Raw genomic sequence first — 57671 nt, forward strand, 5'->3', positions numbered from 1 at the left:
AAGCAGGCAAGGAGCGTAGTGGACGTATTACTCTCGAGGTACACCGAGAAGGTGGCGAGATCGTTATTCAGCTATCGGATGATGGTCGCGGCATCGATGTAGAGGCAGTCCGCAATAAAGCAATCTCTCAAGGTCTTATCGATGCAGACGATGACAGTCTCTCTGATCTAGATATCATGCAATACATCTTTAATGCAGGCTTAAGTACTAGTAAGCAAGTGACACAGATCTCTGGTCGCGGTGTTGGCATGGATGTTGTAATCAGTGAAATTCGCCAACTGGGCGGTTCGGTTTCAGTGGTATCGGAGCTTGGTAAAGGTTCTAGCTTTACAATGCGCTTACCATTGACGGTGGCAGTATCTGATGCATTGGTGGTACGTGCAGCAGATCGTTACTATGCCATACCATTGGTACAGATCGAGCGTGTGGTACGTGTCAACCCAGAAAAGCTCTATGATTACTATCAATCAAATGATGCGACGCTAAACTTTGAAGATACTGATTACCGAGTACGTTATTTAAATGAGATTTTATCAGGCAATAAGCTAAATGAGCTGGTGGTGAATACCAATACCAGCCTACCGCTGATCATCATCAAAAACCGTACAGGGCAGAATATTGCTCTACAGGTCGATCAGATTGCAGGGTCACGTATTGAAGTGGTTGTGAAGCCTTTGGGACAGCAGTTATCGAATATACCAGGTATCTCGGCCGCTACAATTATGGGCGATGGCTCAGTGATGCTTATCTTAGATTTGATTGCTTTAATGCGTAATGCACAATTGGGCAAAAACACCTTAAAGTCCGCGAATGCTAAACGAGGACGCATAGAGTCCAAATCGACTGTTCTAGTAGTCGATGACTCTGTTACCGTACGCAAAGTGACCTCACGCTTCTTAGAGCGTCAAGGCTTCAATGTGGCAGTCGCAAAAGATGGTATTGATGCGCTTGAGATACTACAAGACACGACGCCAGATATGATCTTGCTAGATATTGAAATGCCGCGTATGGATGGTTTTGAGGTTGCAACCCAAGTCAGACACAATGGTCGATTGCAGCATATTCCAATTATAATGATCACATCACGTACGGGTGAGAAGCATCGTGAGCGTGCATTAGAGATTGGTGTGAATGACTATATGGGTAAGCCATTCCAAGAAAAAGAGCTGCTTGAAAAAATACAGAAATTGCTAGGTAAAGAGGCAAGCCTGACTAATGAAGGATAATGCACGTGTTTTAGCACTGCGAGAGAAAAACAAAAGTGATATCAAAGTGCTGGTGGTGGCAGAAGATCATCGCCAGCGTGTGGCTTTTTCGGATACCGTGCGTAGTTGCGGTTTCACGCTTATAGGATGTGTGTCACGAGTGCAGTGGCAAGAAAAAAGTGAGCTGTCTAATATACCTGTTGATATTTGGCTGATAGATAGTGACTACGATGACAGTGTCGCAACAGCAACGTTAGTATCTAAACCAGCAGCTGTGCTGGTGGGCTTTAGTCAAGCCCCTTATCTCAATGAGGCACAGCAATATGCCAAATGGCAACGAAAACTAAAACGTAAGTTTGCACAACTACTGGCATTACCGGCGCTATTAGATACGCCAGTCCGTAAAAGTGACGTCACCGAAATGGACTGGGAGTATGTCGTGTTTCTAGGAGCCTCTATGGGTGGACCTAGCGCGGTAAAAGAGTTTTTGGATAATGTACCAGCCACCCTACCAGTTTGTATCTTATTGGCGCATCACTTTAATCAGACGATGATTGGTACATTACCCCGCATACTCAATCGCCATAATGATTGGGGCTGTGAGGTAGTTGCTTCCTCACAACGTTTGAGAGCAGGGCAGTGCCTTATAGCCCCTATTGATAAGCAGATTGTCTGCGACTCGACAGGTCGGGTGATACTACTAGAGCAGGGGTGGAGCGGTGAATATAAACCTGCCATTGGTCAGCTTATCAAAAATGCTAGCGATGCTTACGGTAACGAGCTGATAAATATTGTCTTTTCAGGTATGGGTAACGATGGTTCTCAGTATCTCGACCTAATTCAAGATAATAATAGCCAACTATGGGCACAAGATCCTGCTCTAAGTGCGTGTCCAAGCCAACCCCAAGCCATTATCGACTCAGGATACTGTAGCTTTATTGGCAGCCCCAAAGAGTTGGCACAAAAACTGTCTGATTATATTGGTGAAAGGCAGCAAGCCATTCACGCTAACTGATTGTGAGCGACGTATGAAACAAATTTTAAAACATTCGTTTGAAGCGGTAAGTCTACTGACCACGAACAATGGTATGCTTGAAGTCACTATCGTGCCAGCATCTAACCAGCCTGACTGGATTATTCCAAGCGCTCTAATTTTGAGCGTAGAGGATCATCAAGAACGCACCACTATATATGACTGGCAACAGCAAGCGCTGCCTGTGTTTCATTTGTTGTCGAAAGATGAGGTGCCAGAGCGAATTATTGTGTTAGAAGGCAATACAGCTGAACATCGTTTTGCTCTACAAACAGCAGGTGAGCTGCAGCAGTTACAAGCTCGTATCTCTGATGTTAAAGATGTTGATATTCCTAAGCAGATGTTGAATAGCAGTACTGACGTCTTGGAGGGGCAGTCTAATGAAGACATCGTGCTCTCTTATTTATATCAAACGGTCATGATTGGTGATAAGACGTACCTAGTACCAGATTTAGATAAAATCGCGCATAACTTGGCTAATTTAGACAGTTAAATGCTCGTTTAGCGTTAAGGTGTTTATCATTTTATCGCTACAGCTTGACATATCGGTTGTTTTTTATCTTGTGAGGGGTAGCCATCCTATTTATAATATTGAGTAGTAATAACTTATAATAAAGATAAAGACAATAGAGCCGCTCATGAATAATTCTAACGTATCAAAATGGTCTCTTAGTAGTCGCATATTTCATTGGATCAGTGCGCTTTTGCTGTTGGTCACGTGGATTATGATGTTGCTATACGAGAATCTCGATGGCAGCTTATACATCGGACTTCACAAATCGTTCGGGATAAGTTTATTATTTTGGATGATTGCACGAGTCATCAATCGCCTGTTTGTTAAAGCACCACCATCAGTACCAATGCCAAAGTGGCAGTCACTGGTCTCTAAGTTTTCCCACTTTGCCCTCTATGCCATTTTGATCGCTATGCCGCTTGCTGGTCTACTCATGTCTGTATACGGTGGACGCCCTGTCGACATCTTTGGGCTATTTCAGATACCTGTTTTTGTGACTCCTGATAGAAGTTTGGCACGTTTTTATAATGATATACATACTGATATCATCTGGCCTATGATTATTGGTTTTACGGCACTTCATATTGGTGCAGCCCTATATCATCAATTTATCAAAAAAGACAATCTAATAGCGCGTATGAAATAAGCCATTATCGTTACTCATTTTTCTAATATGCACATAGATATGAAAAAATATATTGATAAACTTATACAAAGAAGCTCATATAAAGCAATCTATATAAAGAAAATACAGCCAAAAAAAGCCCTAAGTATATGACTTAGGGCTTTTCTATATCAGACATAAATTGAGACGTTAATGGTCTGAATACATAAACTTACTTTTTGTGTTCAGGTAAATTAATATTCATCTCTAATACATCTAGGCTGTCTTCTGAACGATGGTTAATGTTCACATCATCAATCTGTACACCGTTGACGTACTTATTAACCACTTCTAGTATTTCACGTTTCATTTTTTCGATACGATCAACTGTCAGTCGGTTATTCAGACGGTTTTCGCTAGCTACGATAACCTTGAGGCGCTCAGTTGCCAAATTAGCACTACCAGCGTTACTGCTGTCGTCAGTACCAAATAGGCTACTCCAAAATCCTTTTTTCTTAGTCATCATTAACCCCCAAACCAGCGCTGCAGTAAACTTTTCTTTTTCACATCGATATGACGTAACGGACGCTCTTCACCCAAAAAGCGAGCGACGATATCATCATAACACTGACCAGCCACAGAGTCGCTATAATGAATGACAGGCTCGCCATGGTTAGACGCTTCGAGCACTGAATGGCTCTCAGGCACAACGCCGAGCAGTGGTACTTTTAAGATATCATTTGAGATGGTATCGATGTCCATCATCTCGTTTGCAGCGGCGCGCTCCGCATTGTAACGAGTGATCACCAGGTGCTCACGTACAGAGCCTTGGTTCTCTTCGACTTTTTTGGTCTGGCTCTGCAAGATACCAATGATGCGATCTGAGTCACGTACTGAAGAGATTTCAGGGTTAGTGACGATAATGGCTTCATCAGCGTGATACATAGCCAGCTGCGCACCGCGCTCGATACCAGCAGGTGAGTCGCAGATGATATAGTCAAACTGTTTAGACAGCTCAGCCATAACCTCTGATACGCCTTCGTCTGTTAGCGCGTCTTTATCACGCGTTTGGCTAGCAGGAAGGATATACAAGTTCTCAAGCTGCTTGTCTTTGACAAGTGCTTGTGACAAACGTGCGCTACCAGTAATGACATCGACAAAATCATAAACAATTCGGTTTTCACAACCCATGATCAAGTCTAGATTACGTAGACCTACATCAAAATCGATCACTACCGTCTTATAGCCACGCAATGCTAAACCAGCGGCAAAAGAGGCACTTGTCGTGGTTTTTCCCACACCGCCTTTACCTGAAGTGATTACAACTATCTTCGCCACAATGGCACACTCCTATGAATCAATGGGATATCTGTTATATAAATAGCACAATTGCATGGTATTTATCTACTATATATGTACTATCTGCGAAGCTAGCCTAGCATAAATAAACAAATATTTATAGCAAGTCTATACTAAAGCAGGAAAACAACTGATATATGAGCTATAGAGAGTTTCTACTTAAAAAAACACACTGCTAATAATGATCATTTCTATTCGCTTCATAAATCTATAATGGCACTAAAAATAATAGCAAAAATAGCAGCTGATAATAGACCAACTATAATAATTGATTCTATGTACCTCGCGCGTCTTATACTATAGCTTAATCAAGCACACCTACCTTACTCAGTTTACTTTTCTAAACCATCACTTAATCGTGTATTGTTTTTAACAGTATTAAATTCTAAGCCTCATCCATCACAGTAAATACCAAGCCTTCACCTTCTATAAACTTTACTTGTACAGGCTTGTCAATCACGTGCTCAGGTAGGTTGTCCCGCAAGCAATAAGTGCCTGCTACAGAAACCAGCGAAGGATTAAAAACCTGACAAAAAATACGCGCGTCTTTGTCACCTGTTGCGCCTGCCACCAAGCGACCTTGAGCGCGGCCATATACGTGCAAGCTGTTATCAGTAATCGCTTCAGCACCGCTATTGACACTGTTTGTCAAAATCAAGTCACCACCGACATGGTTTAAGCTCTGCCCTGAGCGTAGCATCTGGTCATAGATCAAACTGGTAATATGCTGAGCGCTAGTAAGGGTATCAGCTGGCATCTCAGATATAGTCGTTTTGGTCTCTCGTTCATTGGTCGCTGTAACGTCTTTTACATTATCGTCGCTAGCTGAGTCTTTGTTGCTGTCTTCTGCTGGCTTATTGGGCGTCGCAAGTGCTTTCTTACTAGGTATGATACGCTCAATGCGTTTGCCATCTGCTGGAAATATAGCCAAGCGCTGTTCGCGAGCTTGGTCATCGAGTACACCTGTGACCACACCGATAGGTTGTAGTCCCCATGACCATAGCAACTCTACCAATGCAGATAAATCTTGCTCAACGTCGCTATCAATAAGGATGGGGATATTACTCGACTTGTTGCTTAGCGTGTCAGCCAGCTGGGCTTCAATAGCACTTAGGTCATCTGTACTGAACTGTAAACGCGAAAAAGTCAACATTTTGCCGTATAAGGCTAAGGCAGGGGCTGTGTTTGTTGTTTGGTTTTTATTATCTGAAACTGTCATATATAAACCCTTAAGAATAATTCTATCGCTGTATCCACAGCGTCATTTTTATAATTGCGTCATGCGAGTCGATAGATATACTACAGATTTAGCATATCTTGATGCTTCCATTGCTGTACTTTTACTTGCGCTTCAAATTCAGTCAAACTGTCATCAATGATACTCGAAATCAGAGTATCGAGCGCAGTATTATTGGTATCTATTTGCGCAATACCGCTAGCAATAGCAACCATCAATGAGTCGAGGCGCTCAGGGTCAAGCAGACGCTGATTTAATGCGTAAACGACATTGGTGCCGACGTTGTGCCCGATACTCTGCAATTGTGATTCAATTAAGCTGCCAGCGATAGGGATCATACGCAAATAGCGTCGTAGCTCAGGGGTATTGGCCAACCCTTCTTCAATAGCATTGCCCATCTCATCGGCTAATATACTACCACCACCTGATGAAGCGGTGAGCTCTTGTAATTTTGGGGCAAGCTCCGAGCGTAGCATGGACAGCACGGCGGCTTCGATTTCAGCACGGTTGCGCGTGATAGCCGATTCGATAAATGATTTATGTGCTTTGGGATCGGTCAGTTGCTGTCTAAAGTTTTGGATGGTCGTTAAGATGACACGATCAGATAGCTCCTCTAGCAGTAAATCGATATAGAACTTAATACGATTGATCCAGAGCTGTGGTAGCACTTGATAGCCAAGCTGATAGAGTCGGCGTCCGATAATGACTGCTCGGAACAACCGTAATGCACGTAATTGCGGAAAACAACCTAATACTTCATACCAGTGGACAAAAGGAAAAAAGAACCAGCGGTAGTAGACTTTGTTTTTGATGGCGATAGCCCAGCGTAATAACAGCTCGGCAATCAAAAATATAGTAAAAAACCCACCAGCAGTACGCAATGGCTCATGCAAAGTGGTTTGATACCAGTTTAGTCCGTCATTCACAGACAGCCACTGTGCAGCGTTATTACTAAAATCGCTCATCAACACCGCATCAATACTGATCAGTAATAGATCAATACTGATTACGATGAGCATCACGATGTCGTAGGTAAGCTTCAAGCGGCTTGGCTTTGGACGATTTGGCCTTGGCGGCTCACTAGGTGTTAGGTGAGGCGAAACCGGTGCTGCAAGAGGCGGGCTAGTAGGAGAGGCGGGCACAGTCATACCTTATAAGTGATAAATGACACAAAGAGTGAGCAGATTTTCGATAATGACTAAAAACAATTATCGAAAATTTATCAGTTCACGAATAGTCACATTATCAATGAATAAGACCAAAAAACAACCCATCTATGAGTAAAATTTACGTATCCTAGTTAAAGATGTTTTATACAATTATAGGAAATAAATATGCCTCATCAATAAAAAACGTACTTCATCACATTGGAATGGTCTGCAACCGCTGTGGATAGCGTATTACTAGATGGCTGATTTTAATTATCTATATCACTCTAAGTTACAGTATTTTTATAGAGGTAATACCCTTATAGGAAATGACACCCCCATAGAAAATGCCTATCACGTTGCCAAGTGATGGTTTATTTAGCGTTTTGAGGCTCAGGATTGGTTTCAAAATCAGCCAACATGTCGGTGATACGCTGATCTTTTTGGCGCCAGATTTTTTCAACCCAATCGAACATCTGCGCTTTTATATCATCATCATTTTCGTAACCACCTTTTTTGATACCATCGAACAAAGTATCCGGTATATCGATATATCTTAGATCTACCCCCAAACGCTTGATGTTACCTTTCCATAGATCACCATAGCTTGGTACACCGTCTGGATAGACAATAGTCACATCCAATATGCCGTCAATGTCTTCTCCTAACGCACTGATTGCCAATGATAAGCCACCTGCACGTGGTTTTAGCAAATGAGTATATGGAGAGTGCTGCTTTGCGTGCTTGGCTTTGGTAAAGCGTGTTCCTTCCAAGTAGTTGAGCAAAGTAAAAGGCTTGTCCTTTAATAGCGCACAGGCACGTTTGGCCTCTTCAATATCTTTACCTTTTAGTGCAGGGTTTTTGGCGATGGCTTCTTTGGAGTGCCGACGCATCATAGGGAAGTCTAAAAAGTAGAAAGCCTGTCCAACGATAGGAATATAAATCAGCTCAAACTTGGTAAAGAAACGCGTGAGTGGCAGGCGCTTTTCGCCTATATACTGCACGATGCTGGTGTCGACCCATGATTGATGATTGCTAACCAAGAGGTATTTGCCCTCAGTATGGATATCATCAGGTAGGCTAATGCGCCAGTCCTTACGAGGTAACATGTCATCAATCAAAGCGCTATTGCTGCTGATCCAGTAGGTAGCAATCTTGATAACGGCTTTGTCCGCGATGGGAGCACCAGTAATGACCTTGCCAACACCCATTAACCATAAGGGAATACTACCACCAAAGCTATTAGCAGCAATGACGCCCGTAGCCGTGGCTAATGACACAGCCTTACCCAGCTTAGGAGTACGTTTGTGCATTTTTCGAATGGTAGATGTCAGGCGCATGCTTGATCCTCTTGTTCAATCTAATTAATAAATGAGTCTTACATTGTGGGTGTCAATGTATTTGGGGTCTACCGAATCTATCTTCATGATTGACGACTGATAGCAGTCAACTAAATAGTAGTCAGACAAAAGCTAACGTTATGTAAACGGTCATTCGATGTCTACAATTTGATGTCTACAACTCGATAACTATTGTTAGATGCATACAGACAGTCGACACCTGATGTATGAGCCGTTTAGCCATGATAAATTCGCTTAGATAATTTTAGCAGAAACAATTGGTAGTGTACGACTGTAAACGTGACTAGCGATAGCAAGTGATTACTATGAGACAGCCAAAGCTCCTACAGCTGGTTGCAAGACAACCTGCACTTCTCATACATAGGTGTGACAAAATATTACACACAGTTAGATTGGAATTGCCATAATAATGACGAAAGTAAATAAGTACTTATGAAAGATTAATGGACAATCTTTATAAAAAGCACGATTTATAACATTTTTGAATTTAAGAGGAAATATTATGCGTAATACATTAATGATTGCAGCAGTAGCATCAGGTCTAGCATTGAGCGGTTGTACTACTGATCCAAACACTGGACAGCAACGTTTGAACAAAGCCGCTTTAGGTGGTTTGGTCGGTGCAGCAGGCGGCGCAACTATCTCAAAAGCAACTGGTGGCGACAAAACTGGTCGTGATGCAGCAATTGGCGCAGCATTAGGTGCAGGCGTTGGTTACTACATGGAGCGTCAAGCTCGTCAGCTTGAACAGCAAATGGCTGGTACAGGCGTAACGGTTGAGCAAAATCCAACAACTGGTAACATTGATCTTGTAATGCCAGGTAGCATCACTTTCTCGTTTGATGATGCAACACTTAGCTCTTCATTCAAGCCAACACTAGACAAGCTTGCTTCAACGATGAACCAGTACAATCAAAACACGATCACCATCGCTGGTCATACTGATAGCAAAGGTACTGCCTCTTATAACATGGGTCTATCACGTGACCGTGCTTACTCAGTTGCTAACTACTTGACCGCTCGCGGTGTTGCGTCTAACCGTATCAATGTTGTTGCTTATGGCGAGTCACGCCCAGTTGCAGATAACAATACTGATTATGGTCGTCAGCAAAACCGCCGTGTTGAACTAACGGTTAATGCACCGCAAAGCGTAAACTAATCAGTAATTTGATTTAGTTATCGCATACACATTCTCAAATGTGTTTTCAAAAAGAGCCAGCAATATGCTGGCTCTTTTTTTGTGTTGTATTTGGTAGGAAAAAGTTAAAGATGGGAATGCAGGTTGGTCATTACAGCACAGCGATGTAAGGCGAAACTTTTATGACATCATAAATATCAACCACAGATTAATTATTATTAATATAAAATTAATCATTGATAATGATTATCAATAACACTATAATTTATCAATATTTTTATCGCTATAAGGTCGTGTGCATCATTGTGTGGGATAAACGATAAAAGTGTACGACCATACCAGCTTGCTATATATGGCTTGCTTATCGATGTAAGAATGCTACCTAACCAAACAAACTTTTTGCTATATTTTTGAGGATATGTATGACGATTACCACAGTAACAAACCGTAAGATTCTACCAACTACGTTAGCTGTTGCCCTTGCAGGATTGTTAATGGTGTCGGGCTGTACCAAAAAAACCGATGAAGATACGGCTACTGCTGAAGCGCAGACAGAGGTTGTTAGTGCAGAAGCGGGCGATAGTACTGAGATGTCAGCTGCCGAAAAAGCACATATTGACAGACTGGCTATCAGCTATGCCAATATGGCTCACGCCGCTTACAAAGACTCGTTGGATACCGCCAAAGTACTACAGACAGCGGTAGATACATACGTTGCGACGCCAACACAAGCTAACCTTGATGCGGCAAAAGCTGCCTACAAAGCAGCGCGCCAGCCGTATTCACAAACCGAGATTTTCCGTTTTGATGAAGGGTTTGTGACAGCAAATGACAAGCGCGCGATCAACAGCATAGATAGCTGGGAAGGTCAGATCAATGCTTGGCCATTAGATGAGGCGCTAATTGACTATGTCAGTGATGATTATGAGGGCGAGTACAACAGCCAAGAAAACATCATCAACAGTGACAGCGTGACAGTCGGTAGTATTAATCAAGACACCAGTACGATCACGCCTGAGCTACTTGCAGAAATGAACGAGATCGGTGGTAGCGAAGCCAACGTAACGACTGGTTATCATGCGATTGAGTTTATGCTATGGGGTCAGGATACCAATGGGGTAAAAGAAGGCGCGGGCAATCGCCCAGTGACAGATTACGTCACGGAAGCTGGTCAATGTACTAGTGGTGATGCGGTCAATGAAGATGCTAACATTTGTGAGCGCCGCGGTGAATTCTTAAAAGCTGCGACCCAGTTATTGGTTGATGACCTGACAGCGATGGAAGCCCAGTGGCAACCTGAAACAGATAATACTTTACGTAGTGATTTGCTAGCGCGCAAATACGATAATGGTCTACGTCAGATTATGTACCAAATGGGCAGCTTAGCGTTAGGCGAGTTGGCTTCTGAGCGTATGCAGGTCGCTTTTGTCACAGGATCTACTGAAGATGAGCACGAATGCTTTAGTGATTTGACGCATTTGAGCTATGCCAATAATGCACGCGGTATCCAAAATGTCTTTAATGGTAGCTATCAGACTGTCACTGGAAAGACTGTCGGCGGCTACGGCATCAAAGAGTATCTCATTGATAATGGGCATGTAGAAGAAGCCGAAAAACTGGCCGCTGAATTCAGTAAAGTTGAAGGTGCGTTCAACGTTATCGCTAACAAAGGCGAGAAAGAAGGGATTAAGATTGACCAAATGATTGCCACTGTTGGTCAAGCCAGTCAAGAAGGTATCTCTGCTGAAGAGCAAAATATTCGTCGCGGTTGGGTTGAGGCTGGTATCAACAGCTTGCAAGAATTGACTGCTGGTATCGAAAATGCGGCAAAAGCAGTCGGTATCGATAACTTAGATGCGGATGCAGGATCGCAGTTTTAATTTCAGTTTTAGCGATTAAGGTCTTTTATTCTATTGATGGTATCCATATCATAGTGGTAAGTGAGTAAACCTACTGCTATAAAAATGCAGATTGGATTTTATACGTACGTTGTCGATCACAGTCGGCAACGTATTTTTGTAAGAACTAAGTTTGTAATCACTAAGTTTGTAATCACTAAGTTTGTAATCACTAAGTTTGTAATCACTAAGTTTGTAATCACTAAGCCTGTAAATATCAAGTTTGTAAGTACTAAAATAGACCAGATACATCGGTCTTCTGAATCCGTATATGGATACCTATCATATTATAGGTATCGATTACAGTGGTTCTACTCTAAAACCAAGGCACACAATTTTTATGAAAGCCATTGATATCCCATCTTTTCGTTTGTCTTCTATATTCATGCGCAGTTTGCCGCTCATCATAATGAGTACGGTCGCACTAAGTGCGTGTCAACCAACCGATAGTACGCCAAGTAATACTTCGGAGAGTCAAAGGGCGACCGCTACTAGTGATAGCTCCCAACCAATAACCTCTGAGCGTGCTCAAAATATTGAGGCACTTGCTGGCATGCCCATGCAACAGCTTGTCAGCTTTGATCCACAAGAGATTAAACAGGGCGGTGACACCGGGATCAGCATCACGAGTGCTGAGAGCTATTCAAAGCCGTCATCAAACTTGGCGGCTTCACGCAAAGGCATGTTTTTTATTGGTAATGCGTTCTTTCGTCAGCCTTGGGTTGTAGCTCCTGCTAGTACAGATAGCCGTGATGGACTGGGTGCGCTGTTTAACGTTGCGGCTTGTCAGTCTTGCCACATCAAAGATGGACGTGGTCATGCACCGATGGATGCCGATGATGATGCGGACAGCTTGCTGGTACGTCTGTCTATGCCAGCGACGACCGATGAGCAGCGTAAGCAGTTGCAGGACTCGCTCATTGAAAAAGTCGTTCACCCGATGTATGGTGGGCAACTGCAAGATCGAGGTATTCAGGGCGTCCCTGCTGAAGCGAGAATAGCAGTACAGTGGACTGATAAACCAGTCACTTTTGCTGACGGACATATTGAGACGCTGCGCGCACCCACATTTAACTTGACCACCCCTGGATACGGTGCTCTTGATGAGGCGATGATGGTATCGCCGCGAGTGGCACCGCCGATGATTGGACTTGGATTGCTAGAACAAATCCCTGACGATGATATTAAAAAACAAGCCAAGAACAATAGTGATATCAGTGGTAAGTTCAATTGGGTTATGGATCCACAAACCGGTAAGCGTGCGCTTGGACGTTTTGGGTGGAAAGCAGGTCAAACGAGGCTGCTGACCCAGAACCAAAGTGCGTTTAATGAAGACATGGGTTTGACGTCAAATATCCGTCCACATGAGTCTTGCATGCCCACGCAGACTGCCTGCCTAAATGCGACTACTGGCGCTGATGAGCAAGGGAATGGCAAGCCTCCTGTCGAAGTGAACGATGACGTGGCAAAATTCGTAGAGTTTTATACCCGTAATTTGGCGGTGCCACATCGCCGTGACGCGGATAGTGAGTTGGTGCTGGCTGGCAAAAAGCATTTCTATGACATGGGGTGTCAAAGCTGTCATACCCCAAGATATCAGTTGCCAAAAACCGACGATGATCGTCTTGAGCAACACGGTCAAGTGATTTACCCTTACACAGATTTGCTGCTACATGATATGGGTGATGAGCTTGCTGATCGTACAGTTTCCGGTAAGCTACCATCAAAAGATGCTCAAGTTGAATTTTTAGCCAACTCTTATGAGTGGCGCACACCGCCCTTATGGGGTGTCGGGCTTGCTCAAACGGTTGATCCGCAAGCGACGTTCTTGCATGATGGTCGCGCGCGCACGCTGATGGAAGCCGTACTATGGCATGGCGGAGAAGCCAAAAAGCAGCAACAAAAGGTATTGAAACTAGACAAGCAAGGTCGTACAGAGCTCAATGCATTCTTAAGGTCACTATAGCGTGATTTTACTGCGTACTATCGTGCGCCACCTGTTTTGAGCAGTCATGCAACAACGATATAAATTACTACCTATAAAATTACCGAGAACCCTATGAAAATGAACCACGCTTTGGCAATGGCACTATCTGCATTAAGTGCTGGACTGCTAATCAGCTGTGTCAAACCTGCCGACGAAAATAAAACTGCAGAAGTGGACAGCCAAGAAGTAGTGCAAGAGAATAGCGCTGCTAATGGCTCAGCAGAAAGCAGTAATGAAGCTGCTGAGCAGATCGTTGCTGTAAACATCAGTCCTGAGACCCAAAAGACATATTTGACACATGTGGCAGAGGATATCGTGATTCCAGCGTATGCCGATGCAGCACAACAAAGCGATCTGCTCAATGAATTGGCGCAGAAATATTGTCAACAATCACCAGTAAGCGGTGATGAGTTGCAAGCATTGCGCGAGCAGTGGCTGGTACTAGCACAAGCATGGTCAAGTGCTGAAATGGTCAACTTTGGTCCCGCTACTGCCAGTATGAGTAACTTATATATCAATTACTATCCCGACGAGCGCGGTCTGGTGCATAGCGGTGTCGCCGACCTAATCGCTGCTAATCCAAAACTAACGCCAGAGCAGCTCGCCGGTGAGAGTGCGATTGTGCAGGGTGTACCAGGATTAGAAGAAGCGCTGTTTGCCAATGAGAGCTTGGATGCTGGTCAATGTGCTTATGTAATCAGTGCCAGTAGTGCTCTGAGCACACGTCTAAAAGCCATCGAGGACAACTGGCAGCAGAACGCGACTAACTTATTGGCAATAGATAAGACAGGGGAGAGCGACCAAGGTTTAAACCAATGGTTTAACTCTTTACTGTCATTGATTGAAACGATGAAGTCCAATGCGATCGATCAGCCACTGGGTCTGACGGGCAAAGCAAAAGGTCACCTGCCAGCTGCTACCGCGGGTCAAAGCCGCGCTATTATCAATGCAAAACTAGATGCGATTAATAAAGCCATGACTGACCCCGTATTGACAGCGATTCTTGGTAGTAATGATGAAAATACAGTTGCTGATAACCTATCGACTGCGCTTGCCGAAGCGACGACACTACTAGCACAGATGCCAGAAGATATATCAGCCGCAGATAAAGATGACCAGCAGGCGCTCTATGATCATCTGACCACCATCACTCGCCTAATCAAACGCGAGTTAATCCCAGCACTCGGTATCCGTGTGGGATTCAATAGCACTGATGGCGATTAGACAATGTCTACTATTAATAGGAACACAATAGCGTTAATGCCCAAAGCGCGCGATCAAGCATATAAGTCAGGAGCAAGATCAGCAAGCCATGAGCTACTGACGACGTCCGTGCTGTCTATAATTGGCACGACAGCACTTGTTGGGCTACACCATCGTTACCGCAAGCAGCAGAACCCCAATGCTAGCCTGCAAGATTATATGACAGGTCTCCGCACGCAGTTACGGGTATCGCAATCGGCTGATGAGACAACACCAATGCTCACGCGCTTGCGCTATGCTTGTCAGCAAGGGGCGGCGACATGGCGGCAGGCTTATCATCATACTATAGATAATGCTGATCAGTATGATGCCTCCAGTTTTACTGATATGCATACGACGACGTTGCTAGCACGACCAGTTAGCTGGGTTAGCGGTGTTGCATCCATGCCAAAAAACCACACATCACTGAACCAAAACGAGCATGATTTTGGTGTGGTGGGTATCGATGCTGATAGGCAAATGGTGTGGCAGACCACTATGCCTGAACGTGTTCATGACATCGTCGTTCAACCTGTATCCGTCAATGTACCTGAAGAGCAAGCTCAGCATAGCAGTGACCACCAAGGTCGGCACGTTATTGTAATGGGTCGTCGCCCTAGCGAAAAATTCTGGGTGCTGAGTACAGCAAATGGACAGGTCCAGCATGCAATCAAAGCTGATATAAATCGCCATTTTTATGGTCATGCCTGTTATAGCCTAGATGGCAGTTTGCTCTATGTGACTGAAAATGACACTGTCAGCCTAGCGGGTAAAATCGGTATCTACGATGCCAATAATGCTTATAACAAAGTAGTAGAGTTTGACTCGCATGGTATCGGCCCGCACGAGCTGATTATGCATCCAGATGGTGATACATTAGTGATCGCAAATGGTGGTATCAAGACCGAGCAAGCCTCACGTGAAGAGTTAAATCTAGATAGCATGCGACCCTCGCTAACTTATCTAAACCGTCATGACGGGTCATTAATTGAGCAAGTGACTCCTGAACATAACCAGATGAGCGTGCGTCATTTAGCGATGCACAAGGATGGCTCAGTGATGATCGGTATTCAGTTCCAAGGTGAAAAGCACATCAATGTACCATTGGTATTGACCCACAAGCGCGGTGATAGCCATTTCACACCATTGACTATGCCAAACAATCAATGGCAACGTTTTCATCAATATATTGCGAGCGTAGCCGTCGATAGCGATCGCAATTTGCTTTGTGTGACCACACCAATTGGTGGCTGTGCAGCGATTTATGATTTACATACTCGAGAGTTGATTGATGATGTAAACCTACCAGACTGTGCAGGGGCATCAATGCTAGCTGACTCCAATATACCAACTCACAGAGCCAGTGATCCTATGGATTCAGGATTTATCGTCAGTGACGGTCAAGGACAATTAACGGCATTGAGAGTCACGCCTGTGCCAGAAACAAAGTCAGAGACGAAAGTTACTGAGCACCGTGAGCGTATTATAAAGGACAGTAAATTGCACATGATGTCCTTTGACAACCATTTGCAAGCGTTGTAGATTTTGTAAATGTTATAAGCGCATCAGTAGTCAGGAGCAATGATTCACACGGTTATGTCCATACCTTTCACATTCATAACTTTTGCGTCCGTGACTTCAGCGATGCAGCTTATAGCTGCTATGACCATATAAAAAGGAGACAGTGCATCAGCTCAGATATCAGTTTAGATACTGTGAGACAGCAGCTCGCACAGGCAGGTATCGAGCTGTGCATCAGTAAAAAACGTGTCAAAAATATCAACTTTCGCTTAAAGCCTTATTTATTGATGGTTTCTGTACCACTGCGTATCACTGCCTCGCAAACACTGTATGCTGTAGCCAGACGAGTGTCTTGGGCGATTGCTCATCACCCGCAAGTACTGGCGCAATACCATCGTAAACCCAGCGCTCCGGTAGATTCCTCAGATGCTGATCAGCCCATCTATCTATGGGGCAAAGTACAAGCATTGACGTTGAGCCATGATGAAACAATGGCTTACTATCGACAGCAGCTCTCCAATATCATGCCTTCGCTATTTGAGAAGTGGCAGCCTATCGTCGGCGCTTATGCCAATGAGGTACGATTAAAGAAAATGCACACGCGCTGGGGTAGCTGTAATACTCGCGCCCGCCGCATCTGGCTCTCGGTCTATCTTCCTGCTTATCCTATCGAATGCACCGAGTATGTTATCGTTCATGAGCTCTGTCATTTACATCATGCCAATCATAGTCGCGCGTTTTGGCAAACCGTTGAGGCGGCAATGCCGGATTATCAGCAGTGGCACAATCTGCTGGCAGGCAAGACGGGTCAGTTGGATTGAGTTCAACAGCCTGCGATTTTAGCTATCTAAATCAGTGCCTTCATAGCAGTTTTTGCCTACGCATCTTTCTTTTGTATCAAAGATAGATAACTCGGACTGAGTTTTACTGGCATGATTGACATAAGGACACGCCTTCATAAGCCTGATATGATAAGACATAACGGTACAAAACGTGTCGTTTAAATAGAACTATACAGGGATGTCACATGGAAAATGTCAATCAGGCAGAATTTTGGCAGCAGCGCTATGAAAAAAATAGCATCGGCTGGGATATGGGACAGGTATCGCCACCACTCAAAGCTTATATTGACCAGCTACCTGACAACGCCAAAAATCAAGCAGTGTTGGTAGCAGGTGCAGGTAATGCCTATGAAGTAGGCTATCTATATGAGCAAGGATTTACCAATGTCACGTTGGTTGATTTTGTGCCAGCACCGATTGAAGCGTTTGCAGCGCGTTATCCTGATTTTCCCTCTGAGCATTTGATCTGCGCAGACTTTTTTAGTTTGTCAGAGCAGCAGTATCAATTTGATTGGATATTGGAGCAGACGTTTTTTTGTGCGATCAATCCCGCGCGCCGTGATGAGTACGTGCAGCAGATGGCGAGACTACTAAAGCCTCAAGGCAAACTGGTGGGTTTGTTATTTAATACAGACTTTGGACGAGAAGAGCCACCATTTGGTGGTACTAAGGAAGAGTACCAGCAGCGTTTTCAAATCCATTTTGGTATCGAGACCATGGCGCCTAGCTACAATTCATATCCTGCACGGCAGGGTAGCGAGCTGTTTATAAAGCTGCGAGCAAAATAATCTCACGTTCGATATTGTCCCGAGCTTGTGCTTCTAGTCGCTCGTAATAGTAGTCAGTCAAATACAGTCTTGGATGCGCTAGTAATCCTTGTAATATCGCAGTGCGACCATGACGATAATCCACGTCTGTCACATGAACATACTCTTGACGTACTGCTTGTGTATATTGCTGATATGTAGACCAAGGCGCACCTAAAACACTCAAATCCATGTCTAATAGATAGGCGGCATCGTTACGGTTATCTTCGTCTATCAGTGCATCTATCTGATGATCAGCAGTCATTATAATAAGTGCGTAGATATCTTGGCATCGCGTCGAATTCAGGTATGGGCTCAACGCCTCTACCGCATATTCAGCACTTTTTTGCTCATTGTCTGAACGTGTTGGGTCATACACGATGTCATGATAATACAGTGCCAGCGCTATCGTATTTGGCTTAGATAGAGAGGGTTTGATGTTTTTAAGCTGCATCATTAATTGCTCGATATGATCAAACGTATGATAAGCGCGCTGTGGCTCAGTATAGCGTACTGCGATATCTTGCCACAGCAACTCTATCTGCTGTGGCAAGATATCGTTACTCATAGACGATAAGTGCTGTGCAAAGCATTTGCCAAGATTATCATGTCTATATAAAAAGTCAGTCATCTATCACTTTTCACTGTTGCTATGCTAAATATGGTGCAACTAGTCTTCGTCGTTAGCCACGGCATCTTTAAATGCTTTGTTAAAGACGTCCCCAAGTAAGCTCACATCATCGACACGCGCATAGTTCAAACGGGTAACAAAAGCAATACGGCGGTGTGGTCCGTCTTCAGCCAATGGTACTGCAACCGCGTTTTGATTTTGCAGGTGCAGCTGATCCAATGCCATTTCAGGCACTAGCGTCGTGCCCATATTGGCAAGCGCCATTTGAATTAGCGTGTTTAAACTGGCATCCGAAAAGCTCGATTTCATTTGCGAGCGGTCGAAATGACAGACCGATAGTGTCTGATCGGTCAAACAGTGCCCTTCACCAAGTAGCATAAGGTTGGCAGTGGCCAGCTCATCAGCGTTAATGGTTTCGAGTTTGGCATGTACGTCATCTTTTGGGAATACAGCAAAGAAGTCTTCACTCCAGAACTCAAAACTGTGCAGACCATCGACCGCATAAGGTAGTGCAATAATAGCGGTATCAATATGACCATAACGGACTTGTTCAAGCAGGCGCTCAGTCTGTTGCTCAACGATCGTCATACGAAACTCTGGATATTGAGCACGTAGCGCAGGCAATACCTTTGGTAGCAAATAAGGCGCAATCGTTGGGATGATACCGACCGTCATAGGATAGGCAAGTGGCGTCTGGTGACTTTGCGCACGCGTGGTCAAGTCACTCACTTCAGAAAACACGCGTTGTGCGCGCGTAAGGATATCTTGCCCGATAGGCGTGATCAGCACTTGTTTGTTGTTACGCTCAAAAATCTGAGTATCCAGCTGTTTTTCTAATTCTGCAATACCTAAGCTCAGCGCAGACTGTGAAATATTGCAGTCTTCAGCAGCACGTTTGAAGTGGCGATGTTTGGCTACAGCCAAAGCAAACTCAAGTTGTCGTAAAGTAATCATAAAACCTCTCTTTTAGTGGGTTTTTCATGCAGTTTATTATGTGTCGTCAACCTTTATGGGGTGGCAAATTACCAATTTTGAACCAATGATAAGCTCTAGAGATAATAGTTTAACAAGTTTAATAAAACAAAACATCACATTAAAAACTTTTAACTAGATTAACCATAGAATTCGCGTATAGTTTGTCGGGTAGCCCAGAAAGATAAAGGGTTAGTCGAAAAACCATACAAATAACTTTTAATTTAATTAATTATAGAGGAGCCAACCATGGCGTCTATCATCAATCAAGAAATCCCAGAATTTTCAGCAGATGCATATGTAAACGGTGAGTTCAAAACTGTTACTTCAGAAGACGTAAAAGGCAACTGGGCAATTTTCTTATTCTACCCAGCTGATTTCACGTTTGTTTGCCCAACTGAACTTGAAGACATGGCAGGTCATTACGAAGAGCTAAAAGGTCTTGGTGTTGAAGTATATTCAGTATCAACTGACACGCATTTCACGCACAAAGCATGGCATGATTCTTCAGATGCTATCGGCAAAGTACAATACCCAATGATCGGCGATCCTACTGGTAAGATCACTCGCGGCTTTAACGTTATGATTGAAGAAGCTGGTCTTGCTGAACGTGGTACGTTCTTAGTAGATCCTGATGGTTTGATTCAAGTTGCTGAAATCCATGCAGGTGGTATCGGCCGTAGTGCAAAAGATATGCTACGCAAAGTAAAAGCAGCACAGTACGTTCGTGAAAACGACGGTGAAGTATGCCCAGCAGCTTGGGAACAAGGTGGCGATACATTGAAGCCAAGTCTTGACCTAGTTGGTAAAATCTAAGTAGTTATTTCATCACTTAGATAACAGTAGCACTGAATCTTACGCTGTTAGTTTGAATCAGTGCTATATATAAAGACCCCATTAGCGTATGTTGATGGGGTCTTTTTTTATATGAGTTAAAGCTTAATTTATTGATGACATTTCCACTAGTCTACAGAATCTGTATAGATTGACAGTAAACATACTACTAAATAGGAGAGTCTTCTTTATTCTTATCGATAATCTTATAAATCTCATCTTTAAGATGTAGTTTATGGCGCTTCATTTTTTCTATTTCTTCTTCGCGGCTAGCATGCTTTACTAGGTCTTTTTCGAGGTAGTTGATTTTTTGATCAAGCTGAGTATGCTCCTCAAAAATACTCGCAAAATGACTGTCTTTGAGTTTGAGCTCGGCGATGATCTCTCTGTTGTCGTGGAGCGTGTCTGTTTTTCTCATGTGTTCATCCTTGTCATTAAACGCAACCTTGCTACACATAGTCGCGAATTGTTTTAAAAAACGGCTTAACTTAAGAACTATTCTCGATTGTAGCGAAAAAAACATACAGACACCATGACTATTATCTACCAGTGTATTTATATTTAATACAATAAAACTATTTATGATTGGTTTTATAAAACTTGATATTTGAGTTTCTCAGCTTGCTGAATTTGCTCAAACGCATGATAATAGGGACATTCAAGGGCAATAACTCGATAGATACAACATTTTATATAAAACTATTAATTTTAGAATCTTATATTTAGACGTGCAGCATGACCGTTGCCGTTACATATTCAGTCATAATGAGGAACAAACATGATAGACCAAAATTTATTAGATGCCGTTAAGAGCTATAGTGAAAATATGACACGTCCGATTACCTTTGTATTGGGTAATGGTGAGCACAGTAAGCGCGCAGAACTGATCGATTTTTTGACTAAAATTGCTGGTACCACTGACAAAATCAACTTCAGTGCAGAATCAACTGATGACAGCTTGCCAAGCGCAATCAGCTTCAAGGTAGTTAGTCATGTAGATGGTGCGTCAGAAGATACTGGTATTGTATTTAGCGGTATTCCAGGCGGTCATGAGTTTACCTCACTGATCCTTGCAATATTGCAAGCGGGTGGTCATACGCTAAAACTGGACGAAGGTATTCAAAAGCTGGTTAAGCGCTTCAACAAGCCATTACAGTTCCAGACCTATGTGTCGTTGTCATGCCATAGCTGTCCAGAAGTCGTTCAGGCATTGAACCAGTTTGCGCTATTGAATGACGGTATCAGCAATGAGATGATCGATGGTGCACTGTTTCAAGAACAAGTAGACGCAAACAAGATCCAAGGCGTACCAGCAGTATTCTTGAACGGTAAGCCATTTGCTAATGGTCTAATAGATACTGCAAAACTAATCGGTAAGTTACAAGAGCAGTTCCCTGACTTGTTGTCAGAAGTAGAAGATGCTGAGCAACTAGAGCAGCAAGACGTCACTATCATCGGTGCGGGTCCTGCAGGTGTAGCGGCTGCCATTTATACTGCTCGTAAAGGTCTAAAAGTGACGATGGTTGCTGATCGTATCGGTGGTCAGGTCAAAGACACGCAAGATATCGAAAACCTAATCTCTGTACCCTTGACCAATGGTACCGACCTGTCTGGTAATTTCGTCAAACACTTGGCCGAGTACAATATCACGCTAAAAGAGCATGTCAGCGTAAAAGACATCGGCGAGACCGAAGAAGAGAACTATAGTATCAATCTAAACACTGGTGAGACCTTTGAGACGCGTAGTATTATCTTGGCAACAGGTGCCCAGTGGCGCAAACTTGGCGTACCAGGTGAGGAAGAAAACATCGGTAAAGGCGTGGCGTTCTGTGCTCATTGTGATGGCCCATTCTTCAAGGGTAAGGACATCTCAGTCATTGGTGGTGGTAACTCAGGCGTTGAAGCAGCACTAGATTTGGCAGGTATCGTCAAACACGTGACTGTACTGGAATTCGCTGATGAATTAAAAGCTGACCAAGTATTGATTAACAAAGCTAAAGAAAAAGCCAATATTGAATTCATCACAGGTGCCGCGACTCAAGAAATCAAAGCAACTGATGGCAAAGTATCCTCTATCGTGTACCAAGACCGCAGTACAGGTGAGACTCACGAGCGTGACTTGTCAGGGGTGTTTGTACAGATTGGTCTAGTACCAAATACTGGGTTCATCAAAGGTTTTGTTGATTTAAACCGTTTTGGCGAGATTGAAATTGATGAGCGCTGCCATACAGATCGTAAAGGTATCTTTGCTTGTGGTGACGTCACGACCGTACCGTTCAAGCAGATCAATATCGCGATGGGCGAAGGTAGTAAAGCTGCGTTGTCAGCGTTTGAATACTTAGTCATGCAATAAGCGGGTTATGCAGTAAGCGGGTCATGTAGTAGATCATTAAATTGTCAATTAAAAATAAAAAGCCACCTTGTTTGAGGTGGCTTTTTTTATGACGTTGTATAAACCGTTCTCTACAAAGGAGAGTTTAATAAATAGAAAATAGCCGTTTAAATGAGCTAATAAAGTAGTCATTCCTAGAAAATATCAACATTTACGTTACAAATTTGTCATTCGCATTACAAATTCGCGTTGTTGATGCAATAATGAGCTCAATAGAACCTTTCAAAGCATCATGAACTATAAGGAAAGTAGGCATGGAATATATTGAAGCTTTTTTTGCCCTAATCGGGGATTTAACATGGGGCTGGGCACTCGTGCCTATGTTGGTTATTTTTGGTTTATTATTCACCATCGTGGGCAGATTCGCCCAGTTTAGATATTTCAAACGTATGTTCCGTGTGTTTAAAACGGATGAAGTAGGAGAAGATGGGATTTCTGCCCGTCAGGCGTTGCTCGTTTCTATCGGTGGACGTGTGGGCGGTGGTAACATTGCTGGTGTTGCGGTTGCAATCTCGTTAGGTGGCCCCGGTGCGGTCTTCTGGATGTGGGTTGTCGCACTCATTGGCATGATGACCAGTATTGTTGAGTGTAGTTTGGCTCAGCTTTACAAGCGTAGAGACAATGATGGTAACTTTCGTGGCGGCCCTGCAACCTATATCCTACATGGTTTAGGTAAAGACTACCGCTGGCTTGCTGTTATTTATGCTGTTTCTCTACTACTGTCTTTCTCTATTGGTTTTGTGGCATTCCAAGGCAACACGGTGGCAGGTTCTGCGCTTGAGAGCTTTGGGATTGAACGCTGGATGTCAGGGGTAGTACTGGTCATTGCAGGTGGGTTCATTGTCTTTGGCGGTATCCAGCGCATTGCAAAAGTAGCCGACGTTGTCATTCCAGTAATGGCACTGATCTATCTTGGGATGGCGCTTATTATTATCGCACTCAACTTCACAGAGATACCTGCATTGATGGTAATGATTGTCAAAAATGCGTTTGGTATTGAATCTGTCGTGGGCGGTGGTATCGGTGTAGCGATTGAGCAGGGTATGAAGCGCGGGTTGTTCTCTAATGAGGCCGGTTTGGGTTCTGCTCCTAATATTGCAGCTACCGCTTACGCCACGCACCCTGTGAGTCAAGGTATCTCACAATCACTATCTGTGTTCATCGATACGTTAGTTGTGTGTAGTGCCACAGCATTTATGATTTTGTTAAGCGGGGTCTATCAACCAGGTGCCGAGGTCGATGGTATCGTACTTGCTCAGCAGGCGCTAACGACTCAGCTTGGAGACTGGGCACAGTATATTCTGACCATATCGCTGCTGCTATTTGCACTTAGTTCTATCATGTATAACTATTATATGGGCGAAAACGCGATTAACTTTTTGGTTAAAAAGAACATTAAAAAAGCGACTTTGATTTTACGAATTGTCGTGATTGCGATATTGTTCTTGGGCGCAGTAGCCCCTACGGCAACCGCGGTATTCTTCTTCGCTGATCCATTAATGGGTGTGCTAGCACTAGCCAACTTATTGGCCTTGATTATGCTATTTCCGCGAGCCAAACGTCTACTTGACGATTTTGCAAGACAATTAAAATCAGGGGTTAAAGAACCGTTATTCGATGCACAAGAGTATGAAAAGTTAGATCTCGATATGAGTGCATGGGGTAAAAAAGCGGTAAAAGAAGCGTTAGATCAAAAACAGTAGTACGTATACGCTTAATGTCTTATGAAAGCAAAAACCACTTTAGCTGAGCTGAAGTGGTTTTTTTGTGCAAGATACTGTCCATGCTCAAATTATGCCCGAAATGACGGTTATTCGCTCATATGCTCGCTATTCGCCAAAATACCTGATAACGAGACAATCTCACCCGCTTCATCTTCTTCAACGATTCGCGTCTCTTGTAGGGCTGCCTGAACCCAAGTCTCTATATCTGGGTGATTCATCATCGTGTGACAGTACTGCTTAGTAAGCGGCTGCAAGACAATATTGGACGCGTCGGCATAGGTCTGTAATCGCAGCACTACCGGGGCAAAAAACACATCAGCTGCTGTAAAGTGTCCGAACAAATAGCTGTCCTCTGAACGTCCTTGTAAACAATCTGCAAAAATACCCTCAATACGAGCAATATCGGCTAGGCAAGCAACACTCGGTTGTATCTTAGCGATTGCTCTGATATTCATCGGCATCTCATTACGTATACCTGACAACCCTGAATGCATCTCAGCAATGATGCTCTGGCAATAAGCACTGTTTATTCTATTTTGAGTATCGTATGTGTTAGCGCTAGATTTATTGACACCCGTCCAAATATCAATATCCGTAAAATACTCATTAACCTGTATCGCAATGGCCAGCGTATCCCAGACAGTTACTTGTTTGTCCCCCTCACCATAGACCAATATAGGAACTTTTCCCGTTGGTGAGTGCGCCTCCAATACTGGACGTGCTGATGAATCAAACAGCTCGATTAGCTGCTCCTCAAAATCGATGTTAAATGCCTTTAAGAGTAGCCAGGCCCGTAGTGACCAAGACGAGTAGTTTTTATTGCCGATAATCAGTATTGGTTTTTGCATCATATCGTCCCATTAGGTCATAGTAGAGAGTGTCATTATGTGCTCAATATCAAGGGTTGACCAGTCTATAATCTGAGTAATATTCATATCATTACTTAGATTATTTAAGTTATACGATGATAAAAGATGCCCATCCAATACCAAGGTGAGCGCTCTGTGTTTTCTATGTACGTTATCATCAGTTTTTATTTTTGATCAAAGCAATGATGGGAAGCGCAACCACATACATCAGCACACCATATAAGGCAGCGGGCAGTGCAATCACTGGCAGAGTACTTACACCCATAATAATAGGCGCTAAAGTAATGGCGGTTGTACTGTTCTGAATACTGGTCTCTATCGAGATGGTTTTTGTATCAAACCAGCTGAGCTTTAGGACTCTAGAGATTAGGATACTAATAGCAAATAAAATAGCAATCATAAAGACCAGCTCTAACCCAATTTGGGTGAACTGTGACTGTAGTAATTGCCAGTTAGAGGCAATAGCAGCAAAGACAATCAATACAAAAAATACACTAGCTAAACCATTAAGAAGGCTGCTGCGACGTACCATAAAATCAGTAAATTTATAGCGAGCGAGCATACCAAGCGTCACTGGTAATGTGGTTAATAAGAACATGACTAGACCAATCTTGATGGCGCTAATAGAGTTCGCTTGATCTTGCATAAAATGATCGAAAGCCAACGTGATTAAAATAGGGAGCGTAATCACAGACAATATGCTGACCACTCCTGTCAATGCGATAGAGAGTGCGACATTGCCTTTGGCATAATAGGTCAGCATATTGCTGGTGACGCCGCCTGGACAAAAACTAATAAGCATAATCCCAAAAGCAATGGCGGGCGGCGGCGTCATCACTAATACGACTGCTAATGCAACCAAAGGTACCAGCACAACTTGATTAATCAAGCCGACAAAGAACGCTTTTGGATATTTAGCAATGACTTTAAAATCACTAAGTTTTAACCCTGCTCCTAGGGTAAACATAATATAGGCAAGTGCTAGTGGGAGTAATGCTAGCGCAGTATTATTCATTAAACATTCCTTGTAAAACTAAAGTGCCATATAAAGATGGCTCGTTGAGAATCAATAGTAGCGGGAGGGCATTGTCCCCCTATGCAGCTACTCACATTCCATGTTTTTAAACAACTGATTGTCCAGATATTGAGTGACATAGATATTTAAGTATAAAAGAGCTGATTCTAATGCTAATGACATACTTAGTTGTCTTAATCACTCAAAGAGATTAAGTGCTCTGAATGATAATAGCTCTATTACACTTACTTAGTAACCCACTTGTTGTGACTATGATGGTTCTTAAGTAGTATTAAGAGCCTTTTGCGCTGTCTGCGTGTAATGCGTTTTTAAGCATAATAAAAAGCCCACAAGGTTTTGTGGGCTAAATATTTTAATCACCTAAGATTCTTATGGCTCTAGTCATCTAACAAATCCATACGTTTCGCAGCTTCATAGATACCCGTTGAGCGATTGCCAGTACGGCAAAAGATGAGCATTGGCTGCTCAGCTTGGTTAAAGAAATCAGCGAATTCTTCGACATGGTTTTGATTGAGCTCGCTACCAGCGAATGATACTTCTTTATACGCGAGCCCCGCTTCTTTAGCCGCGGCTTCAATCTCTGCACTGGTAGGCTGACCCGGCTCTTCACCATCTGGACGATTATTGATAATGGTTTTAAAACCGTTCTCGGCAATCATAGGCATTTGGTCAGGGGTGATCTGTCCGGCAAAGCTAACTTCATGGCTCATAGGAGCTCCTTTTTTATGGGTTTGGTTGGTATTATAATTAGATTAATCGGTTGGGCAATAGAGTTGGTTATAGTAGACCTTGCATCAATGCGCTTTGGTACAGTAGTTTGGCACGCGCCCCAGTGCCACAAAACATCAATATAGGCTTCGGCATTGCGTGATAAAAGTCAGCAAACTGTTCTACGGTCAGCATACTTAGGCGCTCATCATCAAATGGGAGATGATGATAAGTTAGGTTTGCTTCCTTGGTCGCAGTTGCCAAATCACAGCTATCAGGTTGTGTCTCAATCTCAGCATCTGGACGTATATTGAGCACTGAGCGGTAGCCAAGCTCGGCAATTTTGATACATTGGCTTGGATATATCTGCTTGTAAATCGTTAAGTCGTCGGTCATAAGTCGCGTCAATTATTGTTGTGAATAGTTATAGTATTAAAGGGTAGGTCATGACAATCAAAAGACAGGTCAGTCTCGTTGAGACTAAAGCTGTGAGCCAGTAGCTGTCTGTGTATGGTTAGCTGTGTACTGTGAGCTCTGTATAGTCGGTATAGCATAACACAGGCTCTATCGTAGCGATATTGTGCGATGGATGCTATGGCCAGTTATGCTCTAAAAGACACACACATTCTAAAGAAGATGCACATCATGTCATCGTCAAATGTTTTTCAAAGCATCGACGGCATCTAAGGTACTCAGATAGACCTGCCCTGATAACTCACTAATCAGTGGCGTTTGACCGATAACATCCATGACAGGCCCTTTGATAAAGCTAAAATGCAGACGCTTATTTTGTAGTGCAAGCTCTTGGTTTAGAGTACTGAGCATTTCTTGCGCGGTCAGGTCGATATGATTGACCGCCGCCATAATCAATACGACCTCGTGTGCTGCTGGATACTGCTGCATAGCATTTAGAATACGACGATGTACGGACTCACTATTACCAAAGAATAGACTCTCATCGATACGTAGCATCAGTAAATTATCAAAAGTCACCACATCATGACGATTGATATTACGAAAATGTCCGCTACCACCCAACTGTCCAACGATAGCCACATGCGGCTTGCTTGATTGCCATATAAGGCTCGCAAACGACACCATCAGCCCAATGACCAGACCTGTATTGAGTCCAAATATCAGCACACCAATGAACGCGGCCAAAAAACTGGCGCCATCTAAGCGATCACGCTGCCAAGCAGACTTCAGAGTCGTGATATCTATCAGCCCAATGATGGATGCCATAATAGTGGCACCCAGTAGGGCGTAAGGCAGAGGGGCAAGCGCATTGCTAAAGGCTATCAAGGCCGCAATCATCACCAGTACCGTCACTAGGCTGGCAAGCGGCGTTTTGGCTCCTGAATCTGCGTTGATAGCCGTACGTGAGAAACCGCCTGCAATAGCAAAGCTCTGAAACAGTCCGCCAGATAGGTTGGCCAGACCAAGGCCAGTCAGCTCATGATTGGCATCAAACCGCTCTCCCCGTAAGCGTGCATAGGTACTGGCCACTGAGCTACTAGATACAAATACGATCAGCGCCATCAAGCCTGCTGTTGGCAAGAGCTTGAGCGCTTCTTGTAAGTCTGTCACATGCGGCAGCGTAAAGCTCGGTAATCCTTGCGGAATACGACCAATAGTGGCAACACCCAGTGCGCTCCAGTGCATTACGATGCTCAGAACGATGGCAAAGCCAAGTAAGACGAGTGGAAATAGACGCTCTGCCCATTTGGCATACGATGCCGATAGCCACGTTCGCCATACCCACTCACTGGCGTAGCGATTAGCCACCAAGAGCGCAAAAGCAATGACACCAATAACCAAAGTCAAAGGATGTAACTGACTGGCATAGCGCTGCATGGTAGATAAATAACCGACCAAGCTGTTACCAGTGATGGGAATTGCCATCAGGTACTTGAGTTGGCTGACAAAGATCAGTACTGCAGCTCCGCTCACAAATCCTGCTGAAACGCCGCGACTAATAAACTGCATGATCCAGCCAAGCTTCAGCCGTCCAGCAATCCATAGTAGTGCGCCTACCATCAATGCCAGTAGGCTTGCCATCAGTGCGTACTGCTCTGAGCCTTGCTCAGCGTAGGGTAGCAGACCGCTCGCCGTCATAATAGCGGTAATAGCGACAGGTCCGACAGCCTGTACGTTGCTAGAGCCAAGCCATGCATAGACGATTACAGGTACGATCGCTGCATACAGACCATACACAGGTGGCAGCCCTGCAAGTACCGCGTAGCCTAAGCTCTGCGGTATCACCAATACGCCTACCACGAGTCCTGCGACAAGGTCAGTCGGCAATGCGGTTAGCTGGTATTGGCGCAGCCAAGTAGGAATAAGACGGCCAGTGATAGAAGACATATCAATACATCACCAAAATAAAAATCATCATAAGACAGCTAGGCGAGTACGGCATTATTCCGCTTTGGCACAAAATCTTTGATAAAGCAGCTCTAATACAGCCAAGGCATCGTCACTTGCGATGCTATAGTAAATCTGCTTGCCCTCGCGCCGTGTCGCTACCAGCTGGTCTTTACGCAAGATACCCAGTTGCTGCGACAAGCTTGGCTGTCCAACACCGACCAAGCCTTCAAGCTCACCGACACAGTACTCGCCTTGGGTCAACTGACAAAGTAGTAACAGTCGATCAGGGTGTGAGAGTGATTTTAACAACTGACTCGCTTGCATGGATGCTTGTTGCATTTGTTTGGCAAGATCAATAGAGGCAAAATCTGCGTTATCAGATGACATATCATCATTAGCGCTATGAGCAGACATATCCGCTGCTGCAGGTGAAGTAGCCAGAGTGAGCTCCTTATATAATAGGGTAGTGACTACCGTATTATTTTCAATAATATATGTTTGATTATCAATGATATCACGCCGCATATCAAGATATCATTATTTACATTATATAAATTGATAAAGTGTATTGCAGTTGTTATATTGGTGATAACAGATAAGTTATAAGTTCAAACAAGCATTATATACGACTCAATATCATACTTAAGGGTTAATTAAAGATAATAAACGCCCTATAACGAAAACACTCCATAGATAAGTAAAGAGGTAACCATGCAAGTTCATTCTTTCTTAGACAGTGATACAGAAACCTATACTCATGTGCTCGCTGATGTCGAGCAGCAACTGTGCGCCATTGTCGATCCAGTCCTAAACTTTGATGCAAAGTCGGGCAGAACCAATACCAGTAGCGCTGATGAAGTCATTGAATTTGTCCGTGAGCATGGCTGGACACTCAAATATATCATTGAGACCCATGCCCATGCCGATCACCTATCTGCTGCCATTCATGTCAAAGAAAGTCTTGGCGGTGAGCTGGTTATCGGTCAGCATATTACCGAAGTACAAAAAATATTTAAGCAAATATTTAATTTTGACAGCAGGTTCCGTACTGATGCTGGTCAGTTTGATATTTTGACAGATGATGGTCAGACGCTAGCGCTGGGGAGTATTACTATTACTGCGCTGTATGTACCCGGTCATACCCGTGCCGATATGGCATATATGGCTACTGATGAAGAAAAAACAGTGATTTTTGTTGGTGATACTTTGTTCGCGCCTGACGTGGGTACTGCCCGTTGTGACTTTCCAGGCGGTGATGCCAAAACGCTTTATCACTCTATTCAAAAGCTATTGGCACTTCCCGAAGATACGGTGATGTATTTGTGTCATGATTATCCAAGCAAGGGGCGTCAGCATTGTCCAACGACTACTGTTGCGGCACAAAAACTAGAAAATATTCATGTCAAAGACAGCATCAACGAAGCGGAGTTTGTAGATATGCGTGAGCGCCGTGATGCGACTTTGGATATGCCGCGCCTGATTATTCCTGCAGTACAAGTAAATATAGATGCAGGGCATTTGCCAGAGCCAGAAGACAACGGTACGCGTTATCTGAAAGTACCGATTAATGTGCTTGGTGAGTAAGTCAGACAGGGTCATGAGTGACCGTTAGCAACAAGAGGGACTCGCTTCTTTCCACAATACAGTATGTTTGGTATAGATGCTTATAAGCGCTCAGGGTGTTGATAAAGGGAGAGAGTAATGAACCTATATGAGCGCTATGTACTACCAAAAATGATAGATGTCGCTTGTAGTACAGGCAATGTGATGAAAGCGCGTTCCAAAATTGTTCCGCAAGCGTTCGGCGAGGTGTTGGAGATTGGCATTGGTAGCGGTCTGAATCTACAATTTTACGATACCAAAAAAGTCTCTGCCATTGTCGGTGTCGATCCAGCAGCTCAAATGCAGTCACTTGCACATGAGCGAGCGGCTAACATTGATATTCCAGTTGAGGTAATAGCCGTCGATGTACAAGGTATTCATGCCAAAACTGATCAATTCGATACCATCGTGATGACTTTTACCCTATGCAGTATCGACGATCCAGTAGCTGCACTTCAAGAAATGGCACGTGTGCTAAAACCTAATGGACGCTTGTTATTTTGTGAGCACGGGCTAGCACCAGACTTGACTGTTGAGCGTTGGCAGCATCGTTTGACACCTTTTTGGAAACCAATAGCAGGCGGTTGTCACTTAGACCGTGATATTCCAGCATTGATCAGAGCGGGTGGGTTTGCTATTGATAAATTGAGCGAAGCGTATTTGCCTGGTCCACGACCGATGAGCTATGTCTATAGCGGTGTGGCACAGCAAATAGCATAGAGAAGGAAAATAGTGAACTGTGCTAAAATTATTTGTCTGCGTAGATTATACGTTGAGCTTGGGTTATAAATACCAATATCGAACTTATAAAAAGTAAAGTGATTAGAATAATTAAAATAGGAATCAGATGATGAGCGAACAAAGTTTCCATTTAGTATGCCTGCAGTGTCAAGCAACCAACCGTGTACCTGCCGCACGGCTAAGTGCTGCACCAAAATGTGGTAAATGTAGCCAGCTATTATTGACTGCCAGTCCACATGAGCTGAACGCGCAAACGACCAGTAAAGTCATTCAAAAAAATGATGTATTAACCATCGTAGACTTTTGGGCGAGCTGGTGCCAGCCATGTATTATGATGGCACCAGAATTCAAAGCGGCTGCTGGTCAATTGCCGCAAGTGGTCTTTGCCAAAGTGCAAACGGATAAATACGAGCAAGCTGCTGCTCCTTATAATATTCGCAGCCTGCCAACGATGGTGGCCTTTAGGCATGGCAAGGAGATTGCGCGTCAATCAGGCGCACTGCCAAGCCATCAAATAGTGCAGTGGGTGCAAAGCTTGCAGGCGTAGCGCTTAGTAAAGCAGTATGCGTCAAATTAGGACAGTGCTCATAAAAGCGATAACAAGAAAAAAGCCAATATGCGGATCGCGTATTGGCTTTTTTCTTGTTATCGCACTGTCTCAATTATGTAGAGAGCTTTTGCTTGATTTTATTCACCATAAATTTTGATGCCATTGGCAAAGCTACAGCGCTGAATACGAGCAGATTGGACAATCGCATCACGCTCACCATAGAGACGCGAGAGTTTTGCATCGCGTGCTTTGGTGTTGTTGCTTTTGCCAACACCAAAGCTGATATTGGGAGAGATACCCCAACGTCCTGCAGAAATGCCCACACCCACGCCTGAAGTTGACAAGGTAGATTGCTCACTGCGAGCGGCTTCAACATAACGGTTGACGCGCGCGTACTCTTGACTGAGTGCTTGGCAATTATAATTTTGATAAGTGCTTGGCGGGACATATTGCGGTGTGACATTACCAGTAGAAGCACAGCCTGAGAGCGCAAAGATGCCAGCTGCTGCCAGTAGGGTCGCTGTCGTAAACGTTTTCATGAGGGCTCCATTAGGCTAAGTGATTGTATTTATGTCTATTTAAGATAACAAATACCGCATCATTAAGATATTAAAAAATATCGAATACTCACTAAAAGGGTAGAGACAATCAGAATAAATTTGCTGGTTTGGCAAAGGCAAGTATCACGATGCCAAGATAGGCAACTGCAGCAATAAGAATGCCTGTTTTTCTCTGAACAGGGGTTGCGTTAGCATTAAAGGCTTTGATGCTAGAGCTAATAGCAGCAACAAGCAAAATAATCTTAGCAAACACCCACTGTACAGGGGCATTAGCACTCATTAACTGCATCAGCATTATGGCACCTGACAAGATGAGCACAGCGTAGATAATATGAGTGGCTATTTTGACCACACGCGGTGCACGCCTGTCAGCGCTCAGTACTAAATAACTTTGGTATAGAAATAATATAACGGTCAGCGCTGCCATTAACATGTGTAGATGTTTCATCGAATCTTGCTCCCTTTTGCATTATGATATGCGGGCATATTTAAACTGTTTGATTTTTATAAACGTGCATCATGCTATTTGTTTTGACCCGCACATAATGGACTGTCTGGGCTTTGACCTTGCCACTCTGTTGGCGTATAGGCGTGAATGGCTAGCGCATGTACCTGACCGCCTTGTGAGGTTAATAGGGAATTGACTAACCCATATATTAGTTGGTGACGCCCGACCAGTCGCTTACTTTCAAAAGCATCACTGACGATAGTCAGTTTGAAGTGGCTCTCTTTGCCTTCAAAGTAGCCAGCATGGGACATCGACTCATTGATTAGCTCGATATACTGCGGCTCTAGCGCTTGTAGTTCAGTATGAAGTGCATCGGCGGTAGGTGTGGTACTCATAACAATCCTTCAATATATATTGCCCAAGTCTATTGGCAATCTGCAAATGATATCTACTGGCATTATAGCAGAGACAGCAGTCGGTATAGCGTACGATTAAAAAGCATACAATGCCTAGCGCCAAGTAAAAAAGCAAAGCACGGCGCACTGGCTGTACTTTGCTTTTATAGACTATATACACTTAGCTTCTTAAGTTTAGCTTCTTGAGCTTCATCTCTTGAGCTTTGCCTCTTAAGTATGCATCAGAGTAATTAATCGATCAGGTATTAACGACGCGATCGTTGGTACAGTGGCGTAACCTTTGGCATCAACGACTGTAGCTCAGAGATACGGCTGCTGCTCGTTGGGTGAGTGCTCAAAAATTGAGGTGGCTCGCCTTGGCTGGCACGCTGCATTTTTTGCCATAGCGTAATAGCAGCTTGCGGGTTATAGCCTGCACGCGCCATTAACTCAAGTCCGATTTGGTCAGCTTCGCTTTCTTGAGTACGACTGTGCGGACGGCTCAACCCTAGATCACCAGCTACGCTTGCGATCTGAGCTTGACCTTGTGATAGACCAAAGATGCTAGCTGCCACACCGATACCTGTCTGAGTGGCATACTCGCGTGAGATACGTTCACGTGAGTGCTCGCGCAATGCATGAGAGATTTCGTGACCCATAATAGCGGCAATCTCGTCATCGGTCAGGTTTAGACGATCGATAATACCTGAATAAAACATAACCTTACCGCCTGGCATTACAAAGGCGTTTAGCTGATCAGATTTGATTGTGTGGACTTCCCACTGCCATTTTGCCGCATCTGTACGATAAACACCTACTTGACCAACCAAACGATTCGCGATGTTCTTTAGGCGATTGAGCTGAGCCGTGTTGGTATCTAACACGCCTTTTGATCTTGCTTCTTGTAATGTCTGCGCGTAGCTCTGTGCTGATAGCTGTAGCACCTGCTCGCTAGAGACCAATAATAACTGCTGGCGATCAACACCAACGGCACCCGTATTGGTGGTACTCGTACAACCGGTTAATGTCAGTGCCGACAACGAAGCCGCCATCACTGTGGTGGTCAATAATTTTTTCATAAAAATATCCTCTCGATAAGCGGTAAAATTAAAATCATACAAAATAAATAACAGTAAAATAGATGACAACGCTGTTTGTTATTGCTCTTTTATTGACGTTTGTTCATCCATATAGATAGTGAAAGTCTACCTGAACTCTTATTGTAGATAAGTATAATAATGTTAACTGACTAAAACCAAGGTAGAAAAAGTAACAATAGAGCCTATGATTGTAAGTGAGCAAGATGTTGCTGTGAGTAAGGTCTGATTTTGCTTCTTTTTTATAAGAGTTGTATTAGTCCATATGAAAGAAAAGTACTAGATGAATAGAAAGTTGTAATAGCAGGAAGCATCAGGGCGAGACTGTAGTTTGTGATATTTAATGCAAAATAATTTATATTTTTTAAAAATAAATTATTTTGTTAAATCAATTGTTTGTGTCTATTTACCTAAACTATAGGGGGCTTAGTTGATAATATTAGATATAAATTTTAAAAAAGGTGTTGACACATACAGAATATTTGCTAGAATAGCCAGCCTATCGAGACGAAGTAGTTGTTAACAACACGACGATCTGATAATAAGCGGGAATAGCTCAGTGGTAGAGCATAACCTTGCCAAGGTTGGGGTCGAGAGTTCGAATCTCTTTTCCCGCTCCAAATATGGCTTGAAAAAGCGCAAAAAGCCTCACTTCATAGTGAGGCTTTTTTTTATGCTTAAAATTTGTCTTGAAAAATAAGCTAAGCAGCTAGTAGAGACATAGCAAGTCAAAATGGAATTTCTACAGAGCAAAAGAGAGTAGCCGTCATGATCGCGACAGATCAGGCGTATAAACCTAGACATATACGTAGTTTAAACCTGTAGGCAACATAAGGGCACCTCATGCCACCAAAACCCCTCACCGAGATCAGCGCCAAGCTCGCCTTTATTATATCCGCCATCGTCATCGCTATTATGGGCATCACCATGATTGGCTTTGGCTGGGTACCGCACCTGTCTCTTATCCTTGCCATCTGTGTATTGCTAGCTATCGGTATGGTTAAAGGACTCAGCTTTGATGACATGCAAGCGCAAATGGCCTCAGGTGTCATGCGCGGTATCGGTGCCATCTACCTATTCTTCTTTATTGGTCTTATGGTGGCGGCTCTCATGATGTCAGGGGCCATTCCCACGCTTATGTATGTGGGCTTTCAGCTGATATCGCCTGAGTACTACTATATCTCTGCCTTTGTCTTAACCTCTATTATCGGTATTGCTCTAGGCAGTAGTTTGACGACTGCTGCCACATTGGGTGTGGCCTTTATTGGGATGAGTAACGCCTTTGATGCCAATGTGGCTATAGCGGCGGGGGCAGTAGTATCAGGCGCGTTCTTCGGTGATAAGATGTCGCCCTTGTCTGACACCTGTACCATTGCGTCCTCAGTGGTGGGTATTGATTTGTTTGAGCACATTCGTAATATGATGTATACCACTGTACCGGCATGGATACTGACAGTCATCTTGTTTTGGATGTTCTCAGGGCAGACGACCAGCGCTGATCTGAGTCAAGTGACTATATTACAAGGACAGCTGATAGACAGTGGTTTGGTACATGGGTATTCGGTACTACCCTTTGTGATATTGGTAGGATTGGCACTGTTTCGGGTTAATGCGATTTATACGATTATTTGTACCATAGCAGCAGCACTAATCATCACTTATGTACACAGCTCGCCAAGCTTTGGTCAGTTGGGTGGGTATCTGTTTGCAGGATATGCACCCGCTGAGTCATTAGAGCTAGGGGAGGTCGGTGGTATGCTGTCGCGCGGCGGTGTACAGAGTATGTTCTTTACCCAGGCGATTGTGATACTGGCACTAAGTTTAGGTGGGTTACTAACGGCATTAGGGATTCTGCCAGCACTGCTGTCAGGTATTAAAGAGACACTGACCACTTCAGGACGAGCGATCTTTGCGGCGGCGATGTCGGCGCTCAGTATCAATGTATTAATCGGTGAGCAGTATTTGAGTATTCTATTATCAGGTACGGCCTTTCGGTCGACGTTTGAGCGCCTGCAATTGCATCCGAAGAATTTGTCGCGGACGATTGAGGATGCAGGAACGGTGATTAATCCACTGGTGCCTTGGAGTGTGTGCGGGGTGTTTATCAGTCAGGCACTAGGGGTGCCAGTATTAGAGTATCTACCTTATGCGTTCTTCTGTTATTTGTCACTGTTACTGACGCTGCTGTTTGGCTTTACGGGGCTGACGATTAGTCGGATGAAAGAGGGTAAGAGCATTGAAGCGTAACCCTTACAGTTCTATTTAATAGTGCTATCAATACTCATCCCAATAGGGATGATCGCCGAATCGCTCTGCAATAAAGTCAATCAAATAACGACAACGCTGCGATAAGAATCGGTTTCTTGGATAAACGGCATATGCTTTTAACACAGGCAACTGGTACTGCTGGAAGACAGGTACGAGTTCACCTCGTGCCAGTTCATTGTAGGCAATAAACGTGGGCACAAAGGTAATGCCGTGTCCCTTTACCGCCAAATCAACTAAGAACTCGCCATTAGTGGCTTTTATTTTGGCATCGATAGTACGGTAATGTTTTTTGCCCTCAGCATCCACTAGCTCTATACTGTTCGTCTGACCAAGACTATATTGCAACAGCTCATGATTGTCCAAATCATCTAGTGTTTCGGGTACACCCATCCTTGCCAGATAGTCAGGACTGGCACAAATCACACAGCGTATCAACGCCAACTGTTTTGCCTGATAGCTAGAGTCGCGCAGATCGCCGATGCGAATTGCCAACTCATAGCCTTCTTCAATCAAGTCGATACGCCGATCAGAAAAATCTAAATCAAATCTTAGGTTGGGGTGCTGATTAGCATACTCATCAATCACATCATTTAGATGCCTGACTCCAAACGATAATGGTGCTGTCATTTTGAGCGTGCCTTCGACACGCATAGGTGCATCGCTGGTACGCTCGTTGACCGCATCGACTGCGCGCAAGATATGATTTACCTGCTGATAATACTGCTCACCTGCTTGAGTTAATTTAGAGTGGCGAGTGGTACGGCTGATCAATTGGCTGCCTAGGCGTGTTTCTAATTCTTTGAGGCGGCGACTCACGGCTGACTTTGCGATATTTAACTGCTCAGCCGCTTTGGTAATGCTACCTGCTTCGACAATGCGTACAAACATCGCCATATCTTCTAGTTGTCCCATTATCGGTACCTTATGATTGTTCTAAAAGTGAGAATAGTTAATTGCATTTATCCTTGTTTATCTCTTTGTAGTCAACAATTATAATGAATCTATTGTTCAATGACGTTAATTAATAATAAATACATAGCTGATAAACGTGTTGATAGCTAAGGATAAATTATGAAAACGATCTATCATGCAGCAGACTCACGTGGTGATGCCAATCATGGCTGGCTCAAAAGCCGTCATAGCTTTAGCTTTGCTAACTATCATAACCGGGAGCGTATGGGGTTTGGTGCTCTACGTGTCCTCAATGATGACTTTGTCATTGGTGGTCATGGGTTTGGTAGGCATTCGCACCGTGATATGGAAATCATCAGTATTCCTTTATCTGGCAAGCTTGCACACAAAGACAATATCGGCAATGAAGGCATGATCGAGACTGGTGAGATCCAAGTCATGTCAGCAGGTACGGGCATTACTCATAGTGAAATGAATGGTAATAATGAAGAGGACATGGCGTTTCTACAAATTTGGGTAATACCAAATAAAATGAGTGTGGCCCCTCGATATCAGCAAATACCTATGGGCGATATCATGCAACCCAATGCGTTCAATCAAGTGCTGTCGCCTAATGCTGACGATGCAGGCGTTTGGATTCATCAAGATGCTTGGTTTAGCATAGGGGAATTTGATAAAGGGGTGATGAGCAGTTATCAACTAAAAAACCCTAGCAACGGTGTCTATGTTTTTGTTATCAGTGGTCAAGTCGTGATAGATAATAATGTTCTGGCCAGTCGAGATGGTTTGGGTATTTGGGATACTGAGAGTTTTACGATGGATGTGCCAGCAGCTGCAACAGTATTGGTGATGGAAGTACCGCTTTTTTTATAAGAAGTACTGCTTTTTTATAGAGAAACGATAGCGATCAACAACTCATTATTAATAACCGTATTGATGTTATAGATACCAAGAGGTGGGTCATGACTATTAGCACTTTAGAGCCACGATTGACAGATGTTGGCGGCGTTCCTATCGCTCGATTGCTACCGAACAAAGGCAAACAACCCATCGGTGCTTGGTGCTTTTTGGATCATGCAGGTCCGGTCGAATTCGCGTCAGATGATTCAGGGGTGCAAGTTGGACGTCATCCGCACACCAATCTACAGACCTTTAGTTGGATGATAGAGGGTGAGATATTACACAAAGATAGCTTAGGTAGTGAGCAAGTCATCACCAAACACCAAGTTAATGTCATGACGGCAGGTACTGGACTGAATCAAGGCATCAGTCACACAGAACAAAGCGTCTTTTTACGTGATGATGTAGGCGATACTGACTCAAGCACAGCTATACGCAATATGAACATGGTACAGCTGTGGATAGCCCTACCTACTGACCAACAGATTGAACGCAGTTTCAATCATTATCCAGAGCTGCCAACATGGACTGAAAACAATGTTGAGCTGACTCTGACCACAGGTGACTATACAGCTGCCTCAGGCGAGCACTATCAAGCGCCAACATTGCAGTACTCTAAGATGGTCGGTGTCGATGTGCACTTCCTAGAAGATGGGGATGTGACACTGGATTTAGAAGCCAGCTTCGAGTACGGTGTTTTGGTTATTATTGGTGAGCTGGAGTCCGAAGGTAAGGTCTATCAAAAAAACCAGCTGTTACGTTTTCATCGTACAGATGTCGCCAATAGTACCAGCATAAGATTGGTAGCAAAAAAAGGCACACGTCTGATGTTTATTGGCGGTGAGCCTTTGAATAACAAGGTACTGCTGTGGTGGAATTTTGTCGCTGACAATAAAGAAGCGCTCAAGCAATCGATTAGCGATTGGAACAATGGTCATGAACGCTTTGGTGAGATCGATTCTGATATGAACCGTCTTGTGGCGCCAGAATTGCCTGAAGGGTTCAAAGGATAACGTCACGAATGATAGTTTCCATCCAACGAACACTCATAATTTTTTTTGATAAAAACGACATATGGGTTTAATACCATTAAGCCTATAATAAAGAAAAAACGATAACTTATACCAACAACTATTAATATTAACAACGTGGAGCAACACTATGTCAGACCTAAAAACATTACAGCAGTTAGCAGAAAAACGCCGTTCAATCTATGCCCTTAGCGACCAGCTACCAGTATCTAATGATGAAGTTGTAAAAGTAGTGGAGCATGCTATCTTGCATACACCATCATCGTTCAACTCACAGTCAACACGCATTGTGGTGTTATTCGGTGATGACCATCATAAATTGTGGGACATGACTGAAGATGCATTGCGCGTAATCGTCGGTGACGAGGAAGCATTCAAATCTACCAAAGATAAAATTGCTGGTTTTAGAGCGGGTGCTGGTACGGTGTTGTTCTTTGAAGATCAGGCTGTCGTCAGAGGCATGCAAGAAGCGGCACCTTTATATGCTGATAATTTTCCGATTTGGTCAACCCAGACCAATGCAATGCACCAGTACGTTATTTGGACGGCGCTTGCAAGTATTGAGGTTGGCGCAAACTTACAGCACTACAATCCAGTGATTGATCAAAAAGTTGCAAGCACTTGGAACATCGATGCAGACTGGGAGCTCAAAGCCCAGTTGGTATTTGGTAAAATCGAGCAGCCAGCAGGCGATAAAGCGTTCAAGCCAGTTGACGAGCGTCTAAAAGTTTTTGGTGCTTAAAATATAGGGCGTTATTGTTTTTACTTAAAAAACGTCCTAGATTAAGTACATATAAAAAAGCGCCACCTGATTGTTAGGTGGCGCTTTTTTTATTGATGATAAAGGTTAAAGACGGCGCAGCGATACTGAATGTTTGCAAAATTTGGTATTTACGAAATTCATCAGCCAGAATAATAGCTATTTGCGCTGCATTAAACTGTCGGCTACCCATGCTGGACCGATCATCAAGAACTGTAGATCTTTAAAGAATGAAGGTTTTTTGCCTTCGATTTTATGACCGATGAACTGCCCAATCCAAGCGACGATAAAGACAGCTGCCCATGCCTTAAATCCCCAAGGCATAGCTGCCATTACTGACAAACAGATAAGAATAAACATACCCATCGCCAAAAACAGCGGCGTCGATAAGCGCATATAGAACAGTAGCACTAAGGCGCTGAGCACTAAGGTAAACCAAACAGACAGTGACATGCCCATACCTAACAGGCTGACAAAAATCGTTGGTACACATAGCCAATGGATTTTCTTATTGACCAAGTTCTGATGACTGACAGAGTACTCACTAAGCCATTGCTCAAGCGTACGCTTAGACATTTTGGGTTGATGACGTGACATACTAACCTCCCTGTTAGTGATTAAAATAGAGGGCTGATATTTGTTACTCACTCAAATATCAATATGATGTTTGATATCAGTTGTAGCATTAATCGCGTGTATCTACCATTTTATCTCATAGACGGTACAGTCAAATTTGGACAGGTTGCTAATGTCATGTTGGCAACATTTGACTCAATATTTTATGTATTTTCAAATCTTATGTGTCTTAAAGTCTAATACAGTTTTTTGTAACTGATGTTATTAACCGCGTTCGCTACGATGCCACTCGTACAGACCGACGAATGCATTGACCTGATAAACCATGGTTTGAATAGCAAAAATATAGTTACCAGACATGAGATTCACAATGAGCCAGACAAAGTTCACGATGATCCATAGCCACCAGTTAAACGAGTAACGCAAAATCATGGCAGCCTGTGCAGTAATAGATAACACAAATGCAATGACGTTGATCCAAAAAAAGGAGATAAACCCTAAAAATTTACTGTTGTCATCTTCTACGACCGCATAGCCATAGCTCGTTAGCAGATCGTTGATAGTAGGGAATAGCGCAAGACCAATGATGATAAATGTTGCAGTGATCAACCAAACCGCTTTGCTCGCTGACTTGGGGATCATATCGCCATCAGGATCCGTGTGCTTGGACCAATAGAAAATACCGTAGACGTGTGTAAAAAAGTTAAAAAGTGGTGCCAGCATTAAGCCCACTGCGCCAGACGTTGCCTGTACGATAACCTCACCTGCGGTTGCCCCCATCCCAAAACCATTGCCCATGACGTTTTTGCGAAATGATAGCGAGACCACACAAACCAAGCCAATAAATGAGACAGCCAAATAAAACCAATCAAGCGTGGTATGGTCGGTGGTGAGCCAAAACCCTGCGGACAAGGCAATGACCCCGCAAATAAACCAGATGATAATCCATTGCATTGCCCATTTTCCGGTAATGTTGTCCAATAGTTGAATACGCATAATTTTTTCCTCTAAAATAAATACTAATATCAATATGTTGCTAACTTTCATGCGCTAGCTGAATAACATGCGCTCGTAAATAAATTATTATAAATATACTCTGAATTTTTTATGGCTTTTTGCCATAGACATGTTGATCGATAAACAATAACGCTTGTTGATAACGAGCATCATAATCAGGCTGGTCTATCATATGCGGTATGATATCGTGACGGGCAAAAATATCTACCAGACGCTGTTCAAACCGTCCACGTGCCTCAGGCGTACCCAAAGAGCGCATGCCATCATCGATCCACGGCGTATTGTTATCCAGCATAATGGTGTGGTCTACACGAAACTCATCAATACAGGCAGCCACAAAAGGATGGGTGCGACCCTCGTACTCTTCACAAAATGCCTGCGTGGTCACAAAGTCAGTATCAACGATGGTGACAGGCGCAGTTGCATGGACTTTGGCTTCTCGTATCGCCTGGGCATGATCAAGCGAAATCGGCCCATAGTCACTATACTGTAAGCCAACTTCGCTACCACCCAAGTCTGTGCCGACATACAAACGACCCATCTCCAGTGCAAAGCTAGCACCGTAATAATTAGCCAGCTTATGTACCAGTGTCGTCTTACCTGAGCTTTCCCCACCAACGATAGCAACGGTCTTGGTATAGTTAGCGCGGGCTTCTGGATGAATCGCTGACCAGTGGGCGACTGGATCACGAGCAATCGCATAAGAGTCAAACTCAGGTTGTAGCGTAGTGGTGATAACTGGAAACAGTAATTGATCCTGTATATCGCTCTGCGTAAGGGGGTGGTTTTCAGCTATGAACAATACGGTCTCTGCAGGTAGTGTTAGTGCGTCTATCAAACGCTGCAATTTAGCGTTGCTAGCAGCCACATCAATACGGATATCCTCACTACTATCATAAAGATGCTCATGAAGAGGCAACTCGAGCTCATTAGTCGTATGAATATGAATAAATGGCAGGTCTGCACAGGCCATCTGTAGCCAGCGTGCCTTATCTTGTAACGTAATAGCAAAATCTGGATGCGGGGAAGGATGCGCCATAATGACAATGTGTAAGGTTTTTGCCTGTCCTGCTGCTTCTAATATGCTACGCATTTGCCCCAAATGTAGCGGCTCAAAATGTCCAATCATCAATCCCGTATCGTACATAGTCATCCTTATTTTTGTTTTATCTTTATAGTCTGTCTCAGTTTTGTGATGAGTTTTCTAAAGTCTGAGTTGTTTATCAGCATGGTATAAAGGTTTGGGTGGATTTGCAGGTAGGTTATTGTAACCCTGACCTATATCTGACTTTTTTGCATATTATTCTATCTTCAACTTGCTATTTTGAATGGACAGTTTATTGAATCTATCAATGGCAAGTTGGGCGTGGCTTGCTGGTAATTTACTGGTAACTGGTTGGGCAGATGAAGATTTTTTGATAGCTATTGATGGTTATTTTCGTTATTAAATTACTGTTTATCTCTTTGATTAAATTAAAAAATAATAAGAATTGGAAGGTGTTGTTGTAAGGATTAAGCAACAAAGGTGATTTTGAAACATTTTGAAATAACTATTTAAAATCAGGGGTTTGCGCGCAGTTATGACAGATTAGGGTAAGCTTAGGTATCATAAACTCACAAAGTACGTCTACAGCGTCAACAGATAAATACTAAAGAGTTGATATACTTATTCATAAGTTAGCAACACAAAGTTTTTTTGACATATAGAAAAAAGCAAAAAAAGAATAAACATATAAAAACAAACGTTAGAGAGGTATTTAGTTTGGCTAAGTTAGCAAAATTACATCGCTCACAAAACAATCGTATGATAGCGGGCGTAATGGGCGGGATCGCAGAGTATGTTGGTTGGTCGCCAACGTGGGTTAGATTGCTTTTTGTGATTATCTCATCGTTGAGTGCAGCAGTACCTGGTATCTTGATTTACCTCATACTGTGGATAATCATGCCAAAAGCCAGCAGTGGGTCTTACCAGTAAGTGTGTTTTGGCAGGTTTTGAAATTAGAATTTAAAAGCGCTAAGTTAAAACGTTAAGTTGTAAATGCAGTTAAAAGAACAGCAGTACCTTAAAAATAAAAAGCCTGAATAATCAGGATGCCCAAGATACAACTTTCCTCCTGCCCGAATGCTCACGCATTTGGGTATTTTTTTGTCTATCTTAACCATATCTCTAACCACATCTTTTAATGATAATTTGCCTTTCGTGATTATTCGACCAAAAAACAGTCATATAGCGACGTGTTTGTGTTCACAATGCAAATTTAGTTGACGTAAATATGGATAAAATAGTCAATTTTTAGTAAGGTGAGCAGGCAAATAGAGTCGTTGCCAAAATGCGTGGCGAGTGCTATCAGAGATTTAGTTAATAATACTCATTTCACAGTGGCTTTACTATGAATACCCAAACTATGACATCCGAAGCGACAACCCCAATGACACAAGATAAAAACTCTCAACCGATGACCTTTCAAGACTTAATCCTAACCCTGCAGAATTATTGGGCTGATAAAGGCTGCGTTATATTGCAGCCTTATGATATGGAAGTCGGCGCAGGCACTTTTCATACGGCAACTTTTTTGCGCTCGTTAGGTCCTGAGCGTTGGAACGCAGCTTATGTACAGCCATCACGTCGTCCTACCGATGGGCGCTATGGTGACAACCCAAACCGCTTGCAGCATTACTATCAGTTTCAGGTGGTGCTAAAGCCAAATCCACCTAACATTCAAGAGCTATATTTAGACTCACTACGTGCCATTGGTATTGACCCGTTGGTGCACGATGTGCGTTTTGTGGAAGACAACTGGGAATCACCGACGCTAGGCGCTTGGGGCTTGGGCTGGGAGATTTGGCTAAACGGTATGGAAGTGACGCAGTTCACGTACTTCCAGCAAGTCGGCGGTATTGAATGCTTCCCAGTGACAGGTGAGATTACCTATGGTCTTGAGCGTTTGGCTATGTATGTGCAAGGCGTTGATAGCGTTTATGATTTGGTATGGGCAGATGGTGAGTTTGGCCGTGTTACTTATGGCGATGTGTTCCATCAAAACGAAGTTGAGCAGTCGACCTATAACTTTGAGCACGCTGATGTGCCAATGATGGGCGAGATGTTTGACTTTTATGAACAGCAAGCCGACAAGTTAGTCGAAGCTGGCTTGCCATTGCCTGCTTACGAGATGGTATTAAAAGCCTCTCATGCGTTTAACTTGCTTGATGCCCGCGGTGCAATCTCGGTCACAGAGCGTCAGCGCTTTATCTTACGTGTGCGTACGCTTGCGCGCAAAGTTGCCATCGGTTATGTCGAAGCTCGTGCCAAATTGGGTTTCCCATTGGCAGATGAAGCACACCGTGCCGAGGCACTTGAGAAGTATCTGCCAAAAGAAGCAGCAGACACTGACAACAATCAATCTACTAATAAAAAATAGGAGCATCCCATGAGTACTATTCTATTTGAACTGGGGTGTGAAGAGCTACCTCCAAAAAGCCTAAAGCCATTACGTGATGCCTTACAAGCCAGTGTCACCCAGCAACTGACTGACGCTGATATCAGCTTTGACAGCATCAAAGCCTTTGCCGCGCCGCGCCGTTTAGCGATTCAAATCGAGGGCATTAGCGACAAGCAGCCTGATCGTACTGAGCAAAAACGCGGACCAGCAATCAAAGCCGCTTTTGATGCAGAGGGTAATCCAACCCGTGCAGCCATGGGTTTTGCCAAAGGTCTAGGTATTGACGCCAGCGAGCTTACGACGATTAATACCGATAAAGGTGACTATGTCGGCTTTGAGCAAACAATCACTGGTCAAGCAACTACGGAGCTACTGCCAGCTATTTTTCAGACAGCATTAGATAGCCTACCGATAGCCAAGCGTATGCGCTCAGGTAGCAGCCGCAATGAGTTTGTCCGTCCCGTACAATGGGCAGTATTGATGCAGGATGCTGCTGTTATTGATGCGACTATTCAAGGGCACCAAACAGGCTCGCAAACTCGTGGCCACCGTTTCCACAGCCCTGACTATCATAACATCGCTCATGCCAATGAATATGAGCAATTGCTAGACAGTCTAAAGGTCGTGGTAGATTTTGATAAACGCCAAATGCTGATCAATAACCAAGTCAAAGCATTGGCAGGTGAGGTCAATGCGGACGCTATCGTACCGCAGGACTTGCTGGACGAAGTGACCGCGTTGGTTGATTTTCCCATTGCACTAAGAGCGAGCTTTGAAGCGCGTTTTTTACAAGTGCCGCAAGAAGCGCTTATCTCGACTATGCAAGCCGATCAAAAGTATTTTTGCTTGACCGACAAAGCAGGTAAGCTGCAGCCGTATTTCATCTTTATCACTAACATTGAATCAAAAGATCCTAACCAGATCATTGAAGGCAACGAAAAAGTTGTGCGTCCACGTTTGGCTGATGCTGAGTTTTTCTTCTTACAAGATCAAAAGCAGCCATTGTTTGCGCTCACAGAAAGCCTAAAAACGCGCGTATTCCAAGACAAATTGGGTACGATTTGGGAGAAGTCTGAGCGTATTGCTAAGCTTGCAGCATTTATTGCTACTTTGATGCAGCAGCAAGGTCACGACATCAATGTTGATGACACCGTACGCGCTGGTATTTTGTCAAAAGCAGATTTGGCCAGCTCGCTCGTTGGTGAGTATCCTGAATTGCAAGGTATCGCGGGCACGTATTATGCGCGTTTGAATGAGGAGCCTGAAGCAGTTGCGGCAAGCTTAGAAGAGCAATACCTGCCCAAGTTCAGTGGTGATGTGCTGCCGCAAACACCAATTGGTATTTGCTTAGCATTGGCTGATCGCTTAGATACATTGGTTGGTATTTTTGCCATTGACCAAGCACCAACGGGCTCAAAAGATCCGTTTAGCTTACGTCGTTCTGCCATTGGTATTTTGCGTATTTTGATTGAAAAGCAGTTGCCGATTAATTTGGTAGCGCTCGTTGAGCAGGCGATCAAAGCCTATAGCAATGCCGAAGGCAGCAAGATTGCTAAGATGGGCGATACCTTTACTCAGGTCATGGCGTTCTTAAACTCGCGCTATCGTGCGATGTATACAGAGCAAGGCGTCAGCGTTGATACGATTCAGGCAGTGCAAGCGATTAATCCGCATATGCCGCTCGATTTTGATCAGCGTATCCGTGCCGTACAAGCATTTAGCGAGATGTCACAAGCGTCGATGTTGGCTGACTCTAATAAGCGGGTAGCCAACATATTGGCCAAGTCAGAAACCGAGGTTGCTGACACGGTTGATGAAGCGCTATTGTCTGAGCCTGCTGAGCAAAATCTATATGCAAATGTGAAGCAAGCACAGACGAGGGTACAACCGTTGCTTGAGCAAGCAGACTACACCCAAGTATTGCAGACATTAGCGAGCTTAGATGAGCCACTGACACAGTTCTTTGATAATGTCATGGTCAATAGCGACGATGCAACATTGAAGAATAACCGCTTGGCACTATTAAAGCAGGTTCGCGCGCTGTTCTTGACTGTAGCTGATATCAGTGAGTTACAGCTGTAGCGGTTAATCTTTAATCGTAGATTTTGATAAAAACTGGCTCAATGTGGCCAGTTTTTTGTGGTTATAGACCAGCGTCATTTTCTATTGTCATGGGTTGTTACCTACGGTCAATGGTAATTAAACGGTAAAGGCATTGTGCCATTACCATTATTGACGGTAAAATTTACGTTACCAAAGCGTATGAAACAGTCATTAGCGTAGCCAGTTTTTGTACAGCTATTAGCTTGGTTGCTTTTGATAGCCATCACGCTTATCCGTAATCAAAGGAGCACAGCCGTGTTTGCCGTTATTATTGTCATTCTCATTATTTGGGCGTCAATGTGGGCTTTTTATAAGTTTATGTACCCACGAGCACCCAAAAGCATGATGCCACAAGAAGGAGATATCACCACACCGCGACAGTGCAATTTTTGCGGTCATAGTTTGGCTGAATATCGCGGCGTACTTGAAACTAAGCCTAGCTTAGGAACAACTAGCGATGGTGATACAGCAGCTGATATTGCAGGCAGTCAGGAGTTGTTTTTTTGCAATTATGAGCATCAGGCGGATTTCCATGCGGGCAAAACCTATCAGCCTTACTCATAATTAGGGTCATGACAGAGCAATGCTTGGTCGCATAAAAAAGCGCTTAGTCGTCATGTCCTAAGCGCTACTATACATTATCTATCAGTTTATAAAATCGAGTGTGCATCTTTCATGATTTTATTTAGCAATGCTTGTGATTGTTTCTCGTGTTGCAGGCGATCTTCATCGCTTCTCTGATTGGCATGGATTTTTTCGTATAAGTTCAAGCAGCACAGTACTAGTATGCTTTCTTGACTCAAGCTTGGCGCTTCTCTTTTTAGGTCAAGTGCATAGTTGTTTATATAAGAAACCGCTGATAGTAGCTCTTCTTGCTCATGTACAGGACAAAAAATAGGGTAGGTAACCCCTGCAATCGCAATATCTACTTTTTTGATTTGTGGTTCAGGTGTATTCGTTGTCTTGGTATTGGCTTTCGCTACTGTACTTGAGGCGGCGGTCCCTGCTTGAGCTGATTTTTGGGCTGGCAATCCTTTGCTTGGTGCTTGAGAGTGCGGTGTTGGGTTGTTTTTTGGCTGCTTTTCTATTGATTTGCTTTGGTCATCGGTCATGATAAATCCTACAATGTCTGGTCAGTGAAATGAGTGATGTGAGATATAACAAGTGGCAGTTTGACAAACAGTATCTCTTTGCATGCTACCTCTACTAGAGGGTGAATTAGCCCTCTGCCTGATCGATACGAGTTAGGCGTTGTAATACCACTTGCGTGCGCTCAGCTGCCAGCTGATTTTTCTTTTGTAGCTCACTGTTTTGATGTTTGATATCGCTGTACTGCTGCTTTAGTTCATTATTATGTTTTTGCAGCTCGCTGTTTTGTTGTTGTAGTTGGCTGATTTGTTTTTGCAGCTTGTCTTGTTCTTCACCGATCATATGATGCGCTTCAGCGAGACTTTGATAGCGTTTGTCGAGATCATTCAGTTGTTTTTTGGCTCCATCACGTTCGCTATGGCTACTATCAAGCTGAGTCTTTAGGGCGGTGACTTCTTTTGCATCAGTAACAGGGTTTTGTTTTAGGCTGCTAAGTTCAGCACTGACAAGCTGATACTGTTTTTTGATGTCTAGTACCATTTTTTCTAATATTCTAAGTTGATCATACATAGTCAGTTTTTATCCTTAACAAGTAAGCGTGAATGAATTTTGTTCGCTGCATTTAATAATGCCATAGGTGACCGCATAATATCTATATCAACAAAGTAATTACAAGCACGAGATTTGGTCTTTTTACTTTTATTTACCGGTAATCTGTCCCCGACATTTTATCGAGTTTCTTTTTATTTTATGAGTCATACTCAATTACTAGGACATCTGTTATGAACGATAATATTTCTGGCTGGAATACTTGGCTGACTGCTTTTGATGACTGGACTGATGTGTCCATCAGCGAAGTGCATGGCTTGATGACAGGGCTTATGACCGCTTGTAATGCACCTGACGAATCGACATGGGCAAAGGTGTTCGAAGAGCTGAGCTTTGCACCACTACCAGAGGCTGCATTGACCTTGTTGGCAGAAGAAGCAGAGGACACCGTGTTTCAGTTAAAAGACAAAGATGATGCCTATGCGTACATGCCGCTTATCCCTGATGATGAACATGATTTGTACGAGCGCGTGATGGCATTGAAACAGTGGTCGAACGGGTTTATGACCGGTTTTGGTATTACCGATTGCGGTTTGACCAGTGAAGAGAACGAGATGCTCTCAGATTTGGCTAAGATTGGGGCGATTCGTTTAGAGGAAGACGAAGACTTCGAAGGTGGGGAAGAGTCTTATCTTTATATTTACGAGTTTGCCCGTATGGTGCCAGTGAGTTTTGCGACGCGTAAACGCAAGCATGTGAAAGACATTGCGTTGATTGCTGGACTGTCTATCGATGCTAAAACCACCAAAGAGCTACAAGCAGAAGGCAAGTTACCAAAACCGATGCCACCAGTGCTTGACGTGATGAATCAGAATAATCCATCATAAGACGAATCTGATCAATCATAGTTTGTGAGAATTAGTTTTTAAGAAGTAGTTTGTGAGAAATAGCTCTTAAAAATCGTAATAAGGATATTTTATGATCCAAGATACTAATGACAATGCTAGCAATGACGAACAGTTAAGCCATGCTACGCACCCGAGTAATAGCCTTGATTGGCTAACGCGCTTGATCGCCTTTGACACGGTCAGTCGACATTCCAACTTAGCATTGATTGAAGACGTGCAAGCGTACTGTGAGCAGTTGGGTTTGGCGGTGGATTTGACCTTTAACGAGGCAAAAACCAAGGCTAACTTGTTTGTGACCGTACCCGCTGGCGAAAATGCTAACCAAGTAAACAATGGTCTTGTGCTGTCTGGTCACACTGATGTGGTGCCAGTCGATGGTCAAGACTGGACATCAGAGCCATTTACCGCGACGATACGTGGTGACAAGCTATACGGACGCGGTGCGTGTGATATGAAAGGCTTTATCGCTTGTGCGCTGACGATATTGCCACAAGCCGTGCAGTTATCGAATAGCGGTCAGTTGCGACGTCCATTGCATTTGGCACTGTCGTTCGATGAAGAGGTAGGCTGCTTGGGCGCACCATTGATTTTGGCAGACTTAAAAGCGCGTGGCATCACGCCTGATTACTGTATCGTCGGTGAACCCACCAATATGGCGATGGTGGTCGCACATAAAGGTATTGCGGTTTATCGTTGCCGTGTCCATGGCAAATCAGCGCATTCGTCTTTGATCGCTCAAGGGGTCAATGCAATCAGCTATGCCAGTAAGCTGGTGGGCTATGTCGATACGCTAGCCGAAGAACTGAGCGCTCGTGACGACACTTTAGAAGACGGGGATGCATTGTTTACGGTGCCTTATTCTACCTTATCAGTAGGAACGATACACGGCGGCACAGCCACCAATATCGTGCCCAATCTGTGCGAGTTCACCTTTGACTATCGTAATCTACCGCACATGACGCAAGACGATATATTGGTACCGATTCAAGCAAAAGTCGCTGAGCTAAATGCCCAAATGCAAGCACGTGCGCCTGAGACGGGCATTGAGCTGATGCAAGAAGAAAGCGTCCCTGCCATGACCGATAGCGATAGCGCTGAATTACAATCGTTAATCGCTGCGCTGACAGGGGATAACGAGCGTCATAAAGTCGCTTATGCCACAGAAGGCGGTCAGTTTACCAATGCAGGTATTCCAACGATCATCTGTGGTCCTGGTAGTATTGAGCAAGCGCACAAAGCGGATGAATATGTCGAACTCATCGAAATCGAACGCTGTGATGCTTTTTTGCAAAAACTACTAACGAGCTGCACAAGTAAATAATGTATTAAAATACTAAACATATGTATATAATATGAGCAAGTACAAATAATACCGCCTAAATGGCGGTATTTATTTTTTGGCAGTGTAGCGGATCGCATCAGAGCCGCTGATATATGAACAGTAGAGGTGGGTTGATGTCTTGGCATCTGTTTGCAGTATTTTTCGCAAGTACGTTTTTGATTTCCGCAACGCCAGGTCCCAATATGTTACTGGCATTCCAGTATGGCATGAACTATGGCGTGAAGCGGACGCTATGGACGTTGGCAGGGCTGAGCCTTGGTTTGTTTATATTATTGCTATCAACGCTGCTGGGACTGGATGTGATCAGTCGTCAGTCACCGTGGCTACTGACCATTATCAAAGCCGTGGGTGCAATATACCTAATCTACTTGGGTATCAGCTCATGGCGTGATGCAGGCTATGGCAGTTTGATGAGCGATGCCAAAGAGTTGAGTGCGGAGGTAGAGGCCGACTATGCGGACTATGCTACCTCAGAAGATAGAGTTGATGTGCCAAAGCCGCGTTCGCTCTCTAGTGCAGCTACTAAAATCGCACCAAGTAACACAACCTTGTTTCGTACTGGTGTCTGGGTATCTTTATCTAACCCAAAAGCTATCTTATTCTTTGCGGCATTTTTCCCTAAGTTTATCAATTTCAGCGTACCACTATGGCCGCAATATGTCCTATTGACCATCGGCTTGTTTTTAAGCGAAACGATTTGGCAGATCGTATATACGTTAGGCGGCAAAAAGCTGGCAAGTTGGCTCGATGTGGGTAATCGTTTAGCATGGCTCAATCGTGGTTGCGGAGTAATATTTATCATTATTGCAGCTGCTTTATTAGCTGAAGTGATAAATAGTTTTATAGCTTAAAAAATACTGGTAAGATTTTAAATTAAAGTGATTAATCAAACACACATTCATTAAGTTATTTTCTATACAAGCCAAATTAATTATTGACTTTAATTTTTAAATCGTTATTATTAGCTCATTGATTTATACTGCTTATCTTTCATAAGCGATAAATCGTTTCAATTAACCTGCTATTGTCGCCATGACATTAGCCACAACCTATGGAGGAATCATCGTGTCCTATATAACTACCAAGACGTTTTTAAAGATTGAATGTGTAAACTACATGACAGCAATGACACCCTCGAAAAGGTTTGGCTAAATTTTTATATAAGCTATTGAGTGATATTCCATCTATCGATATCAACGAATAGCTTTCTGTATCTACTTGCGCTATCTCTTTTCTAAGTCTACTGTGCCAAATTTGCTCTGCGATTGTGCTAAGCCATATTGCGCTTGCTGTTATCTGTTTGCCTAACATTTTTCTTTACCGTTATTGCTAATAAAGCGACTCAGGCTATGATTTAGCTAAAGCTTTTCTATGCGTATAATATTTACGCTGTGGCCGACGGTTCTGATCTATATTATCTTTCTTTAAAATGTCTATAATAAATTAACCATGAATTTTTATTGATTTTTTAATTAATAAGAACACGGTTTTTTATTGCCTAAATTTTATAATTTATTAATTTTATTTATCATTAAACTTTTTGTTTAATTGAGATAGATAAGTAATTTCTAAAAATTATAAAAACTGGTAATGATAAAAAATGTATGGTTATTAAAATAATAAAATGGAAATAACAAATTATGAGCATTCAATTAGTATTAAACGAAAATCGGAAACACGGCGTACCAGTCAAGATTTACACCACCGATGTTGAGCAAGGTGCCATGCAGCAGTTACGCAATTTAGCCCAGCTAGAGTTTGTGCATTCACACATTGCAGTGATGCCCGATGTGCACGTTGGCAAAGGTGCGACAGTCGGTAGCGTGATTCCGACCAAGTCAGCCATCATTCCTGCCGCAGTTGGGGTAGACATTGGCTGCGGTATGAACGCAGTACGTTTGTCCCTGACGGCAAGTGATCTGCCTGATAACTTAAGGTCATTGCGATCGATCGTTGAGCAACAAGTGCCAGTCGGCTTCAATATGCACAAGCAAATCCAAGCCAAAAACTCAACGCTTGATCCATTGGGTAAACGCCTAAAACCGATTACTGATAAACACCCAGGTTTGCTTAAAATGCTTAAAGGTTTTGAGCGTACTTGGGCGAAGCAGCTGGGAACACTCGGCGGTGGCAATCATTTCATTGAGCTGTGCTTGGATGAGAACAATGATGTCTGGGTGATGCTGCATTCTGGCAGCCGCGGCATCGGTAATTGTATCGGTCAGTACTTTATTAATCTTGCAAAAAAAGAGCGTCAATCGCGCTTTGGTCATGTGCCAGATCGAGATTTGTCTTACTTTGCCGAAGGGTCTGATAGCTTTGCTGATTATGTTGAAGCGGTAGGCTGGGCGCAGGACTACGCGCTTGAAAACCGCCGCGAGATGATGCGTCTCGTCATTAAGTCATTACAGTCGCCACAAGCAGGATTGCCACGATTTAAGCTGACCAAAGAAGCCATTAATTGTCATCATAACTATGTCAATGAAGAAGTGCATTTTGGTGAGCAAGTCTATGTGACCCGTAAAGGCGCGATCAGTGCTTATGCAGGTGAGCTTGGTATTATTCCAGGCTCTATGGGCGCAAAGTCTTTTATCGTACGTGGTCTAGGCGAGGCAGAATCTTTTTGCTCATGTTCACATGGAGCAGGACGACAGATGAGCCGTGGTAAAGCCATACGAGCGTTCACTATCGATGAGCTAAAGGCGCAGACGGATGGAGTCGAGTGTCGCAAAGATAAAGGCGTCATCGATGAGATACCCGGCGCTTATAAAGACATCGATGAAGTGATGGCCAATCAAGCTGACTTGGTCGAAGTGGTGCATACGCTTAAACAGGTCATGTGTATTAAAGGCTAACAAGTAAAACCATAGCGAGTCACGACGGTGTCAATCGAGCTAAATGTACCAAGTATACTATTTGCGCTCGATTTCCTAGCCGTGGTTTCACTATGGGGTCACTCGAATGTATAAAATAGATTTAGAGTTATTAAAACATAGGTAACAATATGAGCTTAAAACAAACCTTAAAAAAGGCCAAACAAATTGAGAGGCGATTAGAGCAGCAGGCTGTGACAGGTGTGCAACACTCGCTAGGCACAGTCAAGCCGCGTAATTATCTAGCGCTTGATCCATTATTAAGAAAAGGTGGTATTCACGAAAAAGAAGACATCGATCTTGTCCGCAAAAAACGCCGCCGTGAGACCAAACAGCAGCTACGGCAGACAGATTGGTTATCAGAATAGTGATGGTTAACATTCACGCACAAAAAAGCCGTTCGCTATTAGTAGTGAACGGCTTTTTTTATTCTTACTCAAGCTTATAACTTAACCATTGTTACCTTAACCACTACGCCAATACTTCGATTAGCTCACCTTTAACCATGTGCGGGCTGACAAAATCGGTAATACGTACGCTCACAAGTTTACCCAACAGCTCATCCATTTTCTCAACATCATGAGGGAACATGACCGTACGGGTATTATCTGCAGTACCGATTAAGCAATCAGGATGACGGTTAGCAACTTGTTCAACCAAGACACGTGTCGTAGTACCGACCATTTCTTGAGTTTTGGCAAGTGTTGAATCAATAATGACTTTCTGGAATTCAGCCAAGCGTGCCTTTTTAGTCGTAAAGCTGACATCATCTTGCAACTCAGCGGCTGGCGTGCCTGGACGTTTAGAGTAGATAAAGCTGTAAGAGTGATCGAAGTTCAACTCTTTCGCCAAGTTCAAGGTATCTTGGAAGTCTTGTTCGGTTTCACCAGGGAAGCCAATGATAAAGTCGCTCGACAAGTGGATGTCTGGACGAATGGCTTTGAGCTTATTAATCTGATTGATATACACATCAATGGTATGGTTACGCTTCATCGCTGCCAAGATAGCGTTTGAGCCACTTTGAACCGGTAGATGTAAGTGTGATACCAGCTCTGGCAACTGTGCATAGGCATCAATGATGTCATCAGTGAACTCTAGCGGATGGCTGGTCGTATAGCGAATACGCTCGACGCCATCGACATGCGAGACATAATGCAACAGCTCAGCGAAACGGCAAATACTGCCATCGTCTTTTTCGCCGCGATAGCCGTTGACGTTTTGACCCAATAGGTTGATTTCACGGATACCTTGCGCCGCAAGGCTGTCAATCTCAGCCAATACGTCATCGAGTGGACGTGATAATTCTTCACCGCGCGTATAAGGCACCACGCAAAACGAGCAATATTTTGAGCAGCCTTCCATAATAGAGACAAAGGCTTTGTAGCCTTCTACTCTTGGCTCAGGCAAAAAATCGAACTTTTCAATACTAGGGAATGACACATCAATCGTGCCAATACGGTTCTTTGGTGAAATCTCACGTTGCTCATGTGATTGATCATATAGCTCTGGCAGGCGATGCAAGGTCTGCGGGCCAAATACCATATCGACGTAAGGCGCACGTTTTTGAATGTTATCGCCTTCTTGTGAGGCTACGCAGCCACCGACGCCAATGACAAGGTCAGGACGTTTTTCTTTTAGCTTGCGCCAGCGACCCAATTCTGAAAAGACTTTTTCTTGCGCTTTTTCGCGGATAGAGCAGGTATTCATCAGTAGCACGTCGGCCTCATCGATATCATGAGTGACTTCCATACCATGTGAGTCGCCTAGCACGTCTAGCATTTTGCCAGAGTCATAGACATTCATCTGGCAGCCTTGGGTAGTGACGAAGACTTTTTTGGTCGTTGATTTTTCGACGGGTGCTTGGGCTGAACTTTGCTCTTTGAGTGCGGTGACAGCACGTGCAGTGACAGTCGTCTCAGCAACAGCATCGTCATCGATGCGGGGATTGAATACAGTAACACTCATAAGGATAAGTCCATGATTGACCAAAAATATAGCGGAGTAGCCGATTAACAGGTGGCGTATTTTATCACAACCTGGTACCAATGTGAAAAATTAGCATCGCCTATCAGCCGTCAATAAGACAAATAATTCACAGTAGTATCAATTATTTACTACTATGAATGGGGGTGTTTACCGAAATCAATACTCTTTATCACTTCTATGTTACACCGTGCTGTCCTATTTATTAACAAAAGGTAAAGGAGATAGTTGAAAGCACAATGAGTATAGTATGATGACTGCTATACCCTTGGCGGTACTTAGCGAACCGTTATTCAAATACTCGTAGAGAGACAATAAAGAGAGTCAGTATGACAAAGTTGCGTGTTGCTCATAGCATCAAGGATGAAGAATCTACCAGTCAAAAACAGATGTCAAAACGACTTACAGTGGGGACGTTGCGCATGAGTGCACTCAGCGTGGCGACCGCAGTGAGCGCGCTTGGTGTATCGCAAGTTGCCTGCGCGGAGCTGACGTGGGGTGATAACGAGAGTTACCAACAAGAAAGTAACTACCAGCAAAATTATCAGCAAGACACCAGTATTGATTCATTTATGGGTGCTGCAATTGCTGCAGACCGTGGTGACGTGAGTGAGCTCTATAACTATGAGCAAGTCATGAGCGGTGGTTTGTTTGCCATGTATCCTACTTATTGGCGTATGAATCTAGACCTGAACTCACAAAGCTCAGCGGCCGTTTCACAGTTTGTGCGTCAGTATCCAGACACGGTGATGGCGGAAAAACTAGTGGCTGACTATGCTGAAACTAAGGCTGGTTCTAATGATTATGCCTCGGTCAGACAAGTTGCAAATCTTATTACCAATGCAGACGCAAGCGAGCGCTGTGCGGTTGCGCTTGGGTTCAACAATGGCGGTGATACCATGCGCGCTATGGCAGCCAAGTCTGATGTTTGGCTGACTACCAAAAAGCAGCCTGCATTGTGCGATCAGTTAGCGATGGAGATGAATAATAATGCGCTGATTAGCAATCAGGATCGCGCCTCTCGTCTCAAGCGTATGCTACGCACTGGCAAAACAGGCGATATCATGGCATTGTCCTCACGCTTAGGTACTCCGATTGC

56 protein-coding genes and 1 tRNA gene (2 of these 57 only partly in view) are annotated in these 57671 nt (G+C 43.7%); 32 read left to right on the forward strand and 25 right to left on the reverse strand.

Annotated elements, in window-relative coordinates; translation table 11 throughout:
• From AC5JPO_RS10815 to AC5JPO_RS10830, 4 genes are all read left to right on the forward strand, one after another.
• Window positions 1–1226 carry the end of an Hpt domain-containing protein gene (locus AC5JPO_RS10815; RefSeq protein ID WP_443525650.1) on the forward strand. 5722 nt of this gene lie to the left of the window's left edge, so the window shows 1226 of its 6948 coding nt (coding positions 5723–6948); the start codon falls outside the window, past its left edge; its stop codon occupies window positions 1224–1226.
• Window positions 1216–2220: a chemotaxis protein CheB gene (locus tag AC5JPO_RS10820; RefSeq protein ID WP_443525651.1), complete on the forward strand. Its 1005-nt coding sequence runs from the start codon at window positions 1216–1218 to the stop codon at window positions 2218–2220. Before AC5JPO_RS10815 ends, AC5JPO_RS10820 begins: the two co-directional genes overlap by 11 nt.
• A 13-nt stretch (window positions 2221–2233) precedes the next feature.
• Entirely contained in the window at window positions 2234–2731 is a 498-nt protein-coding gene (locus tag AC5JPO_RS10825; RefSeq protein WP_443525652.1) for a hypothetical protein, read from the forward strand.
• 145 nt (window positions 2732–2876) lie between these two features.
• Window positions 2877–3398, forward strand: coding sequence for a cytochrome b (locus tag AC5JPO_RS10830; protein ID WP_443525653.1), 522 nt, complete (start codon window positions 2877–2879; stop codon window positions 3396–3398).
• 190 nt (window positions 3399–3588) lie between these two features.
• Here AC5JPO_RS10830 and minE read toward each other — a convergent pair whose 3' ends face one another.
• From minE to yihG, 5 genes are all read right to left on the reverse strand, one after another.
• Window positions 3589–3879 carry a cell division topological specificity factor MinE gene (minE, locus tag AC5JPO_RS10835; protein WP_319050905.1) on the reverse strand — a complete coding sequence of 97 codons (291 nt, stop codon included), beginning with the start codon at window positions 3877–3879 and terminating at the stop codon, window positions 3589–3591.
• Between the two features lie 2 nt (window positions 3880–3881).
• Complete coding sequence (minD, locus tag AC5JPO_RS10840) at window positions 3882–4694, reverse strand: septum site-determining protein MinD (RefSeq protein ID WP_319050904.1); 813 nt, start codon at window positions 4692–4694, stop codon at window positions 3882–3884.
• Window positions 4695–5100: 406 nt separating this feature from the next.
• Window positions 5101–5934, reverse strand: a complete 834-nt coding sequence (gene minC / locus AC5JPO_RS10845; RefSeq protein ID WP_443525654.1) for a septum site-determining protein MinC — start codon at window positions 5932–5934, stop codon at window positions 5101–5103.
• An 80-nt stretch (window positions 5935–6014) separates the two neighbouring features.
• Window positions 6015–7100 (reverse strand): hypothetical protein, encoded by a 1086-nt coding sequence (locus AC5JPO_RS10850; protein ID WP_443525655.1) that lies wholly within the window; start codon window positions 7098–7100, stop codon window positions 6015–6017.
• Window positions 7101–7474: 374 nt separating this feature from the next.
• Window positions 7475–8440 (reverse strand): 1-acylglycerol-3-phosphate O-acyltransferase, YihG family, encoded by a 966-nt coding sequence (gene yihG / locus AC5JPO_RS10855; protein WP_443525657.1) that lies wholly within the window; start codon window positions 8438–8440, stop codon window positions 7475–7477.
• A 523-nt stretch (window positions 8441–8963) separates the two neighbouring features.
• On the opposite strand from yihG, the gene AC5JPO_RS10860 reads away from it, so the two are divergent.
• From AC5JPO_RS10860 to AC5JPO_RS10890, 7 genes are all read left to right on the forward strand, one after another.
• A complete protein-coding gene (locus AC5JPO_RS10860; RefSeq protein WP_319050898.1) occupies window positions 8964–9620 on the forward strand; it encodes a YiaD family glycine zipper/OmpA-like lipoprotein in 657 nt (218 codons plus the stop codon).
• Between the two features lie 401 nt (window positions 9621–10021).
• Entirely contained in the window at window positions 10022–11479 is a 1458-nt protein-coding gene (locus AC5JPO_RS10865; protein WP_443525660.1) for an imelysin family protein, read from the forward strand.
• A gap of 358 nt (window positions 11480–11837) precedes the next feature.
• Window positions 11838–13463, forward strand: coding sequence for a di-heme oxidoreductase family protein (locus AC5JPO_RS10870; RefSeq protein WP_443525662.1), 1626 nt, complete (start codon window positions 11838–11840; stop codon window positions 13461–13463).
• 93 nt (window positions 13464–13556) lie between these two features.
• Window positions 13557–14708: an imelysin family protein gene (locus AC5JPO_RS10875; protein ID WP_443525663.1), complete on the forward strand. Its 1152-nt coding sequence runs from the start codon at window positions 13557–13559 to the stop codon at window positions 14706–14708.
• A gap of 3 nt (window positions 14709–14711) precedes the next feature.
• Entirely contained in the window at window positions 14712–16268 is a 1557-nt protein-coding gene (locus AC5JPO_RS10880) for a DUF1513 domain-containing protein (RefSeq protein ID WP_443525664.1), read from the forward strand.
• 173 nt (window positions 16269–16441) lie between these two features.
• Entirely contained in the window at window positions 16442–17068 is a 627-nt protein-coding gene (locus AC5JPO_RS10885) for a M48 family metallopeptidase (protein WP_443525666.1), read from the forward strand.
• Between the two features lie 206 nt (window positions 17069–17274).
• Window positions 17275–17877, forward strand: a complete 603-nt coding sequence (locus AC5JPO_RS10890; RefSeq protein ID WP_443525668.1) for a methyltransferase domain-containing protein — start codon at window positions 17275–17277, stop codon at window positions 17875–17877.
• Here AC5JPO_RS10890 and AC5JPO_RS10895 read toward each other — a convergent pair.
• Both AC5JPO_RS10895 and AC5JPO_RS10900 read right to left on the reverse strand, forming a co-directional pair.
• Window positions 17855–18526 (reverse strand): HD domain-containing protein, encoded by a 672-nt coding sequence (locus tag AC5JPO_RS10895; protein ID WP_443525669.1) that lies wholly within the window; start codon window positions 18524–18526, stop codon window positions 17855–17857. The two genes, AC5JPO_RS10890 and AC5JPO_RS10895, sit on opposite strands and share 23 nt — an antisense overlap.
• Before the next feature lie 39 nt (window positions 18527–18565).
• Window positions 18566–19480, reverse strand: coding sequence for a hydrogen peroxide-inducible genes activator (locus tag AC5JPO_RS10900; RefSeq protein WP_443525670.1), 915 nt, complete (start codon window positions 19478–19480; stop codon window positions 18566–18568).
• A 267-nt stretch (window positions 19481–19747) separates the two neighbouring features.
• On the opposite strand from AC5JPO_RS10900, the gene ahpC reads away from it, so the two are divergent.
• Window positions 19748–20314 carry an alkyl hydroperoxide reductase subunit C gene (gene ahpC / locus AC5JPO_RS10905; RefSeq protein WP_319050890.1) on the forward strand — a complete coding sequence of 189 codons (567 nt, stop codon included), beginning with the start codon at window positions 19748–19750 and terminating at the stop codon, window positions 20312–20314.
• A gap of 187 nt (window positions 20315–20501) precedes the next feature.
• Here ahpC and AC5JPO_RS10910 read toward each other — a convergent pair whose 3' ends face one another.
• Window positions 20502–20750 carry an HP1242/YdcH family protein gene (locus AC5JPO_RS10910; protein ID WP_443525672.1) on the reverse strand — a complete coding sequence of 83 codons (249 nt, stop codon included), beginning with the start codon at window positions 20748–20750 and terminating at the stop codon, window positions 20502–20504.
• A 360-nt stretch (window positions 20751–21110) separates the two neighbouring features.
• Here AC5JPO_RS10910 and ahpF point away from each other — a divergent pair, with 360 nt between their 5' ends.
• Both ahpF and AC5JPO_RS10920 read left to right on the forward strand, forming a co-directional pair.
• Window positions 21111–22685, forward strand: coding sequence for an alkyl hydroperoxide reductase subunit F (ahpF, locus tag AC5JPO_RS10915; RefSeq protein ID WP_443525674.1), 1575 nt, complete (start codon window positions 21111–21113; stop codon window positions 22683–22685).
• A 293-nt stretch (window positions 22686–22978) separates the two neighbouring features.
• Complete coding sequence (locus tag AC5JPO_RS10920) at window positions 22979–24427, forward strand: alanine/glycine:cation symporter family protein (RefSeq protein WP_443525676.1); 1449 nt, start codon at window positions 22979–22981, stop codon at window positions 24425–24427.
• A gap of 107 nt (window positions 24428–24534) precedes the next feature.
• On the opposite strand, the gene AC5JPO_RS10925 is transcribed toward AC5JPO_RS10920, so the two are convergent.
• The 6 genes from AC5JPO_RS10925 to AC5JPO_RS10950 all read right to left on the reverse strand — a co-directional run bounded on the left by AC5JPO_RS10925 (window position 24535) and on the right by AC5JPO_RS10950 (window position 29842).
• Window positions 24535–25296 (reverse strand): glutathione S-transferase family protein, encoded by a 762-nt coding sequence (locus tag AC5JPO_RS10925; protein WP_443525678.1) that lies wholly within the window; start codon window positions 25294–25296, stop codon window positions 24535–24537.
• A 178-nt stretch (window positions 25297–25474) separates the two neighbouring features.
• Window positions 25475–26332, reverse strand: a complete 858-nt coding sequence (locus AC5JPO_RS10930; RefSeq protein WP_443525679.1) for a bile acid:sodium symporter family protein — start codon at window positions 26330–26332, stop codon at window positions 25475–25477.
• A 398-nt stretch (window positions 26333–26730) separates the two neighbouring features.
• A complete protein-coding gene (locus AC5JPO_RS10935) occupies window positions 26731–27063 on the reverse strand; it encodes a protein tyrosine phosphatase family protein (protein WP_443525681.1) in 333 nt (110 codons plus the stop codon).
• A gap of 67 nt (window positions 27064–27130) precedes the next feature.
• A complete protein-coding gene (locus AC5JPO_RS10940) occupies window positions 27131–27457 on the reverse strand; it encodes a protein tyrosine phosphatase family protein (protein WP_319050883.1) in 327 nt (108 codons plus the stop codon).
• Window positions 27458–27715: 258 nt separating this feature from the next.
• Window positions 27716–29425, reverse strand: a complete 1710-nt coding sequence (locus AC5JPO_RS10945) for a SulP family inorganic anion transporter (RefSeq protein WP_443525682.1) — start codon at window positions 29423–29425, stop codon at window positions 27716–27718.
• A 54-nt stretch (window positions 29426–29479) separates the two neighbouring features.
• On the reverse strand, window positions 29480–29842 hold the full coding sequence (locus AC5JPO_RS10950) for an ArsR/SmtB family transcription factor (protein WP_319050881.1): 363 nt from the start codon (window positions 29840–29842) through the stop codon (window positions 29480–29482).
• A gap of 297 nt (window positions 29843–30139) precedes the next feature.
• Between AC5JPO_RS10950 and AC5JPO_RS10955 the strand changes: the two genes are divergently transcribed.
• The 3 genes from AC5JPO_RS10955 (at window position 30140) to trxA (ending at window position 32318) form a co-directional block, all read left to right on the forward strand.
• On the forward strand, window positions 30140–31012 hold the full coding sequence (locus tag AC5JPO_RS10955; protein WP_443525684.1) for an MBL fold metallo-hydrolase: 873 nt from the start codon (window positions 30140–30142) through the stop codon (window positions 31010–31012).
• Between the two features lie 117 nt (window positions 31013–31129).
• A complete protein-coding gene (locus tag AC5JPO_RS10960) occupies window positions 31130–31750 on the forward strand; it encodes a class I SAM-dependent methyltransferase (RefSeq protein ID WP_443525685.1) in 621 nt (206 codons plus the stop codon).
• Window positions 31751–31880: 130 nt separating this feature from the next.
• Entirely contained in the window at window positions 31881–32318 is a 438-nt protein-coding gene (trxA, locus tag AC5JPO_RS10965) for a thioredoxin (protein ID WP_443525686.1), read from the forward strand.
• Between the two features lie 140 nt (window positions 32319–32458).
• Here the strand turns inward: trxA and AC5JPO_RS10970 are convergent, their stop codons facing one another.
• The 4 genes from AC5JPO_RS10970 to AC5JPO_RS10985 form a co-directional block, all read right to left on the reverse strand.
• Window positions 32459–32860, reverse strand: coding sequence for a hypothetical protein (locus tag AC5JPO_RS10970; protein WP_443525687.1), 402 nt, complete (start codon window positions 32858–32860; stop codon window positions 32459–32461).
• Between the two features lie 109 nt (window positions 32861–32969).
• On the reverse strand, window positions 32970–33329 hold the full coding sequence (locus AC5JPO_RS10975; protein ID WP_443525688.1) for a SirB2 family protein: 360 nt from the start codon (window positions 33327–33329) through the stop codon (window positions 32970–32972).
• Window positions 33330–33403: 74 nt separating this feature from the next.
• Entirely contained in the window at window positions 33404–33724 is a 321-nt protein-coding gene (locus tag AC5JPO_RS10980; RefSeq protein ID WP_443525689.1) for a BolA family protein, read from the reverse strand.
• Window positions 33725–33990: 266 nt separating this feature from the next.
• Complete coding sequence (locus tag AC5JPO_RS10985) at window positions 33991–34803, reverse strand: M48 family metallopeptidase (protein WP_443525690.1); 813 nt, start codon at window positions 34801–34803, stop codon at window positions 33991–33993.
• A gap of 563 nt (window positions 34804–35366) precedes the next feature.
• Between AC5JPO_RS10985 and AC5JPO_RS10990 the strand changes: the two genes are divergently transcribed.
• Together AC5JPO_RS10990 and AC5JPO_RS10995 are read left to right on the forward strand one after the other, a co-directional pair.
• Window positions 35367–35441 (forward strand) — tRNA-Gly (locus AC5JPO_RS10990).
• A gap of 223 nt (window positions 35442–35664) precedes the next feature.
• A complete protein-coding gene (locus tag AC5JPO_RS10995; protein ID WP_443525692.1) occupies window positions 35665–37068 on the forward strand; it encodes a Na+/H+ antiporter NhaC family protein in 1404 nt (467 codons plus the stop codon).
• 27 nt (window positions 37069–37095) lie between these two features.
• Here AC5JPO_RS10995 and AC5JPO_RS11000 read toward each other — a convergent pair whose 3' ends face one another.
• Window positions 37096–38001, reverse strand: a complete 906-nt coding sequence (locus AC5JPO_RS11000) for a LysR family transcriptional regulator (protein ID WP_443525693.1) — start codon at window positions 37999–38001, stop codon at window positions 37096–37098.
• A 159-nt stretch (window positions 38002–38160) separates the two neighbouring features.
• Here AC5JPO_RS11000 and AC5JPO_RS11005 point away from each other — a divergent pair, with 159 nt between their 5' ends.
• The 3 genes from AC5JPO_RS11005 to AC5JPO_RS11015 all read left to right on the forward strand — a co-directional run bounded on the left by AC5JPO_RS11005 (window position 38161) and on the right by AC5JPO_RS11015 (window position 40674).
• A complete protein-coding gene (locus AC5JPO_RS11005) occupies window positions 38161–38874 on the forward strand; it encodes a pirin family protein (RefSeq protein WP_443525695.1) in 714 nt (237 codons plus the stop codon).
• A gap of 89 nt (window positions 38875–38963) precedes the next feature.
• Window positions 38964–39914 carry a pirin family protein gene (locus AC5JPO_RS11010; protein ID WP_443525697.1) on the forward strand — a complete coding sequence of 317 codons (951 nt, stop codon included), beginning with the start codon at window positions 38964–38966 and terminating at the stop codon, window positions 39912–39914.
• Window positions 39915–40062: 148 nt separating this feature from the next.
• Window positions 40063–40674, forward strand: a complete 612-nt coding sequence (locus tag AC5JPO_RS11015; RefSeq protein ID WP_443525698.1) for a nitroreductase family protein — start codon at window positions 40063–40065, stop codon at window positions 40672–40674.
• Window positions 40675–40851: 177 nt separating this feature from the next.
• Here the strand turns inward: AC5JPO_RS11015 and AC5JPO_RS11020 are convergent, their stop codons facing one another.
• From AC5JPO_RS11020 to nadR, 3 genes are all read right to left on the reverse strand, one after another.
• On the reverse strand, window positions 40852–41289 hold the full coding sequence (locus AC5JPO_RS11020; protein ID WP_443525699.1) for an Mpo1 family 2-hydroxy fatty acid dioxygenase: 438 nt from the start codon (window positions 41287–41289) through the stop codon (window positions 40852–40854).
• A 243-nt stretch (window positions 41290–41532) separates the two neighbouring features.
• Entirely contained in the window at window positions 41533–42264 is a 732-nt protein-coding gene (gene pnuC / locus AC5JPO_RS11025; RefSeq protein ID WP_443525701.1) for a nicotinamide riboside transporter PnuC, read from the reverse strand.
• A 109-nt stretch (window positions 42265–42373) separates the two neighbouring features.
• Window positions 42374–43438: a multifunctional transcriptional regulator/nicotinamide-nucleotide adenylyltransferase/ribosylnicotinamide kinase NadR gene (nadR, locus tag AC5JPO_RS11030; protein WP_443525703.1), complete on the reverse strand. Its 1065-nt coding sequence runs from the start codon at window positions 43436–43438 to the stop codon at window positions 42374–42376.
• Between the two features lie 609 nt (window positions 43439–44047).
• Between nadR and AC5JPO_RS11035 the strand changes: the two genes are divergently transcribed.
• The 4 genes from AC5JPO_RS11035 to AC5JPO_RS11050 all read left to right on the forward strand — a co-directional run bounded on the left by AC5JPO_RS11035 (window position 44048) and on the right by AC5JPO_RS11050 (window position 48392).
• Window positions 44048–44260, forward strand: coding sequence for a PspC domain-containing protein (locus tag AC5JPO_RS11035; RefSeq protein WP_443525704.1), 213 nt, complete (start codon window positions 44048–44050; stop codon window positions 44258–44260).
• A 481-nt stretch (window positions 44261–44741) separates the two neighbouring features.
• Window positions 44742–45704: a glycine--tRNA ligase subunit alpha gene (glyQ, locus tag AC5JPO_RS11040; protein WP_443526048.1), complete on the forward strand. Its 963-nt coding sequence runs from the start codon at window positions 44742–44744 to the stop codon at window positions 45702–45704.
• 9 nt (window positions 45705–45713) lie between these two features.
• Complete coding sequence (gene glyS / locus AC5JPO_RS11045) at window positions 45714–47807, forward strand: glycine--tRNA ligase subunit beta (protein WP_443525705.1); 2094 nt, start codon at window positions 45714–45716, stop codon at window positions 47805–47807.
• Between the two features lie 276 nt (window positions 47808–48083).
• Window positions 48084–48392, forward strand: coding sequence for a hypothetical protein (locus AC5JPO_RS11050; protein ID WP_443525707.1), 309 nt, complete (start codon window positions 48084–48086; stop codon window positions 48390–48392).
• Window positions 48393–48478: 86 nt separating this feature from the next.
• Here the strand turns inward: AC5JPO_RS11050 and AC5JPO_RS11055 are convergent, their stop codons facing one another.
• Both AC5JPO_RS11055 and AC5JPO_RS11060 read right to left on the reverse strand, forming a co-directional pair.
• Window positions 48479–48940, reverse strand: coding sequence for a cell division protein ZapA (locus AC5JPO_RS11055; protein ID WP_443525709.1), 462 nt, complete (start codon window positions 48938–48940; stop codon window positions 48479–48481).
• Between the two features lie 106 nt (window positions 48941–49046).
• Entirely contained in the window at window positions 49047–49487 is a 441-nt protein-coding gene (locus tag AC5JPO_RS11060) for a hypothetical protein (RefSeq protein WP_319051389.1), read from the reverse strand.
• A gap of 212 nt (window positions 49488–49699) precedes the next feature.
• Here AC5JPO_RS11060 and AC5JPO_RS11065 point away from each other — a divergent pair, with 212 nt between their 5' ends.
• The 5 genes from AC5JPO_RS11065 to AC5JPO_RS11085 all read left to right on the forward strand — a co-directional run bounded on the left by AC5JPO_RS11065 (window position 49700) and on the right by AC5JPO_RS11085 (window position 54957).
• Entirely contained in the window at window positions 49700–50353 is a 654-nt protein-coding gene (locus AC5JPO_RS11065; RefSeq protein WP_443525711.1) for a UPF0149 family protein, read from the forward strand.
• A 91-nt stretch (window positions 50354–50444) separates the two neighbouring features.
• Window positions 50445–51695: an acetylornithine deacetylase gene (argE, locus tag AC5JPO_RS11070; protein WP_443525713.1), complete on the forward strand. Its 1251-nt coding sequence runs from the start codon at window positions 50445–50447 to the stop codon at window positions 51693–51695.
• Window positions 51696–51829: 134 nt separating this feature from the next.
• Window positions 51830–52567, forward strand: a complete 738-nt coding sequence (locus tag AC5JPO_RS11075; protein WP_443525714.1) for a LysE family translocator — start codon at window positions 51830–51832, stop codon at window positions 52565–52567.
• 789 nt (window positions 52568–53356) lie between these two features.
• A complete protein-coding gene (locus AC5JPO_RS11080) occupies window positions 53357–54571 on the forward strand; it encodes an RtcB family protein (protein ID WP_443525716.1) in 1215 nt (404 codons plus the stop codon).
• A 149-nt stretch (window positions 54572–54720) separates the two neighbouring features.
• Complete coding sequence (locus AC5JPO_RS11085; RefSeq protein WP_443525717.1) at window positions 54721–54957, forward strand: hypothetical protein; 237 nt, start codon at window positions 54721–54723, stop codon at window positions 54955–54957.
• A 103-nt stretch (window positions 54958–55060) separates the two neighbouring features.
• Here the strand turns inward: AC5JPO_RS11085 and miaB are convergent, their stop codons facing one another.
• On the reverse strand, window positions 55061–56554 hold the full coding sequence (gene miaB, locus AC5JPO_RS11090; RefSeq protein WP_443525719.1) for a tRNA (N6-isopentenyl adenosine(37)-C2)-methylthiotransferase MiaB: 1494 nt from the start codon (window positions 56552–56554) through the stop codon (window positions 55061–55063).
• A gap of 347 nt (window positions 56555–56901) precedes the next feature.
• Between miaB and AC5JPO_RS11095 the strand changes: the two genes are divergently transcribed.
• On the forward strand, window positions 56902–57671 hold the 5' portion of the coding sequence (locus AC5JPO_RS11095; RefSeq protein ID WP_443525720.1) for a lytic transglycosylase domain-containing protein. 1363 nt of this gene lie beyond the right edge of the window; 770 of the gene's 2133 nt are visible here — the first part of the coding sequence; its start codon is at window positions 56902–56904; the stop codon falls past the right edge of the window.

This window comes from Psychrobacter sp. H25 (assembly GCF_059076335.1).

What these genes read in the sequence shown, in the direction of transcription:
- AC5JPO_RS10820 (WP_443525651.1), top strand. Translation starts at nt 1,216, where the DNA reads ATGAAGGATAATGCACGTGTTTTAGCACTGCGAGAGAAAAACAAAAGT.
- AC5JPO_RS10825 (WP_443525652.1), top strand. Translation starts at nt 2,234, where the DNA reads ATGAAACAAATTTTAAAACATTCGTTTGAAGCGGTAAGTCTACTGACC.
- AC5JPO_RS10830 (WP_443525653.1), top strand. Translation starts at nt 2,877, where the DNA reads ATGAATAATTCTAACGTATCAAAATGGTCTCTTAGTAGTCGCATATTT.
- minE (WP_319050905.1), bottom strand. Translation starts at nt 3,879, where the DNA reads ATGACTAAGAAAAAAGGATTTTGGAGTAGCCTATTTGGTACTGACGAC.
- minC (WP_443525654.1), bottom strand. Translation starts at nt 5,934, where the DNA reads ATGACAGTTTCAGATAATAAAAACCAAACAACAAACACAGCCCCTGCC.
- AC5JPO_RS10850 (WP_443525655.1), bottom strand. Translation starts at nt 7,100, where the DNA reads ATGACTGTGCCCGCCTCTCCTACTAGCCCGCCTCTTGCAGCACCGGTT.
- yihG (WP_443525657.1), bottom strand. Translation starts at nt 8,440, where the DNA reads ATGCGCCTGACATCTACCATTCGAAAAATGCACAAACGTACTCCTAAG.
- AC5JPO_RS10860 (WP_319050898.1), top strand. Translation starts at nt 8,964, where the DNA reads ATGCGTAATACATTAATGATTGCAGCAGTAGCATCAGGTCTAGCATTG.
- AC5JPO_RS10865 (WP_443525660.1), top strand. Translation starts at nt 10,022, where the DNA reads ATGACGATTACCACAGTAACAAACCGTAAGATTCTACCAACTACGTTA.
- AC5JPO_RS10870 (WP_443525662.1), top strand. Translation starts at nt 11,838, where the DNA reads ATGAAAGCCATTGATATCCCATCTTTTCGTTTGTCTTCTATATTCATG.
- AC5JPO_RS10875 (WP_443525663.1), top strand. Translation starts at nt 13,557, where the DNA reads ATGAAAATGAACCACGCTTTGGCAATGGCACTATCTGCATTAAGTGCT.
- AC5JPO_RS10880 (WP_443525664.1), top strand. Translation starts at nt 14,712, where the DNA reads ATGTCTACTATTAATAGGAACACAATAGCGTTAATGCCCAAAGCGCGC.
- AC5JPO_RS10890 (WP_443525668.1), top strand. Translation starts at nt 17,275, where the DNA reads ATGGAAAATGTCAATCAGGCAGAATTTTGGCAGCAGCGCTATGAAAAA.
- AC5JPO_RS10895 (WP_443525669.1), bottom strand. Translation starts at nt 18,526, where the DNA reads ATGACTGACTTTTTATATAGACATGATAATCTTGGCAAATGCTTTGCA.
- AC5JPO_RS10900 (WP_443525670.1), bottom strand. Translation starts at nt 19,480, where the DNA reads ATGATTACTTTACGACAACTTGAGTTTGCTTTGGCTGTAGCCAAACAT.
- ahpC (WP_319050890.1), top strand. Translation starts at nt 19,748, where the DNA reads ATGGCGTCTATCATCAATCAAGAAATCCCAGAATTTTCAGCAGATGCA.
- AC5JPO_RS10910 (WP_443525672.1), bottom strand. Translation starts at nt 20,750, where the DNA reads ATGAGAAAAACAGACACGCTCCACGACAACAGAGAGATCATCGCCGAG.
- ahpF (WP_443525674.1), top strand. Translation starts at nt 21,111, where the DNA reads ATGATAGACCAAAATTTATTAGATGCCGTTAAGAGCTATAGTGAAAAT.
- AC5JPO_RS10920 (WP_443525676.1), top strand. Translation starts at nt 22,979, where the DNA reads ATGGAATATATTGAAGCTTTTTTTGCCCTAATCGGGGATTTAACATGG.
- AC5JPO_RS10925 (WP_443525678.1), bottom strand. Translation starts at nt 25,296, where the DNA reads ATGCAAAAACCAATACTGATTATCGGCAATAAAAACTACTCGTCTTGG.
- AC5JPO_RS10930 (WP_443525679.1), bottom strand. Translation starts at nt 26,332, where the DNA reads ATGAATAATACTGCGCTAGCATTACTCCCACTAGCACTTGCCTATATT.
- AC5JPO_RS10935 (WP_443525681.1), bottom strand. Translation starts at nt 27,063, where the DNA reads ATGAGCCATGAAGTTAGCTTTGCCGGACAGATCACCCCTGACCAAATG.
- AC5JPO_RS10940 (WP_319050883.1), bottom strand. Translation starts at nt 27,457, where the DNA reads ATGACCGACGACTTAACGATTTACAAGCAGATATATCCAAGCCAATGT.
- AC5JPO_RS10945 (WP_443525682.1), bottom strand. Translation starts at nt 29,425, where the DNA reads ATGTCTTCTATCACTGGCCGTCTTATTCCTACTTGGCTGCGCCAATAC.
- AC5JPO_RS10950 (WP_319050881.1), bottom strand. Translation starts at nt 29,842, where the DNA reads ATGTCTGCTCATAGCGCTAATGATGATATGTCATCTGATAACGCAGAT.
- AC5JPO_RS10955 (WP_443525684.1), top strand. Translation starts at nt 30,140, where the DNA reads ATGCAAGTTCATTCTTTCTTAGACAGTGATACAGAAACCTATACTCAT.
- AC5JPO_RS10960 (WP_443525685.1), top strand. Translation starts at nt 31,130, where the DNA reads ATGAACCTATATGAGCGCTATGTACTACCAAAAATGATAGATGTCGCT.
- trxA (WP_443525686.1), top strand. Translation starts at nt 31,881, where the DNA reads ATGAGCGAACAAAGTTTCCATTTAGTATGCCTGCAGTGTCAAGCAACC.
- AC5JPO_RS10970 (WP_443525687.1), bottom strand. Translation starts at nt 32,860, where the DNA reads ATGAAAACGTTTACGACAGCGACCCTACTGGCAGCAGCTGGCATCTTT.
- AC5JPO_RS10975 (WP_443525688.1), bottom strand. Translation starts at nt 33,329, where the DNA reads ATGAAACATCTACACATGTTAATGGCAGCGCTGACCGTTATATTATTT.
- AC5JPO_RS10980 (WP_443525689.1), bottom strand. Translation starts at nt 33,724, where the DNA reads ATGAGTACCACACCTACCGCCGATGCACTTCATACTGAACTACAAGCG.
- AC5JPO_RS10985 (WP_443525690.1), bottom strand. Translation starts at nt 34,803, where the DNA reads ATGAAAAAATTATTGACCACCACAGTGATGGCGGCTTCGTTGTCGGCA.
- AC5JPO_RS10995 (WP_443525692.1), top strand. Translation starts at nt 35,665, where the DNA reads ATGCCACCAAAACCCCTCACCGAGATCAGCGCCAAGCTCGCCTTTATT.
- AC5JPO_RS11000 (WP_443525693.1), bottom strand. Translation starts at nt 38,001, where the DNA reads ATGGGACAACTAGAAGATATGGCGATGTTTGTACGCATTGTCGAAGCA.
- AC5JPO_RS11005 (WP_443525695.1), top strand. Translation starts at nt 38,161, where the DNA reads ATGAAAACGATCTATCATGCAGCAGACTCACGTGGTGATGCCAATCAT.
- AC5JPO_RS11010 (WP_443525697.1), top strand. Translation starts at nt 38,964, where the DNA reads ATGACTATTAGCACTTTAGAGCCACGATTGACAGATGTTGGCGGCGTT.
- AC5JPO_RS11015 (WP_443525698.1), top strand. Translation starts at nt 40,063, where the DNA reads ATGTCAGACCTAAAAACATTACAGCAGTTAGCAGAAAAACGCCGTTCA.
- AC5JPO_RS11020 (WP_443525699.1), bottom strand. Translation starts at nt 41,289, where the DNA reads ATGTCACGTCATCAACCCAAAATGTCTAAGCGTACGCTTGAGCAATGG.
- pnuC (WP_443525701.1), bottom strand. Translation starts at nt 42,264, where the DNA reads ATGCGTATTCAACTATTGGACAACATTACCGGAAAATGGGCAATGCAA.
- nadR (WP_443525703.1), bottom strand. Translation starts at nt 43,438, where the DNA reads ATGACTATGTACGATACGGGATTGATGATTGGACATTTTGAGCCGCTA.
- glyQ (WP_443526048.1), top strand. Translation starts at nt 44,742, where the DNA reads ATGACCTTTCAAGACTTAATCCTAACCCTGCAGAATTATTGGGCTGAT.
- glyS (WP_443525705.1), top strand. Translation starts at nt 45,714, where the DNA reads ATGAGTACTATTCTATTTGAACTGGGGTGTGAAGAGCTACCTCCAAAA.
- AC5JPO_RS11055 (WP_443525709.1), bottom strand. Translation starts at nt 48,940, where the DNA reads ATGACCGATGACCAAAGCAAATCAATAGAAAAGCAGCCAAAAAACAAC.
- AC5JPO_RS11060 (WP_319051389.1), bottom strand. Translation starts at nt 49,487, where the DNA reads ATGTATGATCAACTTAGAATATTAGAAAAAATGGTACTAGACATCAAA.
- AC5JPO_RS11065 (WP_443525711.1), top strand. Translation starts at nt 49,700, where the DNA reads ATGAACGATAATATTTCTGGCTGGAATACTTGGCTGACTGCTTTTGAT.
- argE (WP_443525713.1), top strand. Translation starts at nt 50,445, where the DNA reads ATGATCCAAGATACTAATGACAATGCTAGCAATGACGAACAGTTAAGC.
- AC5JPO_RS11075 (WP_443525714.1), top strand. Translation starts at nt 51,830, where the DNA reads ATGTCTTGGCATCTGTTTGCAGTATTTTTCGCAAGTACGTTTTTGATT.
- AC5JPO_RS11080 (WP_443525716.1), top strand. Translation starts at nt 53,357, where the DNA reads ATGAGCATTCAATTAGTATTAAACGAAAATCGGAAACACGGCGTACCA.
- AC5JPO_RS11085 (WP_443525717.1), top strand. Translation starts at nt 54,721, where the DNA reads ATGAGCTTAAAACAAACCTTAAAAAAGGCCAAACAAATTGAGAGGCGA.
- miaB (WP_443525719.1), bottom strand. Translation starts at nt 56,554, where the DNA reads ATGAGTGTTACTGTATTCAATCCCCGCATCGATGACGATGCTGTTGCT.